Annotated in this window: 45 protein-coding genes, 1 tRNA gene and 4 pseudogenes (1 of these 50 running past the window's edge); 24 read left to right on the top strand and 26 right to left on the bottom strand. The window is 70.5% G+C overall.

Annotated features, from left to right (window positions below; genetic code table 11):
- The 3 genes from ACWC09_RS11035 to ACWC09_RS11025 form a co-directional block, all read left to right on the top strand.
- Positions 1–118: the final stretch of a TetR/AcrR family transcriptional regulator gene (locus tag ACWC09_RS11035; protein ID WP_450850240.1), read on the top strand. The gene continues 458 nt to the left of window position 1, outside the view; the window shows 118 of its 576 coding nt (coding positions 459–576); its start codon lies beyond the left edge, outside the window; it ends in the stop codon at positions 116–118.
- Complete coding sequence (locus ACWC09_RS11030; RefSeq protein WP_450850239.1) at positions 115–1629, top strand: MFS transporter; 1515 nt, start codon at positions 115–117, stop codon at positions 1627–1629. Before ACWC09_RS11035 ends, ACWC09_RS11030 begins: the two co-directional genes overlap by 4 nt.
- 64 nt (positions 1630–1693) lie before the next feature.
- Positions 1694–2926: a serine hydrolase domain-containing protein gene (locus tag ACWC09_RS11025; protein ID WP_450850238.1), complete on the top strand. Its 1233-nt coding sequence runs from the start codon at positions 1694–1696 to the stop codon at positions 2924–2926.
- A 159-nt stretch (positions 2927–3085) separates the two neighbouring features.
- Here ACWC09_RS11025 and ACWC09_RS11020 read toward each other — a convergent pair whose 3' ends face one another.
- The 4 genes from ACWC09_RS11020 to ribA all read right to left on the bottom strand — a co-directional run bounded on the left by ACWC09_RS11020 (position 3086) and on the right by ribA (position 7166).
- Complete coding sequence (locus ACWC09_RS11020; RefSeq protein ID WP_450850237.1) at positions 3086–4240, bottom strand: saccharopine dehydrogenase family protein; 1155 nt, start codon at positions 4238–4240, stop codon at positions 3086–3088.
- Positions 4233–5294: a saccharopine dehydrogenase gene (locus ACWC09_RS11015; RefSeq protein ID WP_450850236.1), complete on the bottom strand. Its 1062-nt coding sequence runs from the start codon at positions 5292–5294 to the stop codon at positions 4233–4235. The genes ACWC09_RS11020 and ACWC09_RS11015 overlap by 8 nt, the downstream gene beginning before the upstream one ends.
- Positions 5291–6430, bottom strand: a complete 1140-nt coding sequence (locus ACWC09_RS11010) for an NAD(P)/FAD-dependent oxidoreductase (protein WP_450850264.1) — start codon at positions 6428–6430, stop codon at positions 5291–5293. The genes ACWC09_RS11015 and ACWC09_RS11010 overlap by 4 nt, the downstream gene beginning before the upstream one ends.
- A gap of 76 nt (positions 6431–6506) precedes the next feature.
- Positions 6507–7166, bottom strand: coding sequence for a GTP cyclohydrolase II (gene ribA / locus ACWC09_RS11005; protein WP_450850235.1), 660 nt, complete (start codon positions 7164–7166; stop codon positions 6507–6509).
- 38 nt (positions 7167–7204) lie between these two features.
- On the opposite strand from ribA, the gene ACWC09_RS11000 reads away from it, so the two are divergent.
- The gene (locus ACWC09_RS11000) at positions 7205–7978 is read left to right on the top strand and encodes a creatininase family protein (protein ID WP_450850234.1); all 774 of its coding nucleotides are present in this window, start codon (positions 7205–7207) and stop codon (positions 7976–7978) included.
- Positions 7979–8067: 89 nt separating this feature from the next.
- On the opposite strand, the pseudogene ACWC09_RS10995 reads toward ACWC09_RS11000, so the two are convergent.
- From ACWC09_RS10995 to ACWC09_RS10975, 5 genes and pseudogenes are all read right to left on the bottom strand, one after another.
- Positions 8068–9234 (bottom strand): annotated as a pseudogene (locus ACWC09_RS10995) (lysylphosphatidylglycerol synthase transmembrane domain-containing protein); the annotation flags it as partial.
- Positions 9231–10265 (bottom strand): trans-aconitate methyltransferase, encoded by a 1035-nt coding sequence (locus ACWC09_RS10990; protein WP_450850233.1) that lies wholly within the window; start codon positions 10263–10265, stop codon positions 9231–9233. The pseudogene ACWC09_RS10995 and the gene ACWC09_RS10990, both read right to left, overlap by 4 nt.
- On the bottom strand, positions 10262–11455 hold the full coding sequence (locus ACWC09_RS10985; protein ID WP_450850232.1) for a glycosyltransferase family 4 protein: 1194 nt from the start codon (positions 11453–11455) through the stop codon (positions 10262–10264). Before ACWC09_RS10985 ends, ACWC09_RS10990 begins: the two co-directional genes overlap by 4 nt.
- Positions 11452–11850: a 6-pyruvoyl trahydropterin synthase family protein gene (locus tag ACWC09_RS10980; RefSeq protein WP_450850231.1), complete on the bottom strand. Its 399-nt coding sequence runs from the start codon at positions 11848–11850 to the stop codon at positions 11452–11454. The genes ACWC09_RS10985 and ACWC09_RS10980 overlap by 4 nt, the downstream gene beginning before the upstream one ends.
- Before the next feature lie 164 nt (positions 11851–12014).
- Complete coding sequence (locus tag ACWC09_RS10975) at positions 12015–12998, bottom strand: zinc-dependent alcohol dehydrogenase (RefSeq protein ID WP_450850230.1); 984 nt, start codon at positions 12996–12998, stop codon at positions 12015–12017.
- Positions 12999–13105: 107 nt separating this feature from the next.
- On the opposite strand from ACWC09_RS10975, the gene ACWC09_RS10970 reads away from it, so the two are divergent.
- On the top strand, positions 13106–13882 hold the full coding sequence (locus ACWC09_RS10970) for a CDP-alcohol phosphatidyltransferase family protein (RefSeq protein WP_450850263.1): 777 nt from the start codon (positions 13106–13108) through the stop codon (positions 13880–13882).
- Positions 13883–13927: 45 nt separating this feature from the next.
- Here ACWC09_RS10970 and ACWC09_RS10965 read toward each other — a convergent pair whose 3' ends face one another.
- The 5 genes from ACWC09_RS10965 to ACWC09_RS10945 all read right to left on the bottom strand — a co-directional run bounded on the left by ACWC09_RS10965 (position 13928) and on the right by ACWC09_RS10945 (position 19080).
- Positions 13928–14365: a GNAT family N-acetyltransferase gene (locus ACWC09_RS10965; protein ID WP_450850229.1), complete on the bottom strand. Its 438-nt coding sequence runs from the start codon at positions 14363–14365 to the stop codon at positions 13928–13930.
- A 156-nt stretch (positions 14366–14521) separates the two neighbouring features.
- Complete coding sequence (locus ACWC09_RS10960; protein WP_450850228.1) at positions 14522–15886, bottom strand: GH1 family beta-glucosidase; 1365 nt, start codon at positions 15884–15886, stop codon at positions 14522–14524.
- 29 nt (positions 15887–15915) lie between these two features.
- Complete coding sequence (locus ACWC09_RS10955) at positions 15916–16755, bottom strand: carbohydrate ABC transporter permease (protein ID WP_450850262.1); 840 nt, start codon at positions 16753–16755, stop codon at positions 15916–15918.
- A 7-nt stretch (positions 16756–16762) separates the two neighbouring features.
- Positions 16763–17758 (bottom strand): carbohydrate ABC transporter permease, encoded by a 996-nt coding sequence (locus tag ACWC09_RS10950; RefSeq protein ID WP_450850227.1) that lies wholly within the window; start codon positions 17756–17758, stop codon positions 16763–16765.
- 5 nt (positions 17759–17763) lie between these two features.
- On the bottom strand, positions 17764–19080 hold the full coding sequence (locus ACWC09_RS10945) for an ABC transporter substrate-binding protein (protein WP_450850226.1): 1317 nt from the start codon (positions 19078–19080) through the stop codon (positions 17764–17766).
- A 211-nt stretch (positions 19081–19291) separates the two neighbouring features.
- Here ACWC09_RS10945 and ACWC09_RS10940 point away from each other — a divergent pair, with 211 nt between their 5' ends.
- Positions 19292–21061, top strand: coding sequence for a coagulation factor 5/8 type domain-containing protein (locus ACWC09_RS10940; RefSeq protein ID WP_450850225.1), 1770 nt, complete (start codon positions 19292–19294; stop codon positions 21059–21061).
- Between the two features lie 147 nt (positions 21062–21208).
- Here the strand turns inward: ACWC09_RS10940 and fusA are convergent, their stop codons facing one another.
- Entirely contained in the window at positions 21209–23254 is a 2046-nt protein-coding gene (gene fusA, locus ACWC09_RS10935) for an elongation factor G (RefSeq protein ID WP_450850224.1), read from the bottom strand.
- Between the two features lie 476 nt (positions 23255–23730).
- Between fusA and ACWC09_RS10930 the strand changes: the two genes are divergently transcribed.
- Positions 23731–24186, top strand: a complete 456-nt coding sequence (locus ACWC09_RS10930) for a tellurite resistance TerB family protein (RefSeq protein WP_450850223.1) — start codon at positions 23731–23733, stop codon at positions 24184–24186.
- Between the two features lie 24 nt (positions 24187–24210).
- On the opposite strand, the pseudogene ACWC09_RS10925 reads toward ACWC09_RS10930, so the two are convergent.
- Positions 24211–24620 (bottom strand): annotated as a pseudogene (locus ACWC09_RS10925) (M56 family peptidase); the annotation flags it as partial.
- A gap of 141 nt (positions 24621–24761) precedes the next feature.
- On the opposite strand from ACWC09_RS10925, the gene ACWC09_RS10920 reads away from it, so the two are divergent.
- Both ACWC09_RS10920 and ACWC09_RS10915 read left to right on the top strand, forming a co-directional pair.
- Positions 24762–25919, top strand: coding sequence for an acyltransferase family protein (locus tag ACWC09_RS10920; RefSeq protein ID WP_450850222.1), 1158 nt, complete (start codon positions 24762–24764; stop codon positions 25917–25919).
- Positions 25920–26051: 132 nt separating this feature from the next.
- Positions 26052–26513 (top strand): annotated as a pseudogene (locus ACWC09_RS10915) (CNNM domain-containing protein); the annotation flags it as partial.
- A gap of 57 nt (positions 26514–26570) precedes the next feature.
- Here the strand turns inward: ACWC09_RS10915 and ACWC09_RS10910 are convergent.
- Positions 26571–26726 (bottom strand): LuxR C-terminal-related transcriptional regulator, encoded by a 156-nt coding sequence (locus ACWC09_RS10910; RefSeq protein WP_450850261.1) that lies wholly within the window; start codon positions 26724–26726, stop codon positions 26571–26573.
- A 447-nt stretch (positions 26727–27173) separates the two neighbouring features.
- Between ACWC09_RS10910 and ACWC09_RS10905 the strand changes: the two genes are divergently transcribed.
- Both ACWC09_RS10905 and ACWC09_RS10900 read left to right on the top strand, forming a co-directional pair.
- Positions 27174–27590 (top strand): hypothetical protein, encoded by a 417-nt coding sequence (locus ACWC09_RS10905; protein ID WP_450850266.1) that lies wholly within the window; start codon positions 27174–27176, stop codon positions 27588–27590.
- 559 nt (positions 27591–28149) lie between these two features.
- On the top strand, positions 28150–32256 hold the full coding sequence (locus ACWC09_RS10900; protein ID WP_450850221.1) for a carboxypeptidase regulatory-like domain-containing protein: 4107 nt from the start codon (positions 28150–28152) through the stop codon (positions 32254–32256).
- 1091 nt (positions 32257–33347) lie between these two features.
- Here ACWC09_RS10900 and ACWC09_RS10895 read toward each other — a convergent pair.
- The gene (locus tag ACWC09_RS10895; RefSeq protein WP_450850220.1) at positions 33348–34094 is read right to left on the bottom strand and encodes a nucleotide-binding protein; all 747 of its coding nucleotides are present in this window, start codon (positions 34092–34094) and stop codon (positions 33348–33350) included.
- A 722-nt stretch (positions 34095–34816) separates the two neighbouring features.
- On the opposite strand from ACWC09_RS10895, the gene ACWC09_RS10890 reads away from it, so the two are divergent.
- Positions 34817–35089, top strand: a complete 273-nt coding sequence (locus tag ACWC09_RS10890) for a hypothetical protein (RefSeq protein WP_450850219.1) — start codon at positions 34817–34819, stop codon at positions 35087–35089.
- Between the two features lie 140 nt (positions 35090–35229).
- Here ACWC09_RS10890 and ACWC09_RS10885 read toward each other — a convergent pair whose 3' ends face one another.
- Entirely contained in the window at positions 35230–35910 is a 681-nt protein-coding gene (locus ACWC09_RS10885; RefSeq protein WP_450850218.1) for a DUF4232 domain-containing protein, read from the bottom strand.
- A gap of 313 nt (positions 35911–36223) precedes the next feature.
- Here ACWC09_RS10885 and ACWC09_RS10880 point away from each other — a divergent pair.
- A pseudogene (locus tag ACWC09_RS10880) lies at positions 36224–36787 on the top strand (transposase); the annotation flags it as partial.
- Here the strand turns inward: ACWC09_RS10880 and ACWC09_RS10875 are convergent.
- Together ACWC09_RS10875 and ACWC09_RS10870 are read right to left on the bottom strand one after the other, a co-directional pair.
- Positions 36745–36891, bottom strand: coding sequence for a hypothetical protein (locus tag ACWC09_RS10875; RefSeq protein ID WP_450850265.1), 147 nt, complete (start codon positions 36889–36891; stop codon positions 36745–36747). The pseudogene ACWC09_RS10880 and the gene ACWC09_RS10875 sit on opposite strands and share 43 nt — an antisense overlap.
- Before the next feature lie 171 nt (positions 36892–37062).
- Complete coding sequence (locus ACWC09_RS10870; RefSeq protein ID WP_450850217.1) at positions 37063–37983, bottom strand: LysR family transcriptional regulator; 921 nt, start codon at positions 37981–37983, stop codon at positions 37063–37065.
- Between the two features lie 322 nt (positions 37984–38305).
- Here ACWC09_RS10870 and ACWC09_RS10865 point away from each other — a divergent pair, with 322 nt between their 5' ends.
- The 7 genes from ACWC09_RS10865 (at position 38306) to ACWC09_RS10835 (ending at position 47051) form a co-directional block, all read left to right on the top strand.
- The gene (locus tag ACWC09_RS10865; protein ID WP_450850216.1) at positions 38306–40771 is read left to right on the top strand and encodes a CaiB/BaiF CoA transferase family protein; all 2466 of its coding nucleotides are present in this window, start codon (positions 38306–38308) and stop codon (positions 40769–40771) included.
- On the top strand, positions 40768–41568 hold the full coding sequence (locus ACWC09_RS10860) for a crotonase/enoyl-CoA hydratase family protein (protein ID WP_450850215.1): 801 nt from the start codon (positions 40768–40770) through the stop codon (positions 41566–41568). The genes ACWC09_RS10865 and ACWC09_RS10860 overlap by 4 nt, the downstream gene beginning before the upstream one ends.
- A gap of 145 nt (positions 41569–41713) precedes the next feature.
- Positions 41714–42895, top strand: coding sequence for a thiolase family protein (locus tag ACWC09_RS10855; RefSeq protein ID WP_450850214.1), 1182 nt, complete (start codon positions 41714–41716; stop codon positions 42893–42895).
- Between the two features lie 12 nt (positions 42896–42907).
- Entirely contained in the window at positions 42908–43324 is a 417-nt protein-coding gene (locus tag ACWC09_RS10850) for a Zn-ribbon domain-containing OB-fold protein (protein ID WP_450850213.1), read from the top strand.
- 72 nt (positions 43325–43396) lie between these two features.
- Positions 43397–44869, top strand: a complete 1473-nt coding sequence (locus tag ACWC09_RS10845) for an aldehyde dehydrogenase (RefSeq protein ID WP_450850212.1) — start codon at positions 43397–43399, stop codon at positions 44867–44869.
- A gap of 169 nt (positions 44870–45038) precedes the next feature.
- Positions 45039–46127 (top strand): NAD(P)-dependent alcohol dehydrogenase, encoded by a 1089-nt coding sequence (locus ACWC09_RS10840; RefSeq protein ID WP_450850211.1) that lies wholly within the window; start codon positions 45039–45041, stop codon positions 46125–46127.
- 237 nt (positions 46128–46364) lie between these two features.
- Entirely contained in the window at positions 46365–47051 is a 687-nt protein-coding gene (locus ACWC09_RS10835) for a hypothetical protein (RefSeq protein ID WP_450850210.1), read from the top strand.
- Here ACWC09_RS10835 and ACWC09_RS10830 read toward each other — a convergent pair.
- Together ACWC09_RS10830 and ACWC09_RS10825 are read right to left on the bottom strand one after the other, a co-directional pair.
- A tRNA-Leu gene (locus ACWC09_RS10830) sits at positions 47016–47100 on the bottom strand. The two genes, ACWC09_RS10835 and ACWC09_RS10830, sit on opposite strands and share 36 nt — an antisense overlap.
- Positions 47101–47257: 157 nt before the next feature.
- Complete coding sequence (locus ACWC09_RS10825; protein ID WP_450850209.1) at positions 47258–47713, bottom strand: MarR family winged helix-turn-helix transcriptional regulator; 456 nt, start codon at positions 47711–47713, stop codon at positions 47258–47260.
- A gap of 60 nt (positions 47714–47773) precedes the next feature.
- On the opposite strand from ACWC09_RS10825, the gene ACWC09_RS10820 reads away from it, so the two are divergent.
- Positions 47774–48721 carry an LLM class flavin-dependent oxidoreductase gene (locus tag ACWC09_RS10820; protein ID WP_450850208.1) on the top strand — a complete coding sequence of 316 codons (948 nt, stop codon included), beginning with the start codon at positions 47774–47776 and terminating at the stop codon, positions 48719–48721.
- Here the strand turns inward: ACWC09_RS10820 and ACWC09_RS10815 are convergent.
- The 3 genes from ACWC09_RS10815 to sucC are packed head-to-tail and all read right to left on the bottom strand — an operon-like array spanning position 48711 to position 52348.
- Positions 48711–50252, bottom strand: coding sequence for an aldehyde dehydrogenase family protein (locus ACWC09_RS10815; protein WP_450850207.1), 1542 nt, complete (start codon positions 50250–50252; stop codon positions 48711–48713). The two genes, ACWC09_RS10820 and ACWC09_RS10815, sit on opposite strands and share 11 nt — an antisense overlap.
- A gap of 54 nt (positions 50253–50306) precedes the next feature.
- Positions 50307–51206, bottom strand: a complete 900-nt coding sequence (sucD, locus tag ACWC09_RS10810) for a succinate--CoA ligase subunit alpha (protein WP_450850206.1) — start codon at positions 51204–51206, stop codon at positions 50307–50309.
- Between the two features lie 11 nt (positions 51207–51217).
- The gene (sucC, locus tag ACWC09_RS10805; protein WP_450850205.1) at positions 51218–52348 is read right to left on the bottom strand and encodes an ADP-forming succinate--CoA ligase subunit beta; all 1131 of its coding nucleotides are present in this window, start codon (positions 52346–52348) and stop codon (positions 51218–51220) included.
- A 144-nt stretch (positions 52349–52492) separates the two neighbouring features.
- Between sucC and ACWC09_RS10800 the strand changes: the two genes are divergently transcribed.
- From ACWC09_RS10800 to ACWC09_RS10790, 3 genes are read left to right on the top strand one after another with little or no spacing between them, the layout of a single operon-like run.
- Entirely contained in the window at positions 52493–54175 is a 1683-nt protein-coding gene (locus tag ACWC09_RS10800) for a thiamine pyrophosphate-binding protein (protein ID WP_450850204.1), read from the top strand.
- Between the two features lie 9 nt (positions 54176–54184).
- The gene (gene frc / locus ACWC09_RS10795) at positions 54185–55444 is read left to right on the top strand and encodes a formyl-CoA transferase (protein WP_450850203.1); all 1260 of its coding nucleotides are present in this window, start codon (positions 54185–54187) and stop codon (positions 55442–55444) included.
- Between the two features lie 4 nt (positions 55445–55448).
- The gene (locus tag ACWC09_RS10790) at positions 55449–57581 is read left to right on the top strand and encodes an acetate--CoA ligase family protein (protein WP_450850202.1); all 2133 of its coding nucleotides are present in this window, start codon (positions 55449–55451) and stop codon (positions 57579–57581) included.
- The last annotated feature ends 90 nt before the right edge of the window (positions 57582–57671 follow it).

Genomic DNA, 57671 nt, shown 5'->3' with positions numbered 1-57671 from the left:
CCTGCACGGCGTCGCCCAGCTGTGGAACTGGGGCAGCCTCCGACTCGCCACGGGCGCGGAGGACTTCGTACCTCTGCTGCGATCGGCCCTGGAGGCGCACCTGGGGCCCGCAACATGACCCCGCACCGGACGCTGACGCTCGCGAGCAGTGTGGTCGGGGCAGTGGTCGTCGCCCTGGACGGCACGGTGCTCTCGGTCGCCCAGCCCACGCTCCAGCGCGACCTGGACGCCTCCTTCGCCCAGGTCCAGTGGACCAGCACGGGGTATCTCATCGCGGTGGCGGGCCTGTTGGTGTTCTCGGGGCGGCTCGGGGACCGGTACGGACACCAACGGGTTTTCGCCATCGGCATGTTGGGCTTCGGAGCGACCTCGGCCGGTATCGGAGTGGCACCCGGGATCGGCTGGGTGGTCGGACTACGGGTCGTCCAGGGCGTGTTCGGCGCTCTGTTGCAGCCGGCCACGCTGGGGATGCTGCGGGCCGCGTTCCCGCCGGACCGCCTCCGGATGCCCATCGCGGTGCGGACCAGCGCGATCGGGCTGGCGGCCGCGGCCGGGCCCGTGCTGGGCGGGGCACTGGTGTCCGGACCGGGCTGGCGAGCGGCCTTCTTCCTGAACGTGGCACCGGCGCTGACCCTGGGCACCCTCGCACTCACCCTCCGCGCCGGCGGAACGCGCCCGCAGTCGGCGGCCCTCGACACACCCGGGACCACCGGCCACAGCCCCCGCCTCCCCGCGCGACCGATGCGCGGCGGGCCCGGCTCCCACCAGTCCCGGCCCGAGCGACGCCGTGGGGTCGCCGACGCCCGCCCGCCCCACCCCGTCGGCCTGGACCTCCCCGGCGCCCTCCTGCTCGCGCTGACCCTGGCCTGCCTGGTCCACACCCTCGTCGCCCTGCCCGGCCGCGGCTGGAACACGGCGAGCGCCTTCGCGCCGGCCGTGGCCGTGGTCGCCGGAGTCGCCTTCGTGCGCCACGAGCGGCGCAGCGCCGGCCCCCTGGTGCCGCCCGGAGTTCTCGGCTCGGCGGGCGTCGGCCGGGCGATCGGCATCCTGGTCGCCGCGTCGGCCGCGCTGCAGGGCACCCTGTTCACCGCCACCTTCCTGCTGCAGAACACGCTCGGCATGGACCCCCTGCACATGGCCCTGCTCAGCCTGCCACTGGCGGCGCTGATGATCCTCGCGGCTCCCTGCTGCGCGGTGCTGCTGCGCCGGATCGGGGCCCGGCGTACGACGGTCGCCGCGATGGCCGTCCTCGCCGCCGGGATCCTGGTGCTGAGCCGGGCCTCCGGAACCGTCGCCTTCTGCATCGGATTCGGGCTGCTGGGCGCCGGGTTCGGCACCGTGATGGTGGCGGCCACCCATGTCGTCGTACGGCAGTCGCCCGTCGAGTCGGCCGGGGTGGCGGGCGGGCTGAAGCAGACCGCGATGAACGTCGGGCCGGTGCTGGGCGTGGCCGTGGCGACGACGCTCATGGGGCTGCACGGGGGCGGCGGCGCGGAACTGCCGCTGCTCGTACTCGCGGCCATGGCCGGGGTGGGGGCATTGGTGGCCACAGCTCTGCCGAAACCTTCCTCCGCGGCGATCATTCCCGGTCAAGCGGAGGACCTTCCGCGCATTCCTGAGCGACGATGAGGTCTGAGGCCGATGCGGCGGGACATTCGCATCGCACCTCGACGAGCGCATTCGGAGGAGAGCGATGGCACAGCTGCGACAAGAGGTCGATCCCAGTGAGGTCGGGCTGGACGTGAAGGCGTTGGACCGCCTCGACCAGCACCTGGCCCACTACGTCGACGAGGGCCGCGTGCCCGGCTACCTGGTGGCCGTGGCCCGCGGCGGACGCGTCGCCCACCTCACCACGATGGGCCGGCGGGATGTCGCGGCCGGGCTGCCCGTCGAGCCCGACACCCTCTGGCGGATCTACTCCATGACGAAGCCCGTCACCTCGGTGGCCGCGCTCATGCTCGTCGAGGAGGGCCGCCTGTCGCTGGACGACCCGGTCGCCCGCCACCTCCCGGCCTTCAGCGACCCGCAGGTGTACGAGAGCGGCACGGCCACCGACATCCACACCCGCCCGGCCCGCGAACCCCTCCTCATCAGGCACCTGTTGACCCACACCTCGGGCCTGACCTTCGCGTTCTACCACTCCCACCCCGTGGACGCCCTCTACCGCGCGGCCAACCTGGAGTCCTCGGTCGTCCCGGGCACGACCCTGGCCGAGACGGTCGACGTCTACGCGAGCCTGCCGCTCCAGTTCGAGCCGGGCACACAGTGGAACTACTCGGTCTCCACCAATGTCCTCGGCAGAGTCATCGAGGTCGTCACCGGCAAGCCGCTCGACACCTTCATCACCGAACGCATCCTCCTCCCCCTCGGCATGACCGACGCCGGCTTCTGGGTCACCGACGAACAGGCCCCCCGGCTCTCGGAGTTGTACGGCGAGACGGACTCCGGCGGCATCGAACCGACCCCGGGCCTGCCCCTGCGCGGCGGACGCCCCCGTTTCCTGTCCGGCAGCGGCGGCATGGTGGCGTCGGCCCACGACATGCACCGCTTCATGGAGTTGCTGCGCCGCCGAGGCGAGTGGGACGGCACCCGCCTCCTCTCCCCCTCCACAGTGGACCTGATGACCCGCAACCACCTCCCCGACAACGCCGACCTCCGCGGCTTCGGCAGCCGCCCGTCCCACGACGAGCCGAACAACGACGGCGTCGGCTTCGGCCTCGGCGTCTCGGTCGTCATCGACCCCGAACGCACCCTGGCCCCGACGGGCCTCGGTACCTACGGCTGGAGCGGAGCCGCCACCACCACCTTCTGGGTCGACCCCACCCACGACCTGACGGTCCAGTTCATGACCCAACTCCGCCCGAAGACCTCCCTGAAGATCGTCCCGGACCTCAGGCGCCTAGTCCACGAGGCGATCACCGACTGAAGCCGGCGACCGTCCCGCCCGCGGGAATCACCAACGCCTGGGGCATCACAGGCCACGAGGACGCCTTCGTCGGGCACCTGACTCCGCGCACGTTTCCCTGCTCGACGCGGAAGGTGACGACCCGCGTGCGGGTGCACGTTCTTGTCCTTGCGGCCGAGGTCAGTGCGGGTCGACGCGCAGGGTGAACTCCAGCCCCTCCCGGCTCAGTTCACCCAGCCACTCCTCCGACCGCGCCGCCGTCTCCGCCGCCCTGTTCAGCCCCGGCGGCAGGCTGCCGTCCAGGACGTGGCCGACGGCGAGGGCCAGGGGGCGGGAGACGCAGCGGGCCATGGCGCTCTCCTCCGCGTCGCCGACCAGGTCGAGGAGACAGCTCCCCGACCAGCTCCGGTCCTCGCCCCGCACATCCAGTGACACCGCGAGGACGACCCGGTCGCGGTCCGCCTCCGTGGTCGGATAGCGGGTCGCCAGCTCCTGGGCCAGCGCGGTGATGCGGGCGTCGTCACCCGCCTTCAGCTCCTCGAACACCGCCTCCCACGCCCGCAGCCAGCCCTCCAGTCGCAGGGTGCCGCGGACGAAGGAGCGTGCCTGCCAGGTGGACGGGAGTTCGTACTGCTCGACGAAGGGGACGCTGTCGCGGTTCGGGTAGACCTCGAAGGTCTGGCCGTCCAGGGTGTGGAGGCGGGTGACCTCCCACGGGCGGTCCGCCGTCGTCTCCGTGGCGTTCTCGATGTACCGGGCCGGTGAGCGCAGGGCGTTCAGGACACCGGCCGGGGCCCAGCTGAAGCGGTACTTGAAGTCGTTCGGGACGGCGGGGATGCCGCCGCAGTAGGAAGTGAAGGTGTACGAGGCTGTCGTGTCGTCGCCGATCGCCTCCCGGGCCCTGGCCACCAGGCTGTGCGCGAAGAGGTGGTCGATGCCCGGGTCGAGGCCCGCCTCCGTGAGGACGACCAGGCCTGCCTTCTCGGCCTGCGGGACTTGTTCGAGAACCGGGTCCGAGACATAGCTGGAGCACGCGAAGTGGGCGCCGGACGTGACACAGGCGGCCAGGATGCCGGCGTGCTCCGGCGCCGGCAGCATCGATACGACGACGTCGCCCGGGGCCAGTTCGGCGGCGAGCGCCGGGAGCGTGTAGGCACGGGGCTCGGCGCGTCCGGTGAGGCCCAGGTGGGCCAGGGCGTCGGTGGCACGCTGCGCGGTGCGGTGCCACAGACGGACCCGGTCGGCCGTCTCGCACAGCCGGCCCAGACCGCTGCCCGTGGACAGCCCCGCGCCGATCCAGTGGACCGTGCCGGTGGCGGGAACGCGCTCAGACATCACCGAACTCCCCTTCTACGACGCCGAGTTCGCGGCACGCCTGATGGAAACGGTCCAGACAGCGCCCCCACGCCCCGCCGACCCCGAACTCCAGCAGCTGAAGCACCAGCGCGGCGGAGAAGTCGGTGCTGGACTCCCGTGGGAGGAGCGACGGCAGGTTGTCGATGGCGATCAGGTCCAGCGGCGGTTCCTTGCGCAGACGGCGCACCGGGTCGTCCCACTCCGTGGTGCGGTCGTAGACCGGCAGGACGTTGAGGGGCGAGCCGACGTCGCACGTCACGTCGCACAGCGTGCGCAGGCGGCGGGCCGGGTCGTCGAGGTCCTCCTCGCGCAGGAAGGGCGGGACGGGTGTGGTGGCGAGGACGGAGTTCACCATGACGTCGTGGGCGAGCAGGGCCCCGCGGTCCAGGTCTCGCGTCTCGGCGAGGTCCCAGCAGGTCGGCTCGATCCCGGCCGTATGGAAGGCCACGCGCGCGCCCCGGCCGCTGCGGCCCAGAGCGCCGATCACCAGAGCCGTGAACTCCTCGTCCCCGGCGACCGGTTGAAGCACCGCGTCGAGCTCCTCCTTCGACCCCGGCACCAGGGGCGCGACCAGCCTTCCCCGGTGCTGCTGCACGGCCAGCGCGGCGCCCAGGTATCCGGCCCAGAACCCGAACGCGGCGAGACGGCGGCCGTCGTCGTCGACCAGGTACTCCAGGTCGAGGAGCGAACCGCCGCCCGCGGCGAACCGCCGCAGCAGAGCCTCCGCGCCCGGCTGCCGCTTGTAGGCGTGCCCGAAGAAGATGTGCCGGTGCGGCAACTCGCCCGGCTCGTCCGGGAGTTCCTTCAGGCCGAGGATCACGGCGTCGCCCGGCGCCGACACCCACGTCCCCGCGGGCACGACGCCGCAGCCCGCCGCCTCGTACTCCTCGACCGGGAAGATCCGCTGGGGGGACTCCTCCACCGTCAGCCTCACCCCGCTGTCGACGAGCCGCCGGGCGTCGGACGGGACGATCGGTGTGCGGCGTTCGGTCGTACGGGGCTCGTGGCGGAGCCACAGGTGGAGCTCTGTCATACGAGGTTGGCCTCCGGGCGCGGGGCGTCGGCCGCGAACCGGCCGGCGCTCAAGGGGCTGACGTCCACGAAGGGTACGCGGCCCAGGTACAGGTCGCGGATCACCTCGCCGACGGCCGGCCCCTGCAGGAAGCCGTGCCCGGAGAAGCCGGTGGCGTAGAGGAACCGGGAGACCGAACTCGCCTCGCCGATCAGGGCGTTGTGGTCGGGCGTGATCTCGTAGAGGCCCGCCCAGCCGCCCGTGCGGCGCAGGTCGAGCAGGGCGGGGGCGCGCTGCTCCATGGCCGCGTACAGGGCGGGGATCCAGCGGTCGTGGGGGTCGGTGGCGAAGCCGGGCCGCTCGTCGGGGTCGGACATGCCGAGGAGGAGACCGGGGCCCTCGGCGTGGAAGTAGAGGCTGGTGGTGAAGTCGATGGTCATGGGGAGGTCGGGGCGCAGCCCGGCGACCGGTTCCGTGAACGCGATCTGTCGGCGCAGCGGCACCACCGGCAGGTCCACGCCCGCCATCGCGCCGACCGCCTTCGACCAGGGGCCGGCCGCGCAGATCACCGTGTTCGTGGCGATCCGGCCGAGGGTCGTCGAGACGGCGGTGATCTGCTCGCCGTGCAGCTCGATGCCGGTGACCTCGGTGTGCCGCAGGATCCGGGCGCCGAGGGCGCGGGCGGCGGAGGCGTAGCCGTGGACGACGGCCTCGGGGGTGCAGTGGCCGTCGTCCGGCGAGAAGGCCGCGGCGAGCAGGCCGTCGGTGCTGATCAGCGGGGAGAGCCTGTGGGCCTCCTTCGGCGTGATCATGCGGCTGGGCACGCCGAGCGAGTTCTGCAGCCGCACGCTCTCCTCGAAGGAGGCGACCTCCTGCGGCGTCGACAGGAGGAAGAGATAGCCGACGCGGTGCAGCCCGATGTCGTACCCCGTCTCCTCCTGGAAGCGGCCGAACGCCTCCAGACTGCGCGCACCGAGCTGGATGTTCAGCTCGTCGGAGAACTGCGCCCGCACCCCGCCCGCCGCCTTCGACGTCGACCCCGAGGCGAGCTCGTCGCGTTCCACGAGGATCACGTCGCGGACACCCGCGGCGGCGAGGTGGTAGGCGATGCTCGCGCCCATCACCCCACCGCCGATGACGACGGCACTGGCCTGCATGTTCACGGGCGAGCCTCCCAGGGGTGTCGGGTCGTCCCCTGTTCCTGTCCGTACTCCCGGGCCCGTAATCGCATGTTCAGGACAGGTGCGCCACGGCGTCCAGGTGCGGCAGCACATGGTCGAGCCGCTCGCGCTTGGTGCGCAGGTAGGTGATGTTGCTCTCGCACGGCGGTATCAGCAGCGGCACCGTCTCGGCGACCTGGATGCCGTGCCGCACCAACGCCTCGCGCTTGCGCGGGTTGTTGGACAGCAGGCGTACGGAGTTCACGCCGAGGTCCTGGAGGATGTTGGCGGCGACGCCGTAGTCGCGGGCGTCCACCGGAAGTCCGAGGGCGAGGTTGGCCTCGACGGTGTCCAGGCCCTCCGCCTGCAGGGCCATCGCGCGCAGCTTGGCGAGCAGCCCGATGCCACGCCCCTCGTGGCCCCTCAAGTACACGACGATGCCACTTCCTTCGGCGACCACCGCCTTCAGCGCGGAGGCCAGCTGATCGCCGCACTCGCAGTGCTGGGAGCCGAACGCGTCACCCGTCAGGCACTCGGAATGCAACCGGGTCAGCACGTCGTCCGTACCGATCTCACCGTGGACCAGGGCTACTTGTTCGTCACCACGATCGTGGTCCATGTAGCCGACCGCCCGGAATTGCCCGTACACCGTGGGCAGCGGTGCATTCACGACGCGTTCCACGCCGGTGCGCTTGACGGTCTTCTTGCCGAGTACGCCGATGTTGTCTGTCATGATCTGATTCCTAAGCAGAGACGAAAGGCCGTGGAGAAATGAGTGGTTCGGGCGCGCGTACGGCGGCATATGGACTGGTGCCGGCGGACACTACGGAAGAGGTACGCACCAGGGCGGCGGGTGTCTCAACACAGGTCGCCGTCCTTCCGGTGGGAAGCTTCGAACAACACGGTCCGTTTCTTCCGCTGGCGACCGACACGCTGGTCGCCTGTGCCGTGGCCCGGGAGATCGCCGCGGCGTACCCGGTGCACCTCCTTCCGCCGGTGACGGTCTCCTGCTCGCACGAGCACGCGGCCTGGCCCGGTACCGTCAGCATCTCCTCCGTGACCCTTCATGCGGTGGTGTCGGACATCGCGGCCTCGCTCCGCCGCAGCGGTGTCGACGCCCTGGTGGTGGTCAACGGACACGGCGGAAACTACGTACTGGGCAACGTCGTTCAGGAATCCTCCGCCCGCGGCGAGCGCATGGCACTCTTCCCGGCCGCGGAGGACTGGGAAGCGGCGCTGCGGCGGGCGGGGGTGGCCACCTCGCTGCTCACCGACATGCACGCGGGAGAAATCGAGACCTCCATCCTTCTGCACACGCACCCCGAATTGCTGAAGCCTGGTTATGAGACCTCCGATTTCGTCGCGGACGACCGTCGCCATCTGCTCACCCTCGGTATGTCCGGCTATACCGATTCGGGCGTCATCGGACGGCCTTCGCTGGGTTCCTCGGAAAAGGGGAAGGAACTGCTCGCGAGCCTCGCGGATTCCTTCGGTGCGTATTTCTCGCTGCTCACCTCGGAAGGCTCGCAGGACGGGCGCGCATAGTCGTCGGCGGCGGGTTCCGGGGCCTGTTCGGAACCCGCCCGGAGGCCCCCGTACCAGCGGGCGACCAGGACGACGGCGCCCGGCAACGCGGCGACGAAGCTGAGCACGCCGTACACGACGGCGACGGCCACCCCGCTGCTCGCGCCGAGCCCGGCCGCGCCGAACGCCCAGGCGGTGGCGCCCTCGCGGGGCCCGAACCCGCCGACGTTCAGCGGCACTCCCATGGCGAGCAGCGCCAGCACGGCCAGCGGCATCAGTACGGCGACGGAGGCGCCGGAGCCGGCCACGCGGGCGGCGAGCACGAACATCCCGATGTGACCGGCCAGGACGAGCAGCGAAGAGACGCTGACGCCCGGCCAGTTGCGGCGGGACAGCAGCCCCTCGCGGGCCTCGGCGAGCGTGGCGCGCAGGGCCCGTCCGCGACGGGACGGAGTCGGCCGGTTCATGCGTACGGCGACGACGACGGCAAGGGCGCCGACGGCGGCGAGCGCGACCAGCGGAGCGAAGTGCCGGGCCTCGCTCAGCACCGGTGACGGCATGGTCAGCAGCACGGTTCCGCCCACGACCGCCAACGCGACCTGCCCGGCGACCCGTTCGAGCACGACCGACCGCACACCGCGGCCCATGTCACCGGCGCTCTGTCCGTGCCGCACCGCCCGGTGCACATCGCCGAGGACACCGCCTGGGAGGGCGGCGTTCAGGAACAGCGCCCGGTAGTAGTCGGCGGTGGCCGCCCCGAGCGGCAGCCGGATCTTCAGCCCCCGGGCCACCAGCGCCCAGCGCCACGCGCTGAGCACGGTGGTGGCGATACCGATCAGGAGCGCCACCACGAGGGTCGTCGCATCGATCCGCCGCAGCCCGTCGAGCAGCACACCGGTCCCCAGCCGCCACAGCAGCGCGCCGAGGATGACGACACCGGCGACGGTGCCGAAGTGGGTGCGTACCGCACGGGAGTTGAGGCGTGTCAGGACCCGGCGCCACCAGGGGGCGTCGGGCGCGGGCCGCGCGGAGGAGACGATCACGCCGATACGGTCCTGGGAGACGGCGGGACCGAGGACATCGGTCCGCGCCCGCAGAGCCTCCTCCCTCGCCGCGAGGCAGGCCGACCCGTCCGTCCATACCTCGACCACGACCGCAGCGGGGCCGACGGCCGCACCCGTCGGGGTCCGGGACTCGACGTCCGCGCCCTGCCCGGCCTGCACGGCGCCGCGCCGGTCGGCACGCACCACGACCGCCCCCGCCGTCTCCACGCTCATGACGCCCCGCCCATCGGCCGCGACAGCGCCAGTAGGTCGCTGTGATGGACCGTGACGTGCAGCTCTCCGGCCTCGCAGGCCTCCAGGCGGTCGCGCAGATACCGTTCTGCACGGGCCTGGAGCTCGGGGCGCTGGTCGACGGCCGCGCCGACCCAGCCGCGCAGCCACTGGGCCGTGAGCGCGGCCTCGCCGGGGCCCAGGCGCCAGGGGCTCGGGTTGACCCGTACCGTGGCGCCCCGATCCGAGAAGGCCTCGCAGGCGACGGTGATCGAGTCGGGGCCGAGCAGTCCGTCACGCCGCTGGTGGGCGTTGAAGGCCTCGGCTATCTCCTCGTCCATGGGGTCGGACGCGGTGAGTTCGACGCGGCCCGCGACCGAGAGGGTCAGCAGCGCCGGGCAGCCGGCGCCCGTGCAGGCGGCGGCGAGGGTCTCGATCTCCTCGCGGGTGAGGACGTCGAGGAGTGCGGAGGCGGTCACCAGGGAGGCGCCGGCGAGCCCGTCCGGGGTGAGCCGGGCGATGTCACCGCGCCGGGTCTCGACGGTGACCCGGCTGCCGTCGGCGGCGACCCGAGGGGAGGCGACGGCCGCGAAGTGCAGCAGATAGGGGTCGCGGTCGTGCAGGACCCAGTGCTGGGCGCCGTCGAGGTGGGGCGCGAGCCAGCGGCCCATCGAACCGGTGCCGCACCCCAGGTCGTGGATGACCAGACCGGCCTTGCCCGGCAGGTTGGCGAGCCGGATCCGCAGCGGGTCGAGCAGGTCGTGCGAGCGGGCGGCGGCGTCGGCGGGCTCACGCAGCTCCAGCCACTCCGGCGCGTAACGGGCCGGCTCGTCCGGCCCGGTCTCCCGCAGTCGTACGGTGGCCCGCTCGCCGGGGCGGCCGGCGGGCCCCGCGCCGGGGATCACGGAGTCCGCGGACGGGTCCGCTGCGTGCGGGCCGACCTGCGTGGAGGAGTCCGTCGACAAGCCCATGTTCGCCTCCCTCGGTCCCGGCTGTGCCGGGATCTTCCCGCTGACCTGTGCCGTCCTGTTCATGCCGCCCTCCTGGGTTCGCTCGGGAGCCGGCCCAGTACTCCGGCGAGGCTGCGGGCCGTGGTCGCCCAGCCGTCCAGGGCGGACCGCCGCCTCCGGGCGGCCGCCTTCAGCCGGCGTCGTACGTCGGCCTCGCCGAACCAGCCGCGCAGTTCGGCGGCGAGCGCGGCGGGGTTCTCCGGCGGGACGAGGATGCCGGGCACACCGCCGTCGGGGGCGCGTCCGACCGCCTCGGGGAGGCCGCCGACATCGGTCGCGAGGACCGGGATGCCGCGCGCGAGGGCCTCGGTCACCGCCATGCCGTACGTCTCCGCGTAGGAGGTGAGGACCATCAGGTCGGCGGTGTTGTAGCTGGCGTCGAGCTCGGCGCCGGCCTGCGGGCCGACCAGGTGGATGCGGTCCTCGAGACCGTTCTCCTCGATCAGCGTCCGCAGATGGGCGACGTATTCGGGGTCCTGCTCAAGCCCGCCGACGCAAGAGCAGCTCCACGGCAGATCGGCCGCCGCGGCCAGCGCCTGCACCAGCCGGTGCTGGCCCTTGCGCGGTGTCACCGCGGCCACGCACAGCAGCCGGGAGACACCGTCGGTGCCGGAGGCGAGGGGCGCGATGTCGGCGCCGGGGGCGGCGACATGGACGCGCTCGGGGGCGAGGCCGTGGTGCGAGACCAGGCGTCGTACGGCCCAGTCGCTGGTGGCGATGACGGCGGGCACGGCCCGCAGCACGTCACGCTCCTTGGCGTCCAACTCGGCGGCCACGGAGGGCTCGAGGCCCGTCTCGTCGCCGAGCGGAAGATGCACGAGGACGGCGAGGTTCAGCCGCTCCGTCTCCGGGACGACGATCTCCGGGACGCCGCAGGCGACCAGGCCGTCCAGCAGCACCACGGTTCCGTCGGGCAACTCCCGCAGCGTACGGGCGAGTTCCGCGCGGGCCTCGATGCCCGGCCGGGGCCACTCCCCGCTCACGGCGTGCTTGTGCACCTGCCAGCCGAAGCCGGGCAGGTCCAGACTCACGCGCCGGTCATAGGCGTTGCCGCCGCTCGGGGCGGCCGGGTCGTCGACGCCGCCCGGCATCACGAAGTGCACGGAGCGCAGGGACATGGGGAGGATCTCGGCGTTCTTGAGGAGGGCGTTCTGCACGGGCACATAGTCGAGTGCCCGCTTCCCCGCCTTCTTCTCCAGCGTCACGTCGGTCACAGGGCACGCTCGTAACTCGCCCAGGCGATGTGCGACTCGTGCAGCGTGACGGTGATGCCCGCGATGCCCTTGGCACCCTCGCCGAGCGCGCCCTTCGCGATGCGCTCGGCGAGCCGGTCGGCGATGACCTTGGCCAGGAACTCCGTCGAGGTGTTGATCCCGGCGAACTCGGGCTCGTTGTCGAGGTTGCGGTAGTTCAACTCGCTCACCACGGCGCCGAGTTCCTGCGTGGCCAGTCCGATGTCGACGACGATGTTGTCGTCGTCCAGCTGCTCGCGCCGGAATGTGGCGTCCACCAGGAACGTCGCTCCGTGCAGGCGCTGCGCGGGTCCGAAGACCTCACCGCGGAAGCTGTGGGCGATCATGATGTGATCGCGGACGGTGACACTGAACAACGGACGACCCTCCAGGTGCGGCGCGTCTGGTCCCCCGGCCGTTGGCCGCCGGGGGATGCCGTGTAGTACGGCTCTTCGCTTCCCCGCGTTCAGCCGCCTCTCACTCTTTTCTCAGGTCAGGCGGTCTTGCCCTCCCGAAAGTCGTCCCGGATTGAACGACTGCGTCAGGCTGTGTCCGCGTACCGCACCCGGTGGCAGAGCGCCGGGATCTCCCCGGAGGCCAGGCGCGGCATGACGTCCGGCAGTTCCTCGAAGGCGGACTCACCGGTGATGAGGGCGTCGAGGGCGGGGTCGGCGAGGAGTTCGAGGGCGAGGGCCAGCCGGTCGGCGTACGTACGGCTGGAGCGGCGGGCCGGGGAGACGGTGCCGACCTGGCTGGAGCGGATGACGAGCCGCCGGGAGTGGAAGGCCTCGCCGAGCGGGAGGCCGACCTTCCGGTCGCCGTACCAGCTCAGCTCCAGGACGGTGCCCTCGGGTCTGAGCAGCTCAAGGGCGCGCGCGAGCCCCTGCTCGGTCGCGCTCGCGTGCACCACGAGGTCCCGTTCACCGAGAGCGTCCGCCGGCAGGGCGAAGTCGACGCCGAGAGCCCGGGCGACCTTGGCGCGGGCGGGATCGGCGTCCACCAGCTGGACCCGTACACCCGGAAAACGGGCGAGCAGGGCGGCAACCGAGCAGCCGACCATGCCTCCGCCGACCACGGCGATGCGGTCGCCGATCAGCGGCGCGGCGTCCCAGAGAGCGTTGACGGCGGTCTCCAGCGTCCCGGCGAGGACGGCGCGCTCGGCGGGAACGGTGTCCGGTACGACGGTGACGGCGGAGGCGGGGACGACGTACCGGGTCTGATGCGGATAGAGACAGAAAACGGTCCGCCCGACCAGCTCCTGGCTCCCCTCCTCCACCACCCCCACATTGAGATAGCCGTATTTCACGGGTGCGGGGAACTCGCCCTCCTGAAAGGGCGCCCTCATGGCGGCGTGCTGGCTCTCGGGCACCCCGCCCCGGAAGACGAGGGTCTCCGTCCCGCGGCTCACCCCGGAGAAGAGCGAGCGCACCACCACCTCGCCCTCCGCGGGTTCCGGCAGGTCGACGTCCCGTATCTCGCCGACCCCCGGACGGCCCAGCCAGAACGCGCGCGAGATGCGGTTCATCGACGTCCTCCTGAACGATCGGGAAGTGGTTCACGTACCGAGGTGTGCACAGGCCGCGCACAGTACGCGGCGTTGATCGACTCTGTCACATGGCCGGAGGACCTGCGGTGGCCCTGAACAACACTTACGACGCAAGGCTGGTTCAGCAGGAGACCGCTGTGGGAGCGGGCGTTCAGATCCTGTTGCTGGCCCTGCTCGGTACGGCGATCGGCTTGGGGCCGGCGGGCTGGCTGACCGGCCTCGCCTTCGCCGTCGCCACCTGGGCCGTGCTCTCGCGGGCGCTGCACAGGACCCGGCCGCGCTCCTTCGGACCTGCCAACCGGGTGACGCTCGGCCGAGCCACGCTGGTCGGCGGTGTGACGGCCCTGGTGGCGGACTCCTTCGAGAGCTCCCCGCCGGTGACGGTCTTCGTGGGCCTGACGGCGGTGGCGCTGATCCTCGACGGCGTGGACGGCAAGGTGGCCCGCGCCACCAACACCTCGACCGCGCTGGGCGCCCGGTTCGACATGGAGGTGGACGCCTTCCTGATCCTGGTGCTGAGCGTCTACGTCTCCATGCAGCAGGGCCCGTGGGTCCTCCTGATCGGCGGTATGCGCTACGCCTTCGTGGCGGCGGCCCGCGTCCACCCCTGGCTGAACGCCCCGCTCCCCCCGAGCATGGCCCGCAAGACGGTCGCCGCGATGCAGGGCATCTGCCTCCTCCTGGCCGCCTCGGACTACCTCCCCCCCATGGCCTCCTTCGGTGTCACCGCCCTGGCCCTGACCTCCCTGACCTGGTCCTTCGGCCGGGATGTCCGCTGGCTGCACCGGACGTCCCGCGTCCAGGACGGCGAGGTCGAGGAGATGCTGGAACTGGAGGCGGAGCGGGAGACCGTGGCTTCCTGAGCGGCGGCCACCCCTGGAGCGGGATACGGCGGCCTTGAGGGCCCCTCACCGGTCGATCGGGTACCGGTACACCGTCGACTCCCGCCGCTGGAACCCCAGCCGTTCGTACAGCCGGTTCGCGGCCTCCCGGTCCGGTCGGGAGGTGAGGTCCACGGTGCGGGCACCGGCCTTTCCGGCGATGCTCAGGGCCTCCTCCATCAGCAGGCCGGCGATCCCGTGTCCGCGTGCGGCGGTGTCCACGACCACGTCCTCGATGCGGGCCCGCAGGCCGGAGGGCAGTGGGGACATCGTCAGGGTGAGGGTGCCGACGATCTCGCGGTCGGCGCGGGCGACGAGGACCGTGTTCGTGTCGGACGCCAGGATGCGGGTGACGGCGTCGGCATCCAGTGGCTTCGCGGTGCGGGACAGTTGGGGCAGCAGGCGGCCGAAGGCGTCGGTGAGTTCCTGGTCCGCCTCTCGCACGATCTCCACATCGATCTTCATGACGCCGACCCTATCGACGCGGCACCGACCGAACCGCCGGCGGCGGTACGGCGGCCAGGACCAGCCACGGAACCGCCGGCGGCCTCCTGTACGGCAGGCGTGGCGTGTGCCAGTGGTGAGCGGGGGGTCCTTGCTCACGGGCTGACGACACCACCGTCAGGCCGCGCGCCGGACCCCTTCCCGATGTGCCCTGACGATGTCCGCGTACCGGTGCCCGCTTCCCTTGATCGTGCGGACCTGTGTCCGGTAGTCGACATGGACCAGCCCGAACCGCTTGTCGTAGCCGTACGCCCACTCGAAGTTGTCCAGCAGCGACCAGGCGAAGTACCCGGCCAGCGGGGCGCCCTTGCGGGCGGCCGAGGCGCAGGCGGCGAGGTGGCGCTCCAGGTAGTCCCGGCGCTCGGGGTCATGGACGGTTCCGTCGGGTCGTACGACGTCCGGGTAGGCGGAGCCGTTCTCGGTGACGTACAGCCTGCGGGCGCCGTACTCGCCGGTGAGACGGAGCAGAAGCGCCTCGATGCCGCTGGGGTCGACCTCCCAGTCCATTCCGGTACGGGGGACGCCGAGGCGTCGGACCGAACGGGCCCTCGGCATGGGCCCGGTGGGGTCGTCGGCGACGGTGGCCGGCATGTAGTAGTTCAGCCCGAGCCAGTCGAGCGGGGCGGCGATCGTCGCCAAGTCGCCTTCGAGCTCCGGGAGTTCGACGCCGTACAACTCGCGCATGTCGGCCGGAAACCCTCGGCCGTGCACGGGGTCCAGCCACCAACGGTTGACGTGGCCGTCCATGCGATGGGCGGCCCGGACGTCCTCTTCACGGTCCGTGGCCGCGTGGATCGTGGAGAGGTTGGTGACGATACCGACCTGGGCGGACGGGGATGCGGCACGGATCGCCTGCGCGGCGAGGCCGTGACCCAACAGGAGGTGGTAGGAGGCTCGGACGGCGGCCGACAGGTCGGTCAGCCCGGGGGCCATCCTGCCCTCCAGGTGGCCGATCCAGGCCGAGCAGAGGGGCTCGTTGAGCGTGGCCCAGAGGGTGACCCGGTCGGCGAGGCGCTCGGCCACGGCAGAGGCGTACCCGGCGAACGCGAGCGCGGTGTCCCGCTCCGGCCAGCCGCCCCGGTCCTGGAGGGTCTGCGGCAGGTCCCAGTGGTAGAGCGTGGCGGACGGAGTGATGCCGGCTTCGAGCAGCCCGTCGACCAACTCGTCGTAGAAGGCCGGCCCCTTGGGATTGACCGGGCCGTCGCCGCCCGGGATCACCCTGGGCCAGGCGATCGACAACCGATAGGCGTTCGTGCCCAGTTGACGCATCAGGGCGATGTCCTCGCGCCAGCGGTGGTAGTGGTCGCAGGCCACGTCACCGTGGTCGTTGCCCGCGACCTTGCCGGGGGTGTGCGAGAAGGTGTCCCAGATCGACGGGGCGCGGCCGTCCTCCGCGACGGCTCCCTCGATCTGGTACGCCGATGTGGCCGTCCCCCACAGGAAGTCGGACGGGAAGGCGGCGAGGTCGATGCGGTCGGACACGTAAGTCCCTTCGGATGCGGACGAGTGGGTCACTTGACGGCCCCTGCCGTCAGCCCGGCGACGAGATAGCGCTGCAACAGCAGGAAACCGGCGACCACGGGCACACTGACGACCAGCGAGGCGGCCATGATCTGGTTCCAGTACACGTCGTTGAGGGTGGAGTAGCCCTGGAGACCGACGGCGAGGGTACGGGTGGTGTCGTTGGTCATGACGGAGGCGAAGAGCACCTCGCCCCAGGCGGTCATGAAGGCGTAGACGGCGACCGCCACGATGCCCGGGACCGCGGCCGGCACGACCACGCGGAAGAGGGCCCCGAGCGGTCCGCAGCCGTCCACCAGCGCCGCCTCGTCCAGGTCGCGCGGCACCGAGTCGAAGTACCCGATCAGCATCCAGATCGAGAACGGGAGCGAGAAGGTGAGATACGTCAGGATCAGGCCGCCGCGCGAGCCGAACAGGGCGATTCCGGTGGCGTTGCCGATGTTGACGTAGATGAGGAACAGCGGGAGCAGGAAGAGGATGCCCGGGAACATCTGCGTGGACAGGACGGTGACCGTGAAGACGCGCTTGCCGTGGAAGTCGTAACGACTGACGGCGTATGCGGCGAACACCGCGATCACCACCGAGCAGACCGTCGCCGCGCCCGCCACGATCAGCGAGTTCATGAAGTAGCGCGCCAGCGGGATCGTGGACCAGATGTCGATGTACGGACGGATCGTCAGATCCGTCGGCACCCAACGGAAATCGCCCGTGACATCGGCGAGGGGCTTCAGCGAACTGGAGACCATGACGTACACCGGCACCAGGACGAACCCGGTGAGGAGGGTGAGGAAGACGCGCCGGGACCAGAGGAAGGAACTCGGCGGCGCCATGGGCGACTCAGGCATCGGCTGCCCTCCGTCCACGCGACGTGAGTGCCAGGTACACGCCCGTGACGACGAGCAGGAACAGCAGCAGGAGCACGGACATCGCGGAGCCGGTACCGAAGTTCCAGGTGACGAAGGACGCTTGGTAGATGTGGACCGAGATGAGGTCCGCGGCCTCGGGGGCGGCCTTGCCGAACAGGACGTAGGGCGTGTTGAAGTCGTTGAAGGTCCACAAGAAGAGGACCAGCACCAGGACTTGGTTGACCGGACGCAGCGAGGGCAGGGTGATACGGCGTATCTGCTGCCACATCCCGGCGCCGTCCAGGGCGGCCGCCTCGTACAACTCCCTCGGGATGTTCTGGAGTCCGGCCATGACGATCAGGAAGGCGAAGGGCCAGCCCTTCCACACCGACACCGTGAGCAGCGCGTAGAAGCTGTTGTCGCCGATCAGCCAGAAGGACGGCTTGTCGGTGAGGTGCAGTTGGTCGTGCAGGACGTGGTTCACCAGGCCGTTGTCGTGCTGGAACATGAACACCCAGGTGATGACGGCCGCGTAGACCGGCAGGGCGTACGGCACCAGGAACAGGGCCCGCAGCAGTCCGCGGCCGGCGAAGGTGTCCTGCATGCAGATCGCCGCCGCCGTACCGATCAGCCAGCACAGGCCGACCGAGAGGAGGGTGAAGCCGACGGTGACGAAGAAGGAGTGGAGCAACGCCTCGCCGACCGGGGCGTCGAAGTCCACCGACACCTTGTAGTTGCCCAGGCCGGACCAGGGCGCGCTGCCCCAGTCGCGGATGTAGAACTGGGTGAGTTCCTTGAAGCTCATCACGATGCCGATCACCATCGGCACCAGGTGGACCAGGAGTTCGAGGAGCAGGGCGGGCAGGAGCAGCAGGTACGGGAGTCCGATGCGGCGGATCCGGCCGGGCCGGCGGCGACGTGGCTCACGCGCCGCCTCCCCTGCGGAACTCCCCCTCATCGAAGGCTCCTTGAGGGTGGTGGTGGTCATCGGGCTCACTTCGCCGGCATCTGCTGCTGGGCCTTCTCGAGCTTCGCCTTCACCGAGTCGGTGGTGACCGCGCGCCCGGCGGCCACGTCGGCGAACAGGTCCTTGACCGCCGTACCGACCGCCGTCTCGAACTGCGACTCGTCGGCGACCTGCGGCAGCGCGGCGGCGCTCTTGGCGAGGGTGTCCTTGAGGACCGCGTTCGACGGGGAGTTGAAGGCCGCGTCGGTCTGCGCCGCCTTCACCGGCGGGATCGAGCTGTACGCCGTGTTGAGGATCTTCTGCTCGGCGTCGCTGGTCATGAACTTCACGAACTCCGTGGCGCCGTCGAGGTTGTGGGTGTTCTTGAAGACGGCCAGGTTGATGCCGGCGACCATCGAGTTGACCTGGGTTCCGGTGCCGGGGGTGCCGGACTGCACGGGGACGGGCGCGACGCCGTACGAACTCTCGTTCATCCCCTGCGACTTGAGGTTGGCGGACGCCGACTGCCACAGCAGCATCGCCTGCTTGCCCTTGGCGAAGTCGCTCACGGACTGGTTCTGCGCGTACTCGGCGTCACCGGTCGGGATGACCTTGTCCTTGGCCATCAGGTCGACGTACTGCTTGACCGCGGTGACCACGCCGTCGCCCGTGAAGTCGGCCTTGCCGTCGGCGGTGAAGAAGTCGGCGCCGTGCTGCTTGGCGAAGACGAAGACGTGGTGGATGTTCTCCGAGAGGTTCGAACCCTCGGCGCCCAGCGGGGACTTGCCCTTCGCGGTTATCTTCTTGCCGTCGGCGACCAACTCGGCCCAGGTGGCCGGGGGTTGGCTGATTCCGGCGTCGGCGAAGATCTGCTTGTTGTAGTAGAGGGCGTAGGCCATCGAGTAGAGCGGTACGGCGGCCGGGTCCTTGCCCGCCGCGCCCGTCGAGCCGAGGGCCGAGTCGACGAAGCGGTCCTTGCCGCCGATCTTGGCGAAGTTCTTCGCGTCCCAGGGCAGCAGCGCGCCGGTGGCCTGCAGGGAGGCGCTCCAGGTGTTGCCGATGTTGAGGACGTCGGGGCCCTGGCCGGAGGTGGTCGCGGTGAGGATGCGGTTCAGCAGGTCGGACCAGGGGACGACCTCCAGCTTCACCTTGATGCCGGTCTGCTTCTCGAACTTGGCGAGCTCGGGCTGCAGGACCTTCTTGTCGACGGCGATGCTGGCGCCCTGGTTGGAGGCCCAGTACGTGAGCGTCTTGGGCGAGTCGTTCGACCCGCCGCCGCTGGACGAACCGCCTCCGCAGGCCGAGGCGGCAAGGGCGAGTGACAGGGTGACGGCGCCTACGGCCGCGGCTCGGATGCTGCGCATGGCTCCCGGTGTCCCTTCGGGGATTGCACTCATGACTTAATTTAGGACGTGAGTTAAACCTCAAGGGATGGGCTCGTCAAGGGGTGCGGCAACCCTTGTGGAACTCCGGTCCCACCTCTTGACGCACCCCTTCGGCCAGTTGAAACATTCACCGGCGAGAGAGCGCTCCCAAGCCCCACCCCGTTCACTTCCTGAACAGGAGAGCCGCCCCATGCCCCTGCCTGCCATAGGCCGCAGAACCGTCCTCGGCGCCGCCGCCCCCGCCGTGCTCGGCCTGTCCGGCCGCGCGTCCGCCACCCCGTCCTCGGCGGCGCCCCGCAAGCCGCGTCTCCTTCCCGGCGGCGGTGACCTCGGCCCGAACGTCCTGGTCTTCGACCCGTCCACCCCGGGCATCCAGGCCAAGCTGGACGAGGTCTTCAAGCAGCAGGAGTCGGCTCAATTCGGCACCGGCCGCTACGCGTTGCTCTTCAAGCCGGGCGTCTACGACGGACTCAACGCCCAACTCGGCTTCTACACCTCGATCATGGGCCTGGGCCTCTCCCCCGACGACACGACCATCAACGGCGATGTCACGGTCGACGCGGGCTGGTTCAACGGCAACGCCACGCAGAACTTCTGGCGTTCGGCGGAGAACCTGGCCCTGGTCCCGGCGAACGGCACCAACCGCTGGGCGGTCGCACAGGCGGCTCCGCTGCGCCGTATGCATGTGCGCGGCGGCCTCAACCTCTCGCCCACGGGCTACGGTTGGGCCAGCGGTGGCTATATCGCCGACAGTCGCATCGACGGCCAGGTCGGTCCGTACTCGCAGCAGCAGTGGTACACCAGGGACAGCGCGATCGGCAGCTGGCTCAACGGCGTCTGGAACATGGTGTTCTCAGGCGTCGAGGGCGCACCGGCGCAGAGCTTCCCGAGCCCGCCCTACACCACACTGGACACGACCCCCGTCTCGCGCGAGAAGCCCTTCCTCCACGTCAACAGCGCTTGCGGCCTCCGCGTCTTCCTGCCGGAGAAGCGCACCAACGCACGGGGCGTGACCTGGGGCAACGGCACCCCGCGCGGCATCTCGCTCCCCCTCTCGCAGTTCTACGTCGCCAAGCCGGGCGTCTCCGCCGCCACCCTCAACCAGGCGCTCGCACAAGGACTTCACCTGCTGCTGACGCCGGGGATCTACCACCTCGACCGCCCGATCCAGGTGAACCGCGCGGGCACCGTCGTCCTGGGCCTGGGTTACGCAACACTCGTCCCGGACAACGGAGTTACGGCCCTTCGCGTGGCCGACGTCGACGGCGTACGCCTGGCGGGCTTTCTCATCGACGCCGGGCCGGTCAACTCCCCCACCCTGCTGGAAGTCGGCCCGCGAGGAGCCTCCCGGGACCACTCCGCCAACCCGACCACCGTCCAGGACGTCTTCGTCCGCATCGGCGGCGCGGGCGCCGGCAAGGCCACCACCAGCGTGGTCATCAACAACAGGCACACCATCGTCGACCACACCTGGGTCTGGCGCGCCGACCACGGCGACGGCGTCGGCTGGGAGACCAACCGCGCCGACCACGGGATCGTCGTCAACGGCGACGACGTGCTGTGCACCGGCCTGTTCGTGGAGCACTTCAACAAGTACGACGTGCAGTGGTACGGGCAGCGGGGCCGCACGATCTTCTTCCAGAACGAGAAGGCGTACGACGCCCCGAACCAGGCCGCGATCCAGAACGGCTCCGTGAAGGGCTACGCGGCCTACAAGGTCGGCGACGGCGTGACCGCGCACGAGGGCTGGGGGCTGGGGAGTTACTGCTTCTACAACGTCGACCCGAGCATCGTGCAGCACAGTGGCTTCGCGGCGCCGAACCGGCCGGGGGTGCGCTTCCACGACCTGCTGGTGGTCTCGCTGGGCGGCCAGGGGCAGTACGAGCACGTCATCAACGACACGGGGGCGCCGACGTCGGGCACGTCCACGACCCCTTCGACGGTGGTGTCGTATCCCTGAAATCGCCTCTCTGAAATCGCCTCTCTGAAGTCATCTCATTGAGGTTATCTCTCTGAAGTCATCTCTCTGAAGTCGTCTCTCTGAAACGGCGGTTGAGCGCCGCAGGGGGCGGCCCCGCCCGCGTACGGGAGGGGCCGCCCCTGGGCGCTAGGACTGCGCCGGTGTCGTGGCCGGTGCCGGCGCGTAGCCGGTCGGGCGGGCCGTGAAGGTGCCGCGGCCCTGGGTCCGGCTGCGCAATCGGGTCGCGTAGCCGAAGAGTTCGGCGAGCGGCACGGTGGCCGTCACGACCGCCGCGCCCGCGCGCGTGACCGAGCCCGAGACCCGGCCGCGGCGCGCGGCGAGGTCGCCGAGCACCCCACCGACGGCGTCCTCGGGCACGGTGACCGTGACCTCGACGACCGGCTCCAGGAGGACCAGTGCGCAGGCGCGCAGGGCCTCGCGGAGACCGAGCTTGCCCGCCGTGCGGAAGGCCGTGTCCGAGGAGTCCTTCACATGGGTCGAACCGTCGGTGAGGGTGACGCGCAGGCCCGTCACCGGGTGGCCGCCGAGCGGTCCCTCGGTGAGGGCGTCCCGGCAGCCGGCCTCGACCGCGCGGACGTACTCCTGCGGAACGCGCCCGCCGACGACCGCCGAGCGGAACGCGAAACCCGTCTCCAGCGGCTCGACGTCGAGAACGACATGGGCGAACTGCCCTGCCCCGCCATCCTGTTTGACGTGCCGGAAGACGAACCCGGACACCCCGCGCCCGACCGTCTCGCGGTAACTCACCCTCGGACGGCCGACGTTGAGCTCGATGCCGTGCGTGAGCCGGAGCTTCTCGGCCGCGACCTCAAGGTGCAGTTCACCCATGCCGGACAGGACGGTCTGGCCGGTCTCGGGGTCCGTGCGTACGACCAACGAGGGGTCCTCCTCGACCAGCCGCGCGAACGCCGAGGCCAGCCGGTCCGCGTCGGCCGACCTGCGGGCCTCGACCGCCACCGAGACCACCGGCTCGGTGACGCCCGGGGGTTCGAGGACGAGCGGGGCGCCGGGAGCGCACAGCGTCGAGCCCGCGCGGGCCGACTTCAGCCCGACCACGGCGACGATGTCCCCGGCGACCGCACGGTCCACCTGGGCGTGCCGGTCGGCCTGGACCCGCAGGATGCGCCCGATCCGCTCGGTGCGGCGGGTGCCCGCGTCCCACACGGTGTCTCCCTTCCCGATCGTTCCCGAGTAGATCCGTACGTACGTCAGTCGCCCCGTCGGCGTGGCGTTCACCTTGAACGCCAGAGCCGCGAACGGCGCCGCCGGATCGGCCGCCCGCTCCTGCTCCGTACCGTCGTAACTGCCTTGTACGGCAGGCACGTCCAGCGGCGAGGGCAGGTAGGAGACGACGGCGTCGAGCAGGGGCTCGATGCCGCGGTTGCGGTAGGCGGAGCCGCAGAGGACGACGATGCCGTCGCCGCTCAGGGTCAGGTCCCGCAGGGCCGCGGCCAGGGTCTCGGCGGACAGCTCCTCCCGCTCGACGAACTCCTCCAGCGCGGCCGGGTGAAGTTCGGCCACGGCCTCCTCCAGCAGCCGGCGGCGCCGGTCGGCCTCCTCGCGGAGGTCCTCCGGCACCGGCAGGACGGCCGCCGTGTCGCTGCCGTCGGTCCACACCAGTGCGCGCAGGCGCAGCAGGTCCACGACACCGGTGAAGCGGTCCTCCGTACCGATGGGCAACTGCACGACCAGGGGCGCCGGATGGAGGCGGTCCCGGATCGAGGCGACGGCGGTGTCGAGGTCGGCGCCCGCGCGGTCCAGCTTGTTGACGAAGGCGATCCTCGGCACGCCGTGCCGGTCGGCCTGCCGCCACACCGACTCGCTCTGCGGCTCGACACCGGCCACGGCGTCGAACACCGCGACCGCGCCGTCGAGCACCCTGAGCGAGCGCTCCACCTCGTCGGCGAAGTCCACGTGCCCCGGGGTGTCGATCAGGTTGAACCGGTGGCCGTCCCACGCGCAGCTCACGGCCGCCGCGAAGATGGTGATGCCGCGGTCGCGTTCCTGGGGGTCGAAGTCGGTGATCGTCGTGCCGTCGTGGACCTCACCGCGCCGGTGGATGGTGCCGGTGGCGTACAGGATCCGCTCGGTGACGGTGGTCTTGCCCGCGTCGACATGGGCAAGGATGCCCAGGTTGCGGACGGTGGTGAGGGCGTTGATGTCGGTGCGCACGGCCCGTCGGCCTTTCTGGTGACTCTGAACAGGGCAGCGCGATTCCCGTGCGAACGGGCACGACCACGGCACACCGGTGGGTCGGAAGGGTGTCGCGTCAGACGTTCGTCACAGGCATCCGGTACCGGCCGCGCAGCGGGCACCGGACGGACGGGGACACGAGGATCACCTCGTACTGCGAGCAGGGGACGACAACAGCGGTGCGGTAGCGCACGACCGGTCTCCCCTCACTCGTCCCGCGCGTCACGGCGACGCACGGTGCGTGGCGAGTGTAGGGAAGGCGGAGGGGCCGGCGCACCGGATTTTCGGGGTGAAAGCCGCCCCCCTTCCGGTCCCGGAAGTTCCGCATGAACTTTCCGGGAACGGCTGGAACTTATCCACCGGGACATTAGTTTCTACGTTGCTGTAGTAACCAATGAGGCACCGGTCCGCCGACCGGTCGGGCCGGGCCTCCCATCCGAACGTCTGGAGTTCTCATGGCCCTGTGGGACCGCATCAAGGAATCCGCGTCGACGATGCAGACCCAGCTCGTGGCGAAGAAGAACGACCTGAAGAGCGGCGCCTTCCGCGACGCCAGCATGGCGATGTGCGCCCTGGTGGCCGCCGCCGACGGCACCATCGACCCGGCGGAGCGGCAGCGCGTGGCCCAGTTGATCGCCACCAACGAGGTCCTGCAGAACTTCCCCGCCGACGATCTGCGCCGCCGCTTCGAGGACAACCTGAACAAGCTGACGGCGGACTTCGCCTTCGGCAAGGTCACCGTGTTGCAGGAGATCGCCAAGGCCAAGAAGAAGCCGGCCGAGGCGCGTGCCGTCGTCCAGATCGGCATCGTGATCGGCGGCGCCGACGGCGACTTCGACAAGACCGAGCAGGCCGTCGTCCGGGAGGCCTGCTTCGCCCTCGACCTGCCTCCGCACGAGTTCGACCTCTGACCGGCCCTCCGGAGGCGGCGCCCGCTACAGCGGGGTCGCCGCCTTCAGGATCAGGAACATGGTGACCGCCGAGTTCGCCGGGGACATCGCGGACAGGACGGCCCCCTCGGACGCGGTCCACACGGCCATGCCGACGGTCGTGACCATGGGCTGCCAAGTGCGGGCGGTCAGCGCCGGGCCCAGCGGCGCGGCCACCCGGCGTGGCACGGGGCCGGGTTCGGCCGCGAGCCCGGCCAGGGCAGGAGCGGGGGTCGGCCATGAGGGGCGCGAGGGGCGGCCGGGGTGGGCGCGGAGGCGGACGGATGACGCGGCACCGCTTTGACCACCGCCCGGGCGGTGATCCGCCGGTCGCCGACCACGCGGGTCGCCTCCTCGTCGGCCCAGCGCTCGACGGTGTGGGCGACGGCCGTGCTCAGGGGCCGTGGGAGCGGGTTGACGTGGGGTCAGGGTCCGTCGGGCAGGCCATGCCTCCGGTCCTGGCCGGGATCGTGGCCGGCTTCGGCGTCAACGTCTGAGAACCGGCCACAACCCGTTCCGGTTGGTTTACACCCGCCGGAACCGGTGAGGCGGCTGGAATGTCCCAGCCCCAGACCACAACCGTCACTCCAGCAAGACCCGCACCTGAGGCCGCGGGTTCCCCGGTCGGCGCACGGGAGGCCCGGACGAGGCAGCGCGACGCCTACTTCGACAACGCGAAGTACCTGGCGATCGTGCTGGTGGCCATCGGCCACGCATGGGAGCCGCTGCGGGACGGCAGCCGTACCGTCAGCGCGCTCTACACCTTCGTCTACGCCTTCCACATGCCGGCGTTCATCGTCGTCTCCGGATACTTCTCCCGGAGCTTCGACGCGAGCCCCGGGCGGCTCAGACGGCTGGTGACCGGGGTGGCCGTCCCGTACGTCGTGTTCGAGACGGCGTACACCCTCTTCACCCGCTGGACCGACCAGGAACCGGACCGGCCGATCAGCCTGCTGGACCCGCTGTACCTGACATGGTTCCTGGTCGCGCTGTTCGTCTGGCGGCTGACCACCCCGCTCTGGCTGCGGGTGCGGTGGCCGCTGCCGATCGCGCTGGCCGTCGCGGCGCTGGCGACGGTCTCGCCGTCCATCGGCAACGATCTCGATCTGCAGCGGGTGCTGCAGTTCCTGCCGTACTTCGTGCTGGGGCTGTGTCTGCGGCCGGAGCACTTCCGGCTGGTGCGCCGCTGGAGCGTGCGGCTGGCAGCCGTTCCGGTCGCGGTCGGCGCGCTCGCCGTGGCGTACTGGACGGTGCCGCGAATGACCGGGGCCTGGTTCTTCCACCGGGACAGCGCGCCGGAACTGGGCGCGCCGACCTGGTACGGGCCACTGATGACGCTGGCCGTCTTCGGCTGCTCGACGGTGCTGGTCGTCTGCTTCCTGTCCTGGGTGCCGGGTCGTCGGATGTGGTTCACCGCACTGGGCGCGGGCACCCTCTACGGCTATCTGCTGCACGGCTTCGTCGCGCAGGGGTCGAGGTTCTGGGGCTGGTACGCGCCCGAGTGGGTCCACCGGCCGCTGGGTGAGCTCACCGCCACCCTCGTCGCCGGAGCGGTGGTGACGGTTCTGTGCACACCGCCCGTCCGGCGGATCTTCCGGTTCGTGGTGGAGCCGAACATGGAATGGGCGTTTCGACGGGATGCGCTCGACCGACGGCCCGTTCCGGAACCGGTCCGCGAACCCGGAACCCGGGCGGAGTCGCAAGCGCTGTCCTGACACAGACCGAACACGAGGAGCCACCACGTGTCCGCCAGACCGACGGACACCCCGGGCACAGTCCCCGAGCATCCCGCCAGGACCTTCCCGAGTACGCCACTCGGCGGGATGCCCCCTCTCCATGTTCCGTCGATGAGTGCCGCGAACGCTCTCCTGGGCCTGCTGGCCGTGCTCGCACGGACCGCCGGTACGGGCTACTTCGTGGTCCAGGAGTTCGCCTACGTCTCCGCCGACCGTCTCGCCCTCGCCCTCGCCCGTGAGGCGGAGGCCGGGGACAGGCGGGCCGCCCGGGCGCTGAAGGTGCTCGAGCGGTTGTCGTTCATGCTGTCCGGTGCCCAGCTGGGCATCACGGTGACCGGTCTGGTGGTCGGCTTCATCGCCGAGCCGTCGGTGTCCGCGCTGATCGAGCCGGCCCTGTCCGGCGTGGGCCTCCCGGACGCGGCGGTCACGGGCCTGTCCGTGGTGCTGGCCTTCGTGGGTGCCACGGTGGTGCAGACGGTGCTCGGCGAGCCGGCCCCGAAGAACCTCGCGATCGCCGTGCCCGATCGGCCGGCCACGTCGTTGGTCTTCACCGTCGTGCTGTCACTGACGATCCGGTGCGCGAGCAGTCACCGAATCCGCCGACAAATTCCATTGGGCCAGGGGAGCACGTCAATCCTCCGGATCCCCGAACCAGCCGCGTTCCTGGGCCAGCAGGGCTATCTGGAAGCGGGTCCGTGCGCCCAGTTGTCTACCCAGATCGCTGATATGGGTCTGAACGGTCCGGCGGCTGAGCCGCAAGGCGCGCGCGATGGCGTCGTCCTTCATCCCCGCGGACATCAGGCGAAGGATGTCCCGCGTCCGACTCTCGAGAGCGCTTTTTTGTCTTTCGGTGCTCGCGGTGGGCGAAGCGCGCCGGTTTTCCAGCGAGAGGGGCACCGCGCGCTCCCACACGCTCTCGAAAAGGGCGGACAGTACTTCCAGCAGTGTCGAGGAGTGCACGACAAGTGACCCCGCGGCGGGATCGTCCCGCCGCAGCGGCATGATCGCCGCGACGCCGTCGAAGATGACGAGTTTCATGGGCAGTCCGGGCAGGAGCCGCAGCTCCCCTTCCGCAGCGGCGCCCCGAAGGGCCGTCTCCAGGCATCCGTCGTCCGCGATTCCGTCGCTGTCGTACACGGACCGGAGCCGGACGCCGGGACGGACCGTGGCGCCCGCCGCGGTGGAAGCGTCGGTAGGGGCGATCCGCGAGGTCACATACGGCGGCTTCGCGAAATGCAGGACCTCCTGCCGACTGCTCCTCAGAAGGTGTGCATAGCGGGCGCCGACCTGTTCATCGCTCTCGACGACCTCGAAGAGGTCCGAGGCGATCTGCTGGCCCGGGGCCGTGCGATAGACCTCGTGGAGCTGCTCCGCGTACAGCTCCGCCCTGGCCAACTCCTGTCGTTTACGGGCCAGAAGGGCGCCCAGCGAGGAGCGGGGCGGGCTGGCGCTCCAACGCGTGGGCCGTTCCCCGACGCGTACGGCAAGGAGTTCGTCTTCCAGGGACCGCAGGGCGGTCCGGGCCGCCGGGGCGGACACGCCGGTCCCTGCCGCGACCGCGTCCTCGTCCGCGCCCGGGTGGCCGACCAGGTATTCCAGTGCCTGCCGGGCGAGGCCGCCCAGGCCGGTGCCTGCCCACAACACATCTAAGGAGGACACGTTCATCAGCGACTCCTCGGAAGATCGGAACGAGGTTCACGCCGATGCTACGCAAGTGCGCAACTGCGCGGGCCCGCAGGCGACGGATCTTGTCAGGCGAAGCTGCCGAGGTCAGGATGATCACAGGTCACCGGCGCGGTGATCTCCGTTCTGACCACATGTCCCGGCCCGTCAACTCCCGTGGCCGCCGCAGGGTGTGCACCCCGATCCCCGGCCGCCCGCAGCCGACCGAGAATCATTACTGTGCAGAAATAGGCCCCACGCGTTCGATTTGAGCGACGGGGTCCCGTTGGCATGGATATTTATTTCCGACCTGGATCGCATTCCCCTTTCACGGAATCGACCCAATGACATGCACATGTAACACGACGTTTATTGCCAATCGGGCCTCGAAGTACGCCAATTGATGGTGGTGAATGCGATGACCCGCATTCGCCGTCGACCCTTGCAATGCAAACTGAGGAGTGACGTTTTGCGCGTCCCACCGAGAACCGGTTCAGCTTTACGCCGAAGAGCCGCCGCCTGTCTGACCGTCCTGAGTGCCGCCGCCATGACGGTCCTGGGCATGCAGATCCCGGCCCACGCGGCGGCCCCGTCCATATCCTCGGCGTCCTCGGCATCCTCTGCCAAGAAGAAGGTCGCCCTCGAACCCTCCTGCTCCACGCCCAAGAAGGGCGAGGCCGCCTGCTTCGCCCTGCGCCGCACCGACACCAAGACCGTCAAGGGCCTGCTGGCCGCCTCCGTCACCCCCAGCGGCTACGGACCCGCCGACCTGCAGAGCGCCTACAGCCTTCCCGCCGACGGCGGTGCGGGCCAGACGATCGCCATCGTCGACGCCTACGACGATCCCAGCGCCGAGGCCGACCTGGCCGTCTACCGCGAGCAGTACGGGCTGCCCGCCTGCACCGCCGCAAACGGCTGCTTCACCAAGGTCGACCAGCGCGGCGGTACCGACTACCCCGCGCCCGACTCCGGCTGGGCCGGCGAGATCTCACTCGATCTCGACATGGTCTCCGCGGCCGCGCCGAACGCGCACATCCTGCTCGTCGAGGCGGACCAGCCAAGCTTCGAGGACCTCGGGGCGGCCGTCGACCAGGCGGTCGCGCTCGGCGCCAAGTACGTCTCCAACTCCTACGGCACCAACTACAGCAGCACCCCGGGCAGCGGCGAGAGCCCGGACGAGACGACGTACGACGCCCACTACAACCACCCCGGTGTCGCAGTGGTCGCCTCCTCGGGCGACAGCGACTTCGGGGTGGCCTACCCGGCCGTCTCCCCCTATGTGACGTCCGTCGGCGGCACCTCACTGGTCCGGGACTCCGGCACCGCACGCGGCTGGGCCGAGTCGGTCTGGAACCGCAACGGCCTCGGCCCGGGATCCGGCTGCTCCCTCTACGAGCCCAAGCCTGCCTTCCAGACGGACACCGGATGCGACAAGCGAACCGTGGCCGACGTCTCCGCCGTGGCCGACCCGGCGACCGGCGTCGCGGTCTACCAGACCTACGGCGGTGGCGGCTGGCAGGTGTACGGCGGCACCAGCGCCTCCTCTCCGATCATCGCCAGTGTGTACGCGGACGCCGGGACCCCCGTCGCGGGCACGTACCCCAACTCCTACCCGTACGCCTCCGGGACCGGTCTCCATGACGTGACCAGCGGCGACAACGGCACCTGCACCCCCGCCTACCTGTGCACCGCCGGTGCCGGCTACGACGGCCCGACCGGCCTGGGCACGCCCGACGGTCTGGCCGCGTTCCGCAGCGGCCCGCACGGGAAGCTCTCCGGCACCGTCACCGACGGCAGCACCGGCAAGCCGGTCGCCGGAGCCACCGTCACCACCCAGGGCGGCGGCACCGCGCACACCGCCGACGACGGGACCTACTCGCTCGTCCTGCCGGTCGGCAGCTACGACATCACCGTCGAAGCCTACGGCTACGCCACCAGCACCGCCTCCGGCGTGTCCCTCGCCGACGGCGACGCCCTCACCAAGAACTTCGCGCTGACACCGGTCCCCAGCCGGACGGTCTCCGGCAAGGTCACCGACGGCTCCGGCCACGGCTGGCCGCTCTACGCCAAGATCACCGCGGACGGTGTCCCCGGCGGCCCGGTGTGGACCGACCCCCTCACCGGCTCCTTCGACCTGAAGCTGCCTCAGGGCCACGACTACACCCTGCACGTGGACAGCGCCGATCCCGGCTACACGTCGCCCACCAAGAAGATCACCGTCGCGGACTCCGACCAGAGTCTGAACGTCGCGGTTCCGGTCGACCCGTGGGCGGCCGCCCCGCCCGCCGGTTACTCGGAGCATGACGAAGGCACCACCGAGACGTTCGACTCGACCGACTCCGCCCCGAAGGGCTGGAGTGTGGTCAACGCCGACGGGACGACCGGCGGCTGGACCTTCGACGACCCGGGCTCGCGCGGCAACACCACCGGCGGCGACGGCGGGTTCGCCGTCGTCGACAGCGACCACTACGGTGGCGGGGCGCACCAGGACTCGCAACTGCTCAGCCCCGTATACGACTTCACCGACGACTCCGCACCCGAGATCACCTTCGCCCATGACTACTGGGCCATCGGGGGCCAGAGCGCGGACGTCGACGCGACCACCGACGGCGGCGCCACCTGGACCAAACTCTGGTCCGCCACCGGCACCACCTTCGGCGCACAGAAGGTCGAACTCCCGCTGACCGACTTCGCCGGCAAGGGAGCGGTCCAACTACGCTTCCACTTCACTGCCTCGTTCGGCTGGTGGTGGAAGGTTGACAACGTTTTCATCGGCGATCGCCACGTCACTCCCCTCCCGGGCGGACTGCTCACCGGCACCGTGACGGATGCCAACACCTCCACGGGGCTGGTCGGCGCCACCGTGACGAGCAAGGACGACAGCAAGCAGAGCACCGTCACCCTCGCCACCCCCGACGACCCCGCCCTGGGCGACGGCGTCTACGCCCTGTTCTCCTCCCTCGGCAGCCACGGCTTCACCGCGGCGAAGCCGCACTACACCGGGCTCGACAAGACGGTGAAGGTGCGGGCCGACAGCGCGGTCGGCGCGGACTTCGCACTCGGCGCCGGGCAGCTGACGCTGGACAAGACCTCGGTCACCGCGTCGGTCGGATGGGGCGAGCAGACCACCAAGACCCTGACGGTCAAGAACACCGGCACGGCGCCCGCCACCGTCAAACTGGGGGAACAGCCCGGCGGGTTCACCATGGAGTCTGCGAAGGGCGCCCCGCTGAAGCTGGTCAAGGGCACGTACTCCCCGTTGTCGAGCAAGGCCACCGCGTCCGCCGCGGGCACCACCGCCAAGGTGGCTCCGGGAGCCGCCGGTGACGCCTGGGAGGCAGCCCCCGACCTGCCGGTCAAGCTGATGGACAACGCTGTCGCCACCAACGGTGGGAAGGTCTATTCCGCCTTCGGCTTCAACGGCAGCGCCGACACCAAGGACATGTACGTCCTCGATCCGGTCGTCGGCACCTGGACCAAGCTGGCCGGCGCGGCGGACACCCGGGAGGATCCCGCCCACGGCTTCATCGACGGCAAGTTCTACGCCGTCGGCGGCTGGGGACCCGGCGGCGACCCCGACTCCAAGCTGGAGATCTACGACCCCGGAAGCGACACCTGGACCACTGGTGCCGCCTCGCCCAAGCCCCACGCCGGCTCCGGCAACGCCGTGCTCGACGGCAAGCTCTACGTGGTCGGCGGCTGCGCGGCAGAATCCTGCGGCAGCACGGACGTCACCGCCTACGACCCGGCCACCGACACCTGGTCCACAGTGGCCGACTACCCGGAGTCGATCTCCTGGAGTTCCTGCGCCGGCATCAGCGGCAAGCTCTACTGCGCCGGCGGTTTCAACGGCAACAGCGAGGTCAAGCACTCCTACGTCTACGACCCCGCCATCAACGCCTGGTCACAGGTCGCCGACCTGCCGGTTACTCTCTGGGGCTCCGCCTACACCTCCGCCAACGGCCTGCTCGTCACCGCCGGTGGCATCACCCAGAACAGCATCACCAACCAGACCTTCGCCTTCGACCCGAAGGCCGGCACCTGGACCGCCCTCCCCAACGCCGACACCGCCACCTACCGCGGCGGAGGCGCGCTCGGCTTCTTCAAGGTCGGTGGCGGCGTCGCACTCGCAACGCCCGCAACGACGGTGGAGGTGCTGCCGGGTTACGACCAGGGAGAATCGGCCGACGTCAGCTGGCTGAGCGAGAGCGAGCAGCAGCTCACTCTTCAGCCCGGCAAGAGCTCGAAGGTGACGATCACCCTGGACGCATCCGTGGCCGAGGTGACCCAGCCGGGAGACTTCACCGCCCAGCTGTCCTTCAGCTCCGACACTCCGTACTCCGTGCCCAGGCTCCCCGTGGACATGCACGTCGCCCCGCCCGACACCTGGGGCAAGATCACCGGCACCGTGCTGGGGGTCACCTCCGCCGGCGGCACCGCGCCGATCGCCGGGGCCACCGTGCAGATCGACACCTGGGCCACGAGCTACACGCTGACGACGGACGCCGACGGCGGGTACGCCCTGTGGCTCGACGTCCGCAACAACCCGCTCGAGGTCATCGCCGCCAAGGACGGCTTCCAGCCGACCGTCGCGACAGTGAAGATCAAGAAGAAGTCCACCCTCACCAAGAACTTCACCCTCAAGAGAAAGTAGGAATGGCCGACAGCCGGGGTGGGCGGCTCCCGAACGGGGGCGTCCCACCCCGGCTTTCGGTACGGCGCTCGGCGCAAGGAGCGCGCTTCCGCGATGCGGCGCGCAGTCCTCAGCGTGCCGCCGGGCGAACCGGACGGCGCCGACATCACCATTGATCGCGGCGCTGCACCCGGGCGGCCGTGGCGTACGGGTCCTGCGCGGCACCGAGAAGACGTGGACCGGAGCCGCGCATACCATCAACTCGCCGGCGCTCGCCCGGGCACACACTGCTCGCCGCCGACGAGGAGGTCCTGCGCTCGCCGGACGCCGCCACCGACCACCCGGCGGTTCCCCTGCGCGGCCATCACGACCACATCAAGGCGGTCCTCCTGAGGTCTTCGGGCTGTAGTGGTCGACGGTGTACCGACGTTTCACCGAGTGGAGCGCGGCCCGGGTGTGGGCCAGGCTCCACCGTCTGACGCTGGACCAACTCGGCGCGAACAACCGCCGGCGGCCTGGGACTTGAGCCACTGACGCTTGGCATTCCGCCGATCCGCTCGCGTCGCGGGCCGAGGCGGCGCCCTTTTCTGCGACACCCTCCACGTACGACAACGCAACGAGGACCGCGGCCGTAAGGTCGAGGCCCTCGATTCCGTATCGTTACTACACGTAGCCGGTGTCCGAGGGGCGAGTCAACCGCTGGCGATACGGCCGTGTTGGCGCAGGGGCGGCTCAAGCTCCAAGATCCGCAGGGTGCCCCTACTGCCTCTCCATGAGAACCGGCATCCAGCGGGCGCATATTTCCGGGCCGCCGCCATCCAACGAGATCACCGACGCAGTCAAGCCAGTGGGCGAGCGGAGGCCGGTTCACGCACGACTGCGTCACCCGGCTTGCGGGGCGCTCCTCAGGGGTCGCAGGGCAGCGGCGCCGGCCCGCATCACCGCGGACACCGTTGACCCTGCCCACTGCACGAGGTCACGCGGCAAGCCGGTGTCGAGCTCGATGGTCACCCGCACGTATCGGGTGTGCAGCTGAGTGACTTTGACGGGACGCGGTACGACGGCCTCCGGTCCGCGCTGCAATGCGGCTCGGTAGGTGTCCTTGCGCTGATTCATGCCTTGTCCTGTCGCTTGATGAGTTCGTCTGCGAGGTCCATGTACGCCGAGGCTTTGACCGCCACCGGACTCCCGAATGACTGGGCGTACAAGTCGAGCCGCGGAATGTGCGTGGACAACACGTCGAATCCCCGCTCGGTGAGAGCTTCGCGGGCGTCGGCATCGGGACCGGTACGCGTGGCCTCGGCGCGATTCGTTCGGTTCAGCAGAACGGCGGCGTGGGCCGGCTGGACGCGCAAGGACTGTACGTCGCCCATCTCGCCACCGATGGGCGCCATGCGATCCAGCTCGATGGGAGCTGGAGTCACCGGCACGATCCATTCGCTTGCATACCTCATGATGCTGCGGGCGATGTGCGCGTGGTCCTCCATCTGCGGAGCGTCGAATACGACGGCCTGCCGCTCGCCCAGGAAGTCGTTCACGCGCCGGTGCACATCGCCCACCGGAAGAGCGACCACAGGAAACGGGAAGCCGCCTGCCAATTCGCTCCAGCGCAGCGCGGAGGAGGCGGGGTCGCTGTCGACCAGCAGCGGTGGCCTACCCGACTCGTGGAGTGCGTGGGCCAACCAGACTGCGCTGGTCGTCTTTCCCACCCCGGGCTTCAGGTTCACAAAGGCGTAGCTCAGCGGCACACGGGTCAACGTATGGTCGCGAGCGTCCGCCCGGCCGTCGACTCGGGCCACACCGTGCCGTCGTTCACCCTGCGGCGCCGGTGAATCATTCGTATGGGCCAGTACGGACATCGCAAGGCCCCTCCATCACCCCACCCATGCGCACGGCACGGACGTTCCTGTCAGCGGCACCGTGCTGCTGCCGTCCGGTGCCGCTCCCCGTGGTGGCTGGCCGGTGGTGTCCTGGGCACACGGAACGACGGGCGTGGCAGACGCCTGCGCGCCCTCCCGGTCGGCGAGCCTGGGCTCGGACGCCTTCGCTCAGGAGGTATGCGCGCTCCTTCGCGCCGGGTACGCGGTCACCGCCTCGGACTACCCCGGGCTGGGCGCCCCCGGGCCGCACACCTATCTGGTCGGCGCGGACGAGGGCAACGCCGTGGCCGACATCGTCACCGCGGCCGATCGGCTCGCCCCCGGCCTGGCACATGTGGGGTTCGCGGTCGGGCACGCACAAGGAGGGCAGGCCGCGCTGTTCGCCACGCACGCGGAGCGCCGGGCGCCCAGCACCTTGGAGGGGTGGTGGCCATCGCCCCGGCCAGCCACCTTGAGGCCACGCTTGCAGGGGTCAAGGCCTCCCACGTGCCCAGTGAACTGTCCTTCGCCGTCTACTCCCTGGTCGGATTGGCCGCCACCGACCCACCGCCCCCTCGGCGGACCTGCGTTCGCTGCTGGGTCCCTCGGCGGCCGTCACCGCATCCCGGGTCTTCGCCCACTGCGGGACGCACACCGGTCCCGCGCTCAGGACGCTGGACACCGAGCAGATGCTGCCGCTGAGCACGGACCAGGAGCCGCGGATGGGCGAGCGGAGGGGTGCCTACGGCGACCCCGACCGCTCCGCCGTCGCCCTGCCCACCCTGGTCATCCAGGGCGGGGCCGCCCATGATGTGCCGCCCGCATGGACCGAGGCGGTCGTGGCAGATCTGCGTCGCCTGGATTCTCCGTCAGCGGTGTACCACACCTACGCCGGCGCGGGCCACGACCAGGTCCTCGCCCAGTCCGTCTGCGACCTTCTGGCCTTCCTCCACATCCACGGCGGAGCCCGCCTTGGAGCCTGCACCCCGCCGTAGTCCACGAGACGACCGCACCGGCGGAACCGGGTCACGCTCTTCCTGGATACGCTCCAGCAGATTGCCGAACGTCTTGCGACGGGCGGTTCGTCGATCTGCACCCAACGGGCATGGGGTCACGCCCACGGCACCGCGGCGTACTACGACGTGCTTCCCGAGCCCAGCTGGACCGCGCTGACACTCAGGAGGCCGACCGTCCCGGCACAGGCCGTCGCGTTGTAGGCGACGTACATCGGGGTCGTCTGGCCCGGCGGATAGACCTGCAGGTACTGCGCGCCCGTCGGCTGGCACTGCGTGGCGGGGTAGTTACCGGCGTCTGTGACCCGCAGCAGCGCGTTGCTGGTTGCCCCCGGTGCCAGCGTCACCAGCGCGCGGGGGGCTGTGGTGTTCCGTGTGGCGGCCGGGCCGATCTGATGGACAGGGCTGCCGCCGGCGAGCGACACCCCGGGGTAGCCGTACAGGGTGCAGGTGGTCTGGGAGATGTTGGTGAAGTCGATCACCTGGTAAACGCTGCCGGCGGTACCTTGGCTGACACCTGGTCTGGCGTTCAGATCACGGGTCGCGCAGGCAGCGATGCGTCTGTGCGTCGTTCCGGCCGGTTGCGCCTGGGCGCTGGTCTTTGCACTGCTGGCCCGAGCCGTGTTGGCCGCGGTCGGAGCGGTCGTGGCCGGAGCGGTCGTGGCCGGCGCTGCAGAAGCCGTGACTGCAGCGGTGCCAACGGAGGAGGTGGCCGAGCCTGCGCTGCAGCCGGTGGCGAGCACCACGACGCAGGCAAGCACGGTGGCCGAGGATACTCGCCGGAGCGTGAGTGGAGATGACATCGGAGTTGCCCTTCTTCTGCGCACAGCGACTCATTGGCCGTGTGACACTCATGACGCTGCAGGTGCCGCGCCGGTTGTACCGGACGCGTACCAGCGACTTCACTGTTGTGTCACGCCGCTCGGGCGTGATCAGTCCTCGTGCTGGTACCGGTCAGGTCCGGTGCGCCCGTGGAGGTGGCGTGCTGGAGGTGTGTGATGGCGTCGGTGCTGGGGCGGCTGGAGGAACGGGAGCGGGCGGCCCGGAAGCGGGCGGAGGAGTTGCAGGCCGAACTGGGGAAGCTTCACCCGCGCTCCGGCAGGCACAACCGCTGCGCAGAAGGCATGGACACCGGCCTACGACGCCGACGGCACCGAGCGGCCCGGCGCCTGGGTCGCCGATTTCACCGACATGCCCGACCTGAGCACCTGGCCCAAGGGGATGCGGCTGGTCGTCCGCAAGGAACGGCCGCACCCCGGCGCCCAGTTGCGCTTCACCGACCTCGATGGGCTGCGGCTGAGCTGACCTGCTTCACCACCGACACCAAAGGCGGCCAGCTCGCCGACCTCGAACTGCGTCACCGCAGACGGGCACGCTGCGAGGACCGCATCCGAGGGGCCCGCGACACCGGTCTGCGGAATCTGCCCCTGCACGACACGGCCCAGCACCGGATCCGGCTGGAGATCGTCTCGCTCGCACTCGACCTCCTCGCCTGGATGCCCATGCTCGCCCTGACCGGCAAGGGAACCCAAACGGCTTCGCCTGCGGCTGTTCTCCGCAGCCGCTCAGTTCGTGAACACCGGCCGCCGCCACTGGCTGCGCTTCACGGCCCGATGGCCCTGGACCGACGTCATCACTCACGCGATCGCCAGGCTCCACACCCTCCCGAACCCCGGCTGACCAGCCACTTCCACCATCCCGACAACCCCCACCACCGCACCGGCGATCGAGGCTACTTCGCCGGATCCGCGGTAATGCGCGGCGTCGAAGTAGTCGTACTCCACCAGTCTTGAAGTGCCTTCCAGCCCAGCGGGCGACGTCGGGCGCCTGACGGAAAGACTTCCTCCAGGAGGGCTACCGCATCCGAGATCGTGTCTGCCCCGTTCTCCCGGTATCACCAGCCACCGACCCTGGCCGCGGCCCCCACGTCGTGGCGACCACGGAGGCGAGCGCGCCTACAGGGAGATCGGGTTCGCGCCGTACTCGTCGCGCAGGGCGGTGAGCACATCGTCCAGGCCGGGCACCCGGTCCTCGCTGCCCGGGCGCCAGACCACCCCAATGGACACCGTGATCCGCGGTGCGCTCAGCGGCACCAGCCGGTAGTCCGGGGAACGGAACACCCTGGCCGCCGGATGGTTGGGGCCGCCCGGTGTGAGGTTGAGGGCTCCGGTCCGTGACACCTGCGTGGCCACCTGTATGACATCGGTGTGCGGGAGGTCGATGATCCGGGTGACGCCGGCGGCGAGCATGGCCGCTCGAATTCCACCCATGAAGAACGGGTGCACCTTCGGCGATGCCATCAGGAATTCCCGGTGCCGCAACTCCGAGAGGGCCAGTGAATCGCACCCGGCGAACTCGTCGTCGGCTCGCATGGCCACCGCGTACGGGCCGCGGCCGACGGTCAGACTGTTCAGATCCGGTACGCCGATCGGAAGGTGGACGACCGCGAGGTCGAGGCCGTCGCCGGCCAGTTCGGCCAGCAGTTCCGCGGAGGGAGCGGGCGTGAGCGGCAGCTCGACATCCGGTGCCGTCTTGTGGAAGGCGTCCAGGACCGCGTCGACGACCAGCGGAGCCGCCAGCGGCGCCACCCCGAGCCTGCAGCGGCGGCGCCGGTAGGCCTCCGGGTCCTGGGAAAGGTGTTTCAGGGCGTCGAACCGCTCCAGGACCTCGCGGGCCGGCTCAAGGAAGTCGAGGCCGAAAGCCGTCAGCCGGACGCGGTGGTATTCACGGACGAACAGATCCGATCCGAGCTCGTGTTCCAGTTCCCTGATGCGCCGGCTCAACGGTGACGCGGTGACGTGCAGACGCTCCGCGGCACGTCCGAAGTGCAGCTCGTCGGCGACTGCCACGAAACAACGCAGCTGCTGGATGTCCACATTGCCCAGTAGATCACCGGGATCCCGCCACGGCTACGGCCGTGCACGACCGGAAGCACATTGCGGTTACGAGCATGTACACGTGCGGAAATCGGCCATGGGCAGGGGCGCGGTCCGAATGTCACCATGACGCCGGCGCCGTTCACAGCACGGTAACGCGGGACGACCCGAGCCGCCGTACCGGCGGACGACCGGGCCCGCGTCCCCGCGCACCTACCGCTCTTCCCCATTCCCTGACGGGTCCCCCCAGGTCATCCGGCATGCCCGGACGCCTCGGCGACCCCGGACAGGCCCGAAGCGCACGGAAGGAACGTGGTGACCAATGGCAGCTCACCCCGACACCGGACCGGGACCTCTGTCCGGGGTGCGAGTGGTCGACATGACCGACAGCCGTGGGGAGACCGCCGGCCGGTTCCTCGCGGACCTCGGAGCCGACGTGATCCTGGTCGAGCCACCCGAGGGCTCCGCCGCCCGGCGCCTGCCCCCACTGATGGGCGACATCAGCCTGTACTTCGCGACGCACAACGCGAACAAACGCGGCGTCACGCTCGACCCGACGGTGGACACCGACCGTGCACGACTGCTGACGCTGCTGGACAGCGCCGACATCTGGATCGAGTCGGGCGCCGCCGGCGCCACGCGCGGACCGGGACTGGACTTCGCCGCGGTGGCCGCTCGCAACCCCCGGCTGGTGACCGTCTCCATCACCGACTTCGGCCACACCGGCCCGTACCGCGACTACTCCGCGACGGAGCGCGTCCACTGGGCGCTCGGCGGCGTACTGTCGCGCTCCGGCCTCCCCGGACAGCCGCCGCTGCTGCCCCCCGGCTCCCTGGCCACGGAGTCCGCGGCCCTCCAGGCGGCCTGGTACGCCGTACTCGCGTACCTCAACCGGCTGGACACCGGGCTCGGCGACCATATCGACTTCTCGCTCCACGAGGCCGTGGTCCAGGTCTTCGACCCCGGCTTCGGCATCGGCGGCTCGGCCACCGGCGGCCGCCGGGCCAGCGAACTCCCCAGGGGCCGCCCCGACGCGCGGCACATGTATCCGATCTTCCCGTGCGCCGACGGCCATGTCCGGATCTGCGTCCTCAGCCCCCGGCAGTGGCGCGGCATGCGGGCCTGGCTCGGCGAGCCGGCGGAGTTCGCGGATCCGAAGTACGAGTCGCTGGGTACCCGGTTCCAGGCCGCCGGCCGGATCCACCAGCTCATCGGGGAGCTGTTCCGGGACAGACCACGGGATGAGCTCGTACGGGAGGGTCAGCGGCTGGGCGTACCGATCGCCTCCGTCCTCACTCCCGGCGAGGCGCTGAAGGCAGGGCACTACCTGGATCGGGGCGCGCTGACCGACATCGAAGTGGCGCCCGGCCTCGAGGCCCGCGTACCGACCGGCTTCCTCGAACTCGACGGCACTCGGGCGGGTTTCCGGCACCGGGCCCCGCTGCTCGGCGAGCACAACGCGGAGGTCTTCGCGGAGCCGGCCCGTACGGCGTACGCCACCACGCCGCCCGCCCCCGAGCAGCAGGCCACCCCCCGGCAGGAGCGCGCCCCCGAGCAGGAGGCCGCCGCCCGACGGCACCCGCTTGACGGGCTGCGGGTCCTCGACCTGGGCGTCATCGTGGCCGGGGCCGAGCTGGGGCGGCTCCTCGCCGACTACGGCGCCGACGTCGTCAAGGTGGAGAACCGGGCGTTCCCCGACGGCGGCCGCCAGTCGATCACCGGGGAGGCCATCACCGCCTCCTTCGCCTGGGGCCACCGCAACAAGCGCGGCCTCGGCATCAACCTGCGCTCACCGGAAGGCGTCGAGCTGTTCAAGCGGCTCGCCGCCGGAGCCGACATCGTCCTGTCCAACTTCAAGCCCGGCACGATGGACTCCCTCGGCCTCGGCCACCAGGAGCTGTCGAAGCTCAACCCGCGGATCGTCATGGCCGACACCAGCGCCTTCGGCTCCTGGGGCCCGTGGAGCGACCGCATGGGATACGGACCGCTGGTACGCGCTTCCACCGGACTCACCGAGCTGTGGCGCTACCCCGGCATGGAGGACGGCTTCAGCGACGCCATCACCATCTACCCCGACCACCTCGTCGGCCGGGTCGGCGCCGCCGCCGTGCTGGCCCAGCTCATCGCCGTACGCCGCACCGGGCGCGGCGGCACCGTCAGCATCTCGCAGGCGGAGGTCATCCTCACCGCCATGTCGGACCTCCTGCTCGGCGAAGGGCTGAATCCCGGATCACTCACAGCCCGAGGCAACCTGGGTGTCTGGGACGCCCCTCAGGGCCTCTACGCCTGCGCGGGCGACGACGAATGGTGCGCCGTCGAGGTCAGGGACGACGACGACTGGCAGGGCCTCACCGCCGTGATCGGCCGGGCCGACCTTTCCGGGGACCCCCGGCTGAGCACCGCCGAGGGCCGCCTCGCACACCGCCAGGAGATCGACGAGGCGCTGTCACGGTGGACCGCCGGGCACGAGCCGCGCAAGGTCATGGAACTGCTCCAGCAGGCCGGCGTTCCGGCCGGCGCGATGCGGCGGGTGCCCGAGCTGACGAGTGACCCGCAGCTGACGGCCCGCGGCTTCTTCGGCGTACTGCGGCAGCCGGGCATCGACGAGGACCTGCCCACGGAGGCGCGGCCCGCGCTGTCCCGGCGGATCGCCGACCCGCCCCTGCGCCCCGCTCCCCACCAGGGCGAACACACCAGGGAGGTGTGCCGGGAGTGGCTGGGCCTCGCCGAACACGAAATCGACGCGCTGGCAGCCGCCGGTGTGCTGGAAGAGGGAGAGTCCGCGTGAGCAACGACACCGTCGCACCCCCCGTACTGGTGAAGCGCCAGGACCACGTCATGATCGTGACGCTCAACCGCCCCGAGGCCCGTAACTCGGTGAACCTGGAGGTCACCCTCCGGGTCGGCGAAGCGCTGGAGGAGGCCGAGCAGGACCCGGACGTGTGGGTCGTGGTGGTGACCGGCGCCGGGGACAAGGCGTTCTGCGCCGGAGCCGACCTCAAGGCCGTGGCGCGCGGCGAGGCGTTCTTCCCGGAGGGCAAGGAGCACTGGGGCTTCGCGGGTTACGTCTCCCACCACATCAGCAAGCCCACCATCGCCGCCGTGAACGGCTTCGCGCTCGGCGGCGGCACCGAGATCGCACTCTCCAGTGATCTGGTGGTGGCCGCCGACATCGCGCACTTCGGCCTCCCCGAAGTCAAGCGCGGCATCATCGCCGGCGCCGGCGGCGCCTTCCGGCTCGCCGCGCAGCTCCCCACCAAGATCGCCATGGAGCTGCTGCTCACCGGCGACTCGGTGGACGCCGCCACCGCGCAGGGGCTCGGGCTGGTCAACCGTGTCGTCCCGCAGGACAAGGTGCTCGACGAGGCGCTGGCCCTCGCCGAACGCATCACCGTCAACGCGCCGCTGTCGGTACAGGCCAGCAAGCGCATCGCGCTCGGGATCGTCGACGGCCAGGTCGCCTCCGAGGAGGCCGCGTGGCGGCTCAACGAGGCCGAGATCAAGGTGCTGATGGCGTCGGAGGACGCCAAAGAAGGCCCGCGCGCCTTCGCCGAGAAGCGCGCCCCGGTCTGGCGGGCCCGCTGATGCGCGGCGCCCGGCGCGGCATGCCCCCGGCGGGTCCACAGCGGCGCGCCGCGATGACGGCGACCGGAACGCCGCCCCGGACCCCGGTCGCGTCCCGCACCACGACCACGACCACGACCCCGACCACCAGTGAAGGAGACCCCACGTGAACGGCACGTCAGGAGCCGGATCGCGCCGACCGGTGATCGCCGGCCTCGGTCTCACCGAGATGGGCAAGGTGTACGGCCGCTCCCCCGCCGAATTCGCCGCCGACGCCGTGCGGCGCGCGGCCCAGGACGCCGGACTGCGGCTGTCCGACATCGATGGCCTGCTGTTCAGCAACGGAGTCGGCGGAGGAGTAGGACTGACCCTCCAGCGCGAGCTCGGACTGCGGGACCTGCGCATGCTGTCGGAGGTCCAGGCGTACGGGTCGACGGCCGGCGCGATGGTGCAGTACGCGTCCATGGCCGTCCAGTCCGGCATGGTCGACACCGTGGCCTGCGTCTTCGCGGACGCGCCGCTGCGGGAGAAGGGCTCGGCCGGGGCCGTGTACAGCTCCGGCCTGAAGTTCACCGGTTGGCAGCTGCTGGACTTCGCCAGCGGCCTCGCCGGTGCCAACCCGATGTACGCGCTGGCCGCCCGGCGGCACATGGACACCTACGGTACGACCAGCGAACAGTTCGCCCATATCGCGGTGGCCCAGCGCGCCTGGGCGGCGAAGAACCCGCTGGCACAGCTGCGTGAGCCGATCACCGTCGAGGACCACCAGAACTCCCGCATGATCTCCGACCCGTTCCGCCTGCTGGACTGCTGCCTGGTCAGCAACGGAGGGGCCGCCGTCATCGTCACCTCGGCCGACCGGGCCGCCGGCCTGCGGCAGCCGGCCGTGCACGTGCTCGGCTGGGGACAGGCGCACCCGGGCTACGAGATGGGCCGGGGCACCGACTTCGGACTGGTCAGCGGGGCGGCCACAGCCGGGCCCGCGGCGATGAAGATGGCCGGGGTCGGCCCGGCCGACATCGACATCGCGGAGATCTACGACTGCTACACGTACACCGTCCTCATCACCCTCGAGGACTACGGCTTCTGCGCCAAGGGAGAGGGCGGCGCCTTCGTCTCCAGCGGGGTGCTGGGCCCCGAGGGCTCGTTCCCGCTCAACACCGGGGGCGGCGAGCTGTCCTCGTACTACATGTGGGGCATGACCCCGCTCTCCGAGGCCGTCATCCAGGCCCGCGGACAGGGCGGCGAGCGCCAGGTGGCCAAGAACGACCTCGTCCTTGTCAGCGGCAACGGCGGCGTCCTCGACCACCACTCGACGCTCGTCCTCAGCCCCCACCCGCACAGCTGAAGGGAGACCGCGATGACGGTCGGCATCATGCAACGGGACCCCGCCACGGCGGAGTTCTTCGACGGTACGGCCAGGGGCGAGCTGCTGATCCGCCGCTGCGCCGACTGCGGCCACCACAGCGCGCCGCGCTGCGAAACCTGTCCGGCCTGCGGCTCGGCGGCCCTCGACCGGGTCCCGGCCGAGGGCACCGGGACGATCGCCTCCTGGACGCTGGTCCACGGTCGCCCGCCGCGCGACGGCGGGCCCGCTCCGGTCACCGCCGTGGTCGTCGTCGAACTCGACGAAGGCCCCTGGCTGCACTCACAGGTCATCACCACCGCCCCGCAGGAGGTACGCACCGGCATACGGGTGACCGTGGAATTCGAACGCCCCGAAGGCGGGGAAGCGATACCTGTCTTCCGACTGGCACCGGACACCGTGCCCGCGTAGGCCCTCCTCCTCCGCTCCTCCTCCGTCTCTCGTCCGCCCCTCCTCTCCCTCCCGCCCACGCCAGGAGCACGCATGTCCGACAACGAAGGCATCACCGCAGGCGGAAGCTCCGACTTTCTCCTCTACATCGACGGCGAGTTCACGCACCCGCTGTCGTCCGCCACCATCCCCGTCGTCGAAGCCGCCACCGAGCAACTGCTGGGGCACATCCCCGAGTCCTCCGCCAAGGACGTCGAGCGCGCCGTCGACGCCGCCCGGCGGGCCCGGTCCGGCTGGGCGGCCACCGACCCGGCCGAGCGCGCCGCGCTGATGGAGCGGCTGGCCCAGGAGGTGGAGCGGCGCGGCAAGGAGATCAGCGAGACGGTCTCCCGGCAGAACGGCATGCCTCTGATGTTGTCCCGGATGTCCGAGGTCGATTCGGTGGCGGGCACGCTGCGGTACTACGCGTCGCTGGCCCGTGCCGGCTTCGACGACGAGAGGCGCTCGGCGCTGGCGTTCCCGGGCGAAGTGCGCATCCAGCGGGAACCGGTGGGTGTGGTGGCGCTCATCGTGCCGTGGAACTACCCGCTGGGCCTCACCGCCATGAAGCTGGCCCCGGCGCTGGCGGCCGGCTGCACCGTGGTGCTCAAGCCGGCGCCGGAGACCTCGCTGGACACCAGGTATCTGATGGAGGCGGTGCACGCGGCCGGCCTGCCCGCCGGTGTCGTCAACCTGGTGACCGGCGGCCGGGACATCGGCGAGGCCCTGGTCCGCCACCCGGGCGTCGACAAGGTCGCCTTCACCGGCTCGACGGCGGCGGGGCGTGCCATCGGTGCCCTCTGCGGCGAGGCCCTCAAACCCGTCACGCTGGAACTCGGCGGGAAGTCGGCCGCCGTGGTGCTGCCGGACGCGGACCTCTCCCAGGTGCTGCCTGCTCTCGCCTTCCTGTCCTTCGCCAACAACGGCCAGTCGTGCTTCCTCAACTCCCGGGTGCTGGCGCCGCGGGAGCGCTACGACGAGGTCGTCGACGGCCTCGCCCAGCTCGCGCAGTCCTTCAAGCTCGGCAATCCCCTGGACGCGGACACCACGATGGGCCCGCTCGTCAGCGACCGGCAGCGGCAGCGCGTGGAGTCGTACATCACCGTCGGCCGGACCGAGGGGGCGCGGGTGGTGACCGGCGGCGGCCGCCCGAGCGGCCTGGACCGGGGCTGGTTCGTCGAGCCCACCGTCTTCGCCGGTGTCGCCAACACCATGACCGTGGCCCGGGAGGAGATCTTCGGCCCCGTGATCTGCGTGATCCCGTACGACACCGAGGACGAGGCCATCGCCATCGCCAACGACTCCGACTACGGGCTCGCCGGCAGCGTGTGGAGTACGGACTCCGCACACGCGCTCTCCGTGGCGAGCCGTATCGAGACCGGCAGCATCGGCGTCAACATGTGGACGCTCGACCCCGGTTCGCCGTTCGGCGGCTGGAAGGCCAGCGGCATCGGCAAGGAGTTCGGCCCCGAGGGCCTTGCCGCGTATCTGAAGACGCGGTCGGTCTTCGTCCCCTCCGTCGCCTAGGGGGCCTCCTCGGCACCAGCCGCCTCCTCCCCTCGGCCGCCCTGTCCGCCTCCTCCCGTTGGCCGCCCTGGCCACCTCTGTCCCGTGGCCGTCCGCGGGCGACCTCCGTCCCGGACACCGCGGCCCGAGCCGCGGGGCCGCCTTCCCCTTCCGTACAGCAGGAGCACCCATGAAGATCACAGCCGCGGTGTCGCACGGACCGCAGGAGCCTTTCGCGATCGAAGAGCTGAACCTCGACGGCCCCCGGGACGGAGAGGTCCTGGTCCGCCTGGTGGCGACCGGCGTGTGCCACACCGACCTCACCGTCAAGGGGATGCTGCCGGACGGTCTGGCGTACGTCCTCGGACACGAGGGCGCCGGCGTGGTGGAGGAGGTCGGCCGGGACGTCACCGGTGTGCGGCCCGGCGACCAGGTACTGCTCAGCTTCAACTCCTGCGGCACCTGCCTGCCGTGCGCCGCGGGGCGGCCCGGCTACTGCGACAGCTTCCGGGTGCTCAACACCGGCGGCACCCGGCCCGATGGATCGACCGCGCTGACCAAGGACGGTACGCCGGTCCTCGGCTCCTTCTTCGGCCAGTCCAGCTTCGCCAGCCATGTGATCACCACACCGCAGAACACCGTCGTCGTGCCGGACGACGTCGACCTGCGTACCGCGGCCCCGCTGGGCTGCGGCATCCAGACCGGCGCCGGAGCCGTGCTCAACGTACTGAGACCGGGCGACGGCAGCCGGTTCGTGGTCTACGGGGCCGGCGGTGTCGGACTGGCGGCACTGATGGCCGCCGCGACCACCGGAGCCACGGCCATCGTCGCCGTCGACCCGGTGCCCGCCCGGCGGGAGCTCGCGCTGAAGCTGGGCGCCACAGCCGTGATCGACCCCGCGGACGGCGACCCCGTGGAAGCGGTGCGGGAGTTCACCCGGGGTGGCGCGACCCACGCCCTCGACACGACGGCGAAACCCGCCGTCATCTCGGGCGGCGTCAAGGCGCTCGGCGGCGGGGGAACACTGGTGGTGGTCGGCATCGGAGCCCCGGACGTGACTGTCGACGTGCAGGACATGATCTCGGGCGGCAAGTCGCTGCGCGGCAGCATCGAGGGTGACGCCGTGCCCCACGACTTCCTGCCGAGGCTGCTGGAGATGCGTGCCGCTGGGCAGCTCCCCGTGGAGGAACTCATCAGCTTCTACCCCTTCGCGGAGATCAACCGCGCGGTCGACGACACCCGGTCGGGGACGGCCATCAAGCCAGTGCTCGTCTTCTGACACCGTTCCTGTTCCCGGTCCCGGTTTCCCGGTCTCCGTTTCCCTTCCGAGGGACCGGGGACCGGGACCGGCGGTCCGCGAACGAGGGAATCCGCAGGCACGCCCATCGTTGACGCGCGTTCCGGCCACAGAGCCTGCTCCACCAGCCCCTGAGCCGGCCACGAGGTCTGGAACAAGCAACGCAAGGAAGAACCTCTCCTCGACATCGACGACGTCACCCTCGGCCACACAACCCGCATGACCCACAACCCCGCCGAGCAGTGGATCCGCTCCAACGAACCCGCCCACGAAGCCATCATCAGCCCCACCCGGTTCGACACCGTCCAAACCCTCCGCGGACAGCGTGCCCGCAACCACGGACGGCAGGAACGCGCCGGAAATCAAGGGGCACGCCCCTACGCCCTCCGCGGACGGATCCGATGCACGCTGTGCGGGCGCAGGATGCAGCCCGCCACCATCGAGGCACTGACCCACGCGAGCGCCGCGGCAAGCGCCGCGGAGACGCACACACCCGAGCAGGCCCAAGCCCGCCAGGCGCTCAAGGACTGCGAACGCCGCCTCGCCCGCTACCAGGCCGCCCTCGAAGCCGGAGCCGACCCCGCCGTCGTCACCCAATGGATCAACCAGGCGCAGACAGACAAGGAGGCGGCGCGCAAGAAACTCGACGCGCTCCCCGCCCTCACCCGCAAGAAGGAACCCCCGCTCGACGCCCAGCAGATCCGCGCGATCACTGAGAGTCTTGGAGGCGTCGCACAGTGCATCCGCACAGCCGGCATTGAGGAGAAAGGCCCGCTCTACGAAGCCCTCGGCATCACCATCAGCTACGAAGACGCAACGAGGACCGCGACCGTAAGGTCGAGGCCCTCATCTGCGTATCGTCAGTCGTTGTGTCCGAGGGGGGACTTGAACCCCCACGCCCGTTAAAGGGCACTAGCACCTCAAGCTAGCGCGTCTGCCATTCCGCCACCCGGACCAGGTGTCTGCCGCCTGGCCGGAGGTGTTCCCGGGGGCGACATGGACAACAATACCAAGGTTTCGGAGCGCCTTTCACCTGCATATCCGTGCGCTGGGCGCCGGCCCCGGACGGCCGCGACCGGCCACCGAGCGCATCACCGGAGGTGAGCGGGCGACTACGCCCCCTGGCCGGATTCGTCCGTCAGCAGCAGCTGCAGAGCGTGGACGAGCGTCGCCGCTGTCGCCTCGTCCAGTGGGGCGAGGAAGCGGCGCTCGGCGGACCGACGGGCCTTCTCCCCCTGCCGAAGACACTCCTCGCCCGCGGGCGTGAGCTCGACGATGTTCTTGCGCCGGTCCCGTGGACTGCGCCGGCGCTCCACCAGCCCGTGGTCCTCCAGGCCGTCGATGAGCGACACCATCGTCGTCCGGTCCACCCCGAGCCGCGCGGCCGCCTCGACCTGCGACAACGATGCGTCACCGGAGAGCACCACCAGTACGGCCAGCTCATGACCGTCCACGCCGTACGGCGCCAGCGCCTCGGCGGAGGCCCGGGCCAGACGGGCCTGGGCGTGCTTCAGGAGGTAGCCGAGCCGGGATTCGAGGGGTGCGGGTCTCGGGTCGTCGGTCGCCATGACCCGACTGTAATGGCGGTAAATCATCAGCAGCACTGATGATTTAGTAGACTGACGAATATGACGACTGTGCGCTTCGGTATCAAGACCACCCCGATGCATGTGCCGTACGAGGACATCCGCCGCGTCTGGCTGGAGGCCGACACGGTGCCGGAGATCGAGGACGCCTGGCTGTGGGATCACCTGCTGCCGGTCGCCGGGCCCGAGGACGGTCAGATATTCGAGGGCTGGACCCTGCTCTCCGCGCTGGCCGCGCAGACCGAGCGGCTACGGCTCGGGCTGCTGGTGACGAGCAACCGGATCCGCCCGCCGGCGGTGCTGGGCAAGATGGCGTCCACGGTGGACGTGGTCTCCGGCGGGCGGCTGGTGATGGGGCTGGGGGTCGGCGGCACGCATCAGCCGCCGGGCGCGGGCGGTGTTCCGGGCGCGAATCCGGCCGTCGCCGAGTACGCGGCGTACGGGCTGACGCTGGTGCCCCCGGCCGAGGGCATCGCGCGGCTGGCGGAGACCGTCGGGATCCTGAAGCGGATGTGGACGGAGGACGTCTTCGACTTCGAGGGTCGCCACTACCTGCTCAAGGGCGTACGGAACGAGCCCAAGCCGGTGCAGCGGCCCGGCCCTCCCCTGCTGATCGGCGGCTGGGGCACCCGGCTGCTGCGGCTGGTCGCCGAGCACGCCGACATGTGGAACGTGCCCGGTCCGCCCCACAACAGCGTGGACTTCGTCGCCGAGCGCGGCCGGGTGCTGGACGCGCACTGCGCCGAACTCGGGCGCGATCCACGCGAGATCACGCGCTCCGTGCAGGTACTGGTGTCCTACGACGACCCGGCGGCGACGCGGGCGACGGTGGCCGCGCTGGTCGACGCCGGGGTGAATCATGTCGTACTGAGCCTGCCTCGGCCGTATCCGCGCGGGGTGGTGCGGTGGTTGGCGGACCAGGTGATCGCCGGGTGGCGCCCACAGGACACGGAAACGGGGGACGCCACCCGGCCGCCTGTCACGGCATGAGGTGGTAGTCCGGGAAGTTCCCGGGCAGCCGTTCCGCCGCCGGGCCCTGTGTCACGGCACGCACAAGCAGTTCGCCGCCGACGAACGCCCCGCGCCAGGACGCGCCGAAGCCGCCGAACAGTTCGTCTCGGTCGCCGCGGGAGCGGGGTTTGCCGTGGCCGACCTTGAACGCGCGGATCTGCGGGGCCAGCCGGTCGAAGGTGGCCCGGTCGTCCGTGGACAGGGTGGCCACCAGTGCGCCGTTGGAGGCGTTCATGGCGGCGAGCAGCTCCGCCTCCGTGTCGACCAGGACGATGGTGTCGACCGGGCCGAACGGCTCCGCGTGGTGCAGCGGTGAGGACGGCGGCGGGCCCAGCAGCGTGACCGGGTGGACGTACGCCGAGGTGTCCTGACCGGGCAGGAAGCGGGCGTTGGCCTCGCTGCCGCGGTGCAGCGGGACGGCGCCACGGTCGATGGCCTCGGCGACCTGGTCGTGCAGTTCCTTGGCCTTGGCCGCGTTGATGACCGGCCCGAAGTCCAGCGCGGGAAACGGGTCTTCGGGCTGCTCGACGGCGAGCGGGTGGCCGACCCTGAGCATGCGCACCGCCGGGAGGTAGGCCGCCAGGAACTCGTCGAACAGCTGCCGTTGGACGACGAAGCGCGGGTACGCCGTGCAGCGCTGCTTGCCGTAGTCGAAGAGCTTGGGGATCACCGCTGTGAGCCCGTCCCAGTCCGAGTGGTTCCAGATGCCCCAGGTGTTGAGTCCCTCCTGTTCCAGTACATGTCGCTTGCCCAGGTCGGCGACGGCCGTGGCCACCGCGGCGCCGGTGTCCCGTCCGCCGACGAAGGAGACACAGCCGATCTCGGGCGCCCGCACCAGCGCCCCCGACAGCTCGCCTCCGCTGCCGCTGACGAGGGTGGCGGGAATCCCCTCGCGGGCGGCGAGCGCACAGGCCAGGGTCAGACACGCGAGGCCGCCGTCGGTCGGGGTCTTGGCGATCACCGCGTTGCCGGCCAGTGCCTGTACCAGCATTGCGTGAACGAGCACGCTCATCGGATAGTTCCAGCTCGCGATGTTGGACACCGGGCCGTCCAACGGGGCCCGGCCGGCGAGCATCGGGGCGATGCCGTCGACGTACCAGCGCACGCCGTCGATGGCCCGGTCGACGTCCGCCTGCGCGAGCCGCCAGGGCTTGCCGATCTCCCAGACGAGCAACAGGGCGAGCAGTTCACGGTGTTCGGTGAGGGCGTCGAGGGTGGCCGCGACGCGCGCACGGCGTTCATCGAGGGGGATGTGCCGCCAGGCGCGGTGCTGGTCGAGCGAGGCGCGGACGGCCTGGTGCGCGGTGGCGCTGTCGAGGCGGGGCGGGCCGGCGATGGGACTGCCGTCGACGGGGCTGGTGGCGGGCAGGGCCCGGCCGTCGGCCTGCCAGGCGGAGTTCCAGAGGTTGAGGACACGGTCGTCGCGGAAGGCCTCCGGGGCGACGGTCAGGCAGCGCTGCCAGGCGTCGGTCCAGGACGTGCCTGATTTGAGGGTGAGGGTGGTTGCCATTCGGGTTTCTCCGCTCTCGGTGCACAGTCGGGGGCGGGGGATGCATGGCTCATGTCAACTATGAGTGACCGACCGCTGCTCTTCGAGACGGGCGAGCACAAGTTTCGCCGTCTCGGTCGGTGTGCTTCCCACACGCACCCCGGCCGCCTCCAGCGCCTCCTTCTTCGCCTGCGCGGTCCCGGACGAACCGGACACGATCGCGCCCGCATGCCCCATCGTCCTGCCCTCGGGGGCGGTGAACCCGGCGATGTAGCCGACCACCGGCTTGGTGACGTGCTCGCGGATGTACGCCGCCGCGCGTTCCTCCGCGTCGCCGCCGATCTCCCCGATGAGGACGATCAGTTCGGTGTCCGGGTCGTCCTGGTAGGCGGCAAGGCAGTCGATGTGCGTGGTGCCGACGACGGGGTCGCCGCCGATGCCGACGCACGTCGAGAAGCCGATGTCGCGGAGTTCGTACATGAGTTGGTAGGTGAGCGTGCCCGACTTGGACACGAGGCCGATGCGGCCCGGCTTGGTGATGTCGGCGGGGATGATGCCCGCATTGGAGTGGCCCGGGGTGATCAGGCCCGGGCAGTTGGGACCGACGATCCGGGTGCCCTTCGCCTTCGCGTACGCCGTGAAGGCGACGGAGTCGTGGACGGGGATGCCCTCGGTGATGACGACCGCGAGGCCGATGCGGGCGTCGGCTGCCTCGATGACGGCCGCCTTCGCGAAGGCGGGCGGGACGAAGACGACGGTGACGTCGGCGCCGGTCGCGTGGATGCCCTCGGCGACCGACCCGAACACGGGAACGGCACGGTCGTTGAAGTCCACCGTGGCGCCCGCCTTGCGCGGGTTGACGCCGCCGACGACGTTCGTGCCGGCCGCGAGCATCCGCCGGGTGTGCTTCATGCCCTCGCCGCCGGTCATGCCCTGGACGAGGACCTTGCTCTCCTTGGTGAGATAGATGGCCATGTCGGGCTCCTTCAGCCGGCGGTGGCGAGTCGGGCGGCACGGCGGGCGGCGCCGTCCATGGTGGTGGCCTGCTGGACCAGGGGGTGCGCACGGCCGTCGAGGATGGCGCGGCCGCGGGCCGCGTTGTTGCCGTCGAGCCGCACGACCAGCGGCTTGGTCAACTGCACGGAGTCCAGGGCCTGCACGATGCCGTCGGCGACCGCGTCGCAGGCGGTGATCCCGCCGAAGACGTTGACGAAGACCGACTTCACGGCCGGGTCGGAGAGGATGACGGACAGGCCGTCCGCCATGATCTGGGCGGAGGCCCCGCCGCCGATGTCGAGGAAGTTGGCGGGCCGGGCACCGCAGCCGGCGACCACATCGAGGGTCGACATGACGAGCCCCGCGCCGTTGCCGATGACGCCGACCTCGCCGTCCAGCTTCACGTAGTTGAGGCCCTTGACCGCGGCCGCCGCCTCCAGCGCGTCGTCGTGCTCCACGCCCTCCGTGCCCCAACGCGCCTGACGGAAGCGGGCGTTGTCGTCGACGGTGACCTTGCCGTCGAGCGCGAGGATCCGGCCCTGTTTCGTCCGCACGAGCGGGTTCACCTCGACCAGCAGCGCGTCCTCGCGGACGAGCACCTCCCACAGGCGTACGAGAACGTCGACCGTCTGCGGCGGAAGCCCCGCCGCCTCGGCGATCTCGCCCGCCTTCGCCGAGGTGACGCCCTCGGCCGGGTCGATGGGGACGCGGGCCACGGCCTCTGGGCGGCTCGCGGCGACCTCCTCGATCTCCATGCCGCCCTCGGCGGACGCGATCGCGAGGAAGGTGCCCGACGCGCGGTCGAGTACATAGGAGACGTAGAACTCGGTCTCGATGTCCACGGGTTGGGCCAGCATCACCTTGCCGACCGTGTGGCCCTTGATGTCCATGCCGAGGATCTGCCGTGCGGTGAGCTCCGCGGCGGCCGGGTCGGCGGCGAACCTCACGCCGCCCGCCTTGCCCCGACCACCCGTCTTGACCTGGGCCTTCACCACCACGCGCCCACCGAGTGCGCGGGCGATCTCACGGGCCTTCTTGGGTGCGTCGGTCACCGCGGCCCTCGGCACCGGAATGCCGTGTTCTTCGAAGAGTTCCCTTGCCTGGTGCTCGTACAGGTCCATTCCGGCTCCTGTCTCAAAAGTGCCGCACGCCCCCTGGACACCACCCGCCGGATGCGGGATAACAAGCTTCATACAGTATTCGTCGACTGTATGCAATGTACCGCGAGAGTGTTCCCACCCCCTACGAAGGGACAGGACTTCGCCATGCCCGACGACACCCAGGACGTGATTTCCGGCGGTCACCTCGTCGCCAAGGCTCTGAAGGCCGAAGGGGTCGACCGCATCTACACGTTGTGCGGCGGCCACATCATCGACATCTACGACGGCTGCGTCGACGAGGGCATCGAGGTCGTCGACGTACGACACGAACAGGTCGCCGCCCACGCCGCCGACGGTTACGCCCGCATCACCGGCAAACCCGGCTGCGCCGTCGTCACCGCCGGCCCGGGGACGACCGACGCCGTCACCGGTGTCGCCAACGCCTTCCGCGCGGAGTCCCCGATGCTGCTCATCGGCGGCCAAGGGGCCCTCACCCAGCACAAGATGGGGTCCCTGCAGGACCTGCCGCACGTCGACATGATGACGCCGATCACCAAGTTCGCGGCGGCCGTCCCGGACACGGCCCGCGCGGCGGACATGGTGTCCATGGCGTTCCGCGAGTGCTACCACGGCGCACCCGGGCCCTCCTTCCTGGAGATCCCGCGCGACGTCCTCGACGCCAAGGTCCCGGTGAGCAAGGCGCGTGTGCCGAAGGCGGGCGCCTACCGCGCCTCGACCCGCTCGGCCGGCGACCCCGAGGCCGTCGAGAAGCTCGCCGACCTGCTGGTGCACGCGGAGAAGCCAGCCATCCTGCTGGGCAGCCAGGTGTGGACGACCCGCGGCACCGAAGCCGCCATCGAGCTCGTACGCGCCCTCAACGTCCCGGCGTACATGAACGGCGCCGGCCGCGGCACCCTCCCACCGGGCGACCCCCACCACTTCCAGCTGTCACGCCGCTACGCCTTCTCCCACGCCGACGTCATCGTCATAGTCGGCACGCCCTTCGACTTCCGCATGGGCTACGGCAAGCGGCTCTCCCCCGACGCGACCGTGGTGCAGATCGACCTCGACTACCGCACGGTGGGCAAGAACCGCGACATCGACCTCGGGATCGTCGGCGACGCGGGGCTCGTGCTGAAGTCGGTCGCCGAGGCCGCCTCCGGGCGCATCGACGGCGGTGCCGCCAAGCGCAAGGAGTGGCTCGACGAACTGCGCGCGGCCGAGCAGACCGCCCTCGAGAAGCGGCTGCCGAGCCTGAAGTCGGACGCCTCACCGATCCACCCGTACCGCCTGGTCAGCGAGATCAACGACTTCCTCACCGAGGACTCCATCTACATCGGCGACGGCGGTGACATCGTCACCTTCTCCGGGCAGGTCGTCCAGCCCAAGTCCCCCGGGCACTGGATGGACCCGGGCCCGCTCGGCACCCTCGGCGTCGGCGTCCCCTTCGTGCTCGCGGCCAAGCAGGCGCGGCCCGACAAGGAAGCGGTGGCCCTCTTCGGTGACGGCGCCTTCTCCCTCACCGGCTGGGACTTCGAGACCCTCGTCCGCTACGACCTCCCCTTCGTCGGCATCGTCGGCAACAACTCCTCCATGAACCAGATCCGTTACGGCCAGGCCCAGAAGTACGGCCTGGAGCGCGAGCGGGTCGGCAACACCCTCGGCGACGTCCACTACGACAAGTTCGCCCAGATGCTGGGCGGTTACGGCGAGGAGGTCCGCGACCCCGCCGACATCGGCCCCGCGCTCCGGCGCGCCCGCGAGTCGGGCAAGCCGTCGCTGATCAACGTCTGGGTCGACCCGGACGCGTACGCCCCCGGAACCATGAACCAGACCATGTACAAGTGAGGTGACCTGGTGACCACCGAGACCATCTCGACCTCCCAGCCGACCAAGGCGCTCGCGGGCATCCGCGTCCTCGACATGACCCACGTCCAGTCCGGGCCCTCCGCGACCCAGCTGCTGGCCTGGCTCGGCGCGGACGTCGTCAAGCTGGAGGCGCCGACCGGTGACATCACGCGGGGGCAGCTGCGCGACCTCCCGGACGTCGACTCCCTCTACTTCACGATGCTCAACTGCAACAAGCGGAGCATCACCCTCAACACCAAGACCGAGCGCGGCAAGGAGATCCTCACCGAGCTGATCCGGCGCTCCGACGTCATGGTCGAGAACTTCGGACCGGGCGCGGTCGACCGCATGGGCTTCACCTGGGACCGCATCCAGGAGATCAATCCGCGGATCGTCTATGCCTCCATCAAGGGGTTCGGCGAGGGCCCGTACACCAACTTCAAGGCGTACGAGGTCGTCGCGCAGGCCATGGGCGGGTCGATGTCGACCACCGGTTTCGAGGACGGGCCGCCGCTGGCGACGGGGGCCCAGATCGGGGACTCGGGCACGGGCGTCCACGCCGTGGCGGGGATACTCGCGGCGCTGTTCCAGCGCGAGCACACCGGGCGCGGTCAGCGGGTGAACGTGGCCATGCAGCACGCTGTGCTCAACCTCTGCCGGGTGAAGCTGCGCGACCAGCAGCGCCTGGCCCACGGCCCGCTCGCTGAATATCCGAACGACGACTTCGGGACGGAAGTTCCCAGGTCCGGGAACGCGTCCGGCGGCGGCCAGCCCGGCTGGGCGGTCAAGTGCGCGCCGGGCGGCCCGAACGACTACGTGTACGTCATCGTGCAGCCCGTCGGCTGGAAGCCGCTGAGCGAGCTCATCGGCCGGCCGGAGCTCGCGGACGACCCCGAGTGGGCGACGCCCGGGGCCCGTCTCCCCAAGCTCAACAAGATGTTCCAGCTGATCGAGGAGTGGTCCTCGACGCTGCCCAAGTGGGAGGTCCTGGAGCGGCTCAACGCCCACAACATCCCGTGCGGGCCGATCCTGTCCACCAAGGAGATCATCGAGGACGACTCGCTGGTCGCCAACGAGATGGTCGTCACCGTCCCGCACCCCGAGCGCGGCGAGTTCACCACGGTCGGCAGCCCGCTCAAGCTCTCCGACTCCCCCGTCGAGGTGACCAGTTCACCGCTGCTCGGCGAGCACAACGAAGAGGTCTACATCGGCGAGCTCGGCCTCGGCGACGAGGAGCTGCGCCTGCTCAAGTCGAACGGAGTGATCTGACGTGATGGCGGAAGACCGGGAGCTGCGGGTGCGGTCGCTCCTCGACACTGTGCGGGCCGAGGGGCGGACCGCGCTGACCGCGCCCGAGGGCAAGGTGATCGCCGACGCGTACGGGATCGCCGTACCGGGTGAGGAGTTGGCGACCGACGTCGACGAGGCCGTCGCGTACGCGGCGCGTTTCGGCGGGCCCGTGGTGATGAAGATCGTCTCGCCGGACATCCTGCACAAGACCGACGCAGGCGGGGTGATCGTCGGCGTCGAGGGGGCGACGGACGTACGGGCCGCGTTCCACGAAATCATCGACAACGCGCGCGCGTACAACGCGGATGCGCGTATCGAGGGTGTGCAGGTCCAGGAGTTGCTGCCGACGGGACAGGAGGTCATCGTCGGCGCGGTGACGGACCCGACCTTCGGGAAGGTGGTCGCCTTCGGGCTCGGCGGGGTGCTCGTCGAGGTCCTCAAGGACGTCACGTTCCGGCTGGCGCCCGTGAGCGCCGACGAGGCGCTGTCCATGCTGGACTCGATCCGGTCGGCGGAGATCCTGCGCGGGGTGCGCGGCGCCGCGGCCGTGGACCGGTGGGCGATCGCCGAGCAGATCCGGCGGGTGTCCCACCTGGTCGCGGACTTCCCGGAGATCGCGGAGGTCGACCTCAACCCGGTGATCGCGACCCCGGAGGGAGCGGTCGCCGCCGACATCCGCGTGATCCTCGCCGAGAAGCAGCCACCGCCGCGCCGCACGTACACGCGCGAGGAGATCCTCACCTCGATGCGCCGCCTGATGCAGCCTTCGTCGGTCACCGTCATCGGCGCCTCCAACGAGCAGGGCAAGATCGGCAATTCGGTGATGCGCAACCTCATCGACGGCGGCTTCGCCGGGGAGATCCACCCGGTGAACCCCAAGGCCGATGACATTCTGGGCCGCAAGGCGTACAAGAGTGTCACGGACGTTCCCGGTGAGGTGGATGTGGCGGTCTTCGCGATCCCCGCCAAGTTCGTGGCCTCAGCGCTGGAGGAGGTGGGACGCAAGAAGATCCCGAACGCCGTGCTGATCCCCTCCGGTTTCGCGGAGACCGGCGAGCACGAACTCCAGGAGGAGATCGTGGCGATCGCCGAGCGGTACGGCGTCCGCCTCCTCGGTCCGAACATCTACGGCTACTACTCGACGTGGCAGGACCTGTGCGCCACGTTCTGCACGCCGTACGACGTCAAGGGCGGGGTGGCGCTGACCTCGCAGTCCGGTGGCATCGGGATGGCGATCCTGGGCTTCGCGCGCACCACGAAGACAGGTGTGTCGGCGATCGTGGGCCTGGGCAACAAGTCGGACCTGGACGAGGACGACCTGCTGACCTGGTTCGGCGAGGACCCGCACACCGAGTGCATCGCGATGCACCTGGAGGACCTCAAGGACGGGCGCGCCTTCGTGGAGGCCGCGCGGGCGACCGTCCCGAAGAAGCCGGTCGTGGTGCTGAAGGCGGGCCGTACGGCGGCGGGCGCGAAGGCGGCCGGCTCGCACACCGGGGCGCTCGCGGGCGACGACGCCGTGTACGACGACATCCTTCGGCAGGCCGGTGTCATCCGGGCGCCCGGGCTGAACGAAATGCTGGAGTACGCGCGCGCCTTGCCGGTGCTTCCCGCCCCCAAGGGCGACAACGTCGTGATCATCACCGGGGCCGGCGGCAGCGGCGTACTGCTGTCGGACGCGGTGACCGACAACGGGCTGTCCCTGATGGAGATCCCGCCGGACCTGGACGAGGCGTTCCGGAAGTTCATCCCGCCTTTCGGGGCCGCGGGCAACCCGGTCGACATCACCGGGGGCGAGCCGCCGTCGACGTACGAGGCGACGATCCGGCTCGGTCTGGAGGATCCGCGCATCCACGCGCTCGTCCTCGGCTACTGGCACACCATCGTGACTCCCCCGATGGTCTTCGCGGAGCTCACCGCGCGCGTGGTGGCCGAATTCCGGGAGCGCGGTATCGAGAAGCCCGTGGTGGCCTCGCTCGCGGGTGATGTCGAGGTCGAGGAGGCCTGCCAGTACCTCTACGAGCGAGGAGTTGTGGCGTACCCGTACACGACCGAGAAACCGGTGGCGGTGCTCGGCGCGAAGTACCGCTGGGCGCGGGCGGCGGGGCTGTTGTGATGCCGGCACGCAAGCCGAGTCGGCCGGGGGTCCGGGGGTTGCCCCCCGGGCACGACGCAGCCCGCTGGGCGCGGGCGGCGGGGCTGTTGT

This window comes from Streptomyces sp. NPDC001617 (genome assembly GCF_053596855.1).
The sequence above is the reverse complement of the archived record's forward strand: the minus strand, read 5'-3'. Positions and strand labels throughout refer to the sequence as shown.

Excerpts from the sequence above, each read along its gene's own strand:
- ACWC09_RS11030 (WP_450850239.1), top strand. The coding sequence starts at position 115 with ATGACCCCGCACCGGACGCTGACGCTCGCGAGCAGTGTGGTCGGGGCA.
- ACWC09_RS11025 (WP_450850238.1), top strand. The coding sequence starts at position 1,694 with ATGGCACAGCTGCGACAAGAGGTCGATCCCAGTGAGGTCGGGCTGGAC.
- ACWC09_RS11020 (WP_450850237.1), bottom strand. The coding sequence starts at position 4,240 with ATGTCTGAGCGCGTTCCCGCCACCGGCACGGTCCACTGGATCGGCGCG.
- ACWC09_RS11015 (WP_450850236.1), bottom strand. The coding sequence starts at position 5,294 with ATGACAGAGCTCCACCTGTGGCTCCGCCACGAGCCCCGTACGACCGAA.
- ACWC09_RS11010 (WP_450850264.1), bottom strand. The coding sequence starts at position 6,430 with ATGCAGGCCAGTGCCGTCGTCATCGGCGGTGGGGTGATGGGCGCGAGC.
- ribA (WP_450850235.1), bottom strand. The coding sequence starts at position 7,166 with ATGACAGACAACATCGGCGTACTCGGCAAGAAGACCGTCAAGCGCACC.
- ACWC09_RS11000 (WP_450850234.1), top strand. The coding sequence starts at position 7,205 with ATGAGTGGTTCGGGCGCGCGTACGGCGGCATATGGACTGGTGCCGGCG.
- ACWC09_RS10990 (WP_450850233.1), bottom strand. The coding sequence starts at position 10,265 with ATGAACAGGACGGCACAGGTCAGCGGGAAGATCCCGGCACAGCCGGGA.
- ACWC09_RS10975 (WP_450850230.1), bottom strand. The coding sequence starts at position 12,998 with ATGAACCGCATCTCGCGCGCGTTCTGGCTGGGCCGTCCGGGGGTCGGC.
- ACWC09_RS10965 (WP_450850229.1), bottom strand. The coding sequence starts at position 14,365 with ATGAAGATCGATGTGGAGATCGTGCGAGAGGCGGACCAGGAACTCACC.
- ACWC09_RS10955 (WP_450850262.1), bottom strand. The coding sequence starts at position 16,755 with ATGGCGCCGCCGAGTTCCTTCCTCTGGTCCCGGCGCGTCTTCCTCACC.
- ACWC09_RS10950 (WP_450850227.1), bottom strand. The coding sequence starts at position 17,758 with ATGACCACCACCACCCTCAAGGAGCCTTCGATGAGGGGGAGTTCCGCA.
- ACWC09_RS10945 (WP_450850226.1), bottom strand. The coding sequence starts at position 19,080 with ATGCGCAGCATCCGAGCCGCGGCCGTAGGCGCCGTCACCCTGTCACTC.
- ACWC09_RS10940 (WP_450850225.1), top strand. The coding sequence starts at position 19,292 with ATGCCCCTGCCTGCCATAGGCCGCAGAACCGTCCTCGGCGCCGCCGCC.
- ACWC09_RS10930 (WP_450850223.1), top strand. The coding sequence starts at position 23,731 with ATGGCCCTGTGGGACCGCATCAAGGAATCCGCGTCGACGATGCAGACC.
- ACWC09_RS10920 (WP_450850222.1), top strand. The coding sequence starts at position 24,762 with ATGTCCCAGCCCCAGACCACAACCGTCACTCCAGCAAGACCCGCACCT.
- ACWC09_RS10910 (WP_450850261.1), bottom strand. The coding sequence starts at position 26,726 with ATGAAGGACGACGCCATCGCGCGCGCCTTGCGGCTCAGCCGCCGGACC.
- ACWC09_RS10905 (WP_450850266.1), top strand. The coding sequence starts at position 27,174 with ATGCAGGACCTCCTGCCGACTGCTCCTCAGAAGGTGTGCATAGCGGGC.
- ACWC09_RS10900 (WP_450850221.1), top strand. The coding sequence starts at position 28,150 with ATGACGGTCCTGGGCATGCAGATCCCGGCCCACGCGGCGGCCCCGTCC.
- ACWC09_RS10895 (WP_450850220.1), bottom strand. The coding sequence starts at position 34,094 with ATGTCCGTACTGGCCCATACGAATGATTCACCGGCGCCGCAGGGTGAA.
- ACWC09_RS10890 (WP_450850219.1), top strand. The coding sequence starts at position 34,817 with ATGGGCGAGCGGAGGGGTGCCTACGGCGACCCCGACCGCTCCGCCGTC.
- ACWC09_RS10885 (WP_450850218.1), bottom strand. The coding sequence starts at position 35,910 with ATGTCATCTCCACTCACGCTCCGGCGAGTATCCTCGGCCACCGTGCTT.
- ACWC09_RS10865 (WP_450850216.1), top strand. The coding sequence starts at position 38,306 with ATGGCAGCTCACCCCGACACCGGACCGGGACCTCTGTCCGGGGTGCGA.
- ACWC09_RS10850 (WP_450850213.1), top strand. The coding sequence starts at position 42,908 with ATGACGGTCGGCATCATGCAACGGGACCCCGCCACGGCGGAGTTCTTC.
- ACWC09_RS10845 (WP_450850212.1), top strand. The coding sequence starts at position 43,397 with ATGTCCGACAACGAAGGCATCACCGCAGGCGGAAGCTCCGACTTTCTC.
- ACWC09_RS10840 (WP_450850211.1), top strand. The coding sequence starts at position 45,039 with ATGAAGATCACAGCCGCGGTGTCGCACGGACCGCAGGAGCCTTTCGCG.
- ACWC09_RS10835 (WP_450850210.1), top strand. The coding sequence starts at position 46,365 with ATGACCCACAACCCCGCCGAGCAGTGGATCCGCTCCAACGAACCCGCC.
- ACWC09_RS10825 (WP_450850209.1), bottom strand. The coding sequence starts at position 47,713 with ATGGCGACCGACGACCCGAGACCCGCACCCCTCGAATCCCGGCTCGGC.
- ACWC09_RS10820 (WP_450850208.1), top strand. The coding sequence starts at position 47,774 with ATGACGACTGTGCGCTTCGGTATCAAGACCACCCCGATGCATGTGCCG.
- ACWC09_RS10815 (WP_450850207.1), bottom strand. The coding sequence starts at position 50,252 with ATGGCAACCACCCTCACCCTCAAATCAGGCACGTCCTGGACCGACGCC.
- sucD (WP_450850206.1), bottom strand. The coding sequence starts at position 51,206 with ATGGCCATCTATCTCACCAAGGAGAGCAAGGTCCTCGTCCAGGGCATG.
- sucC (WP_450850205.1), bottom strand. The coding sequence starts at position 52,348 with ATGGACCTGTACGAGCACCAGGCAAGGGAACTCTTCGAAGAACACGGC.
- ACWC09_RS10800 (WP_450850204.1), top strand. The coding sequence starts at position 52,493 with ATGCCCGACGACACCCAGGACGTGATTTCCGGCGGTCACCTCGTCGCC.
- ACWC09_RS10790 (WP_450850202.1), top strand. The coding sequence starts at position 55,449 with ATGGCGGAAGACCGGGAGCTGCGGGTGCGGTCGCTCCTCGACACTGTG.